Source organism: Kribbella sp. CCNWLW201, assembly GCF_037203805.1.
Classification (GTDB): domain Bacteria; phylum Actinomycetota; class Actinomycetes; order Propionibacteriales; family Kribbellaceae; genus Kribbella.
The window spans coordinates 1-57,156 of sequence record NZ_JBBCBQ010000014.1 but is presented as its reverse complement, the minus strand read 5'-3'; the positions used below and the strand labels follow the sequence as shown (position 1 = coordinate 57,156).

The following is a 57,156-nucleotide window of genomic DNA, read 5'->3' as shown; positions in this document are numbered from 1 at the left end:
GCGCCGTGCCGGGACTGCTGGCCGAGATGACGCCGCTCGAAGCGCTCCGGGACTGGACGACCGGCCTCGTCGAAGCGATGCGCAGAAAGCACGGCCTCGGCGATGCTCTCAGTCCCACAGCGCACCAGGCGATCACCGAGCAGACCTACGGGCCCGTCGTCGCCGCGATCACGGAACTCCTCGACGCAGGCAAGAAGGACGGCAGTATCCGCACCGATGCCGACCCCGGCGACTTCCTGCAGCTCACCGGTGCACTCTGGCGCACCGCGTCCGGGCCCAAGGACCGCTCACCTCGCATGCTCGCCCTCATCCTCGACGGCCTCCGTCCCCAGCCACAGCGGTAGTGACGGCACATCGAGACCTCCGCCGAGGTCGCCGGCGCCGAGCCGCTATCTCAGGGGACGACAGATTCTTGTCGAGCGTCAGTGCCTCTTCGCGACACGGTTCAGCCCTGCGGCGGTCGCCTCGTCGATCACGTGTTGGGCGGCTCGTCTGACTCCACGCCATTGGGGCGCGGCAGTGAGTGCTCGGGTTGTCCACAGGTCCGCGTTCTCTGGCCCTGAAAAGGACAGAAGTAGTTCGTCAAGGCGCTGCACGGCGCTCGAGAGTCCGTTGGGAATATCGCTCTCAGCCAGCCTCGCGTTCAGCGGCTTATAAGAGTCGTCGAACTCGAGCGCCAACTCATCGGCGTTCGGGGCCGTGCCGAGTTGCTCGAGATAATGCGTCTGCGCGTCGACTCCGGCAGCCAAGCGTCGTACGGCACCCATAGTCAGGCCCAAGGCCCGCTCATCGTCAGCGTTCACCGATCATCCCAGCGACATCGCCATTTGGTCCGACCATCCTCCAGTACGCCCCAGCCCGACGAACTCCACCACCCGGGTGCCAGGACCTGTGGGCTCGCCTTTGGCGCCGCAGTCGGAGGCTGTGTGCTTTGGACGTGCCGGAGGGCCGCAAGGGGTGCTTGCGGCCCTCCGGGTGGTGCGGGTCAGGCGGGGCGGTTCGGGTTGTCGGGGATGTCGTCGTTCTGGCCGTCGAGGCCGTCGAGGCCCTCCTTGGCCTTGTCGACACCCTGGTCGATCTTGTCGCCGTACTTGCCGCCCGTCTTCTCGTCGACGAGGTCACCGGCCTTGTCGAGACCGTCGCCGACCTTGTCGCCGTGCTGGTCGACCAGGTCGCCGGCCTTGTCTTTCAAGTCCTCGGCCTTGCCCTTGAACTTGTCGAAGATGCCCATCGCGGGGCTCCCATTCCTGCGTAGTTGAATGCTTACAGACAGCTAGCGGCGATCTTCGCATCTACTACACCGGAACTGTGGGATCTCCGCGAGTGCCCTGCGGACCGGCTCAGACGCCCGACCCTGGCTCGGACTCTACGTCCCCACCGGACTCCACGTCGCCACCCGACTCGACGTCGCCGCCGGACTCCACGTCCCCACCGGACTCGACGTCGCCGCCGGATTCCACATCGCCACCACTGCGCTTCGCAGCCGCGACGTCCTCGTCCCCTCCCAGACCCAGTGCGTCCTTGGCCGCGTCGGACTCTTCCTCGAACGGATTCGTCACTTGTTCATCCTCCCGTATGAGTGTTGCGATCTGCAGCGTTCCTACCGAACATCCCGGGTCAACCACAACCCCACCCCGACCCTCTTGTCCGAGACTTCATCAGCAGCCTGACCGGGGCGGTGGGGTGGGGACGGAGCTGACACTGTCAGACTGGAGCGATGGCCGAACCACTCGTCGTCGCGGTCGTCGGCCCCACCGCGGCCGGCAAGTCCGACCTGTCCGTTGCCCTGTGCAAGCGCCTGAACGGCGAAGTCGTCAACGCCGACGCGATGCAGGTCTACCGCGGCATGGACATCGGTACGGCGAAGATCAGTACGGCGGAGCGCGACGGCGTACCGCATCACCTGCTCGACATCCTCGACGTGACCGAGACCGCGACCGTGGCCGAGTTCCAGCAGTTGGCCCGGGCGGCGATCGACGACTGCATCACGCGGAGGGTGGTCCCGGTGCTGGCCGGCGGCTCCGCGTTGTACGTCCGCGCGATCCTCGACGACTTCGCCTTCCCCGGCACCGACGCAGCAGTCCGCGAACGACTGGAGAACGAGCTCGAGCGCGACGGTTCCGGAGCGCTGCACCAGAGACTGGCCGACAAGGACCCGGCCGCGGCGGCGCAGATCCTGCCGAGCAACGGGCGGCGGATCGTGCGGGCGCTGGAGGTCATCGAGATCACCGGCGGTCCGTACGTCGCGACCCTGCCCGAGCACCACTACGTCTATCCGGGCGCGGTGCAGATCGGTCTCGACGTACCGCGGCCGGAGCTGGACGAGCGGATCGGCCGCCGGGTGGACCGGATGTTCGACGCCGGTTTCGTGGCCGAGGTGCGAGATCTGCTGAACAAGGGTTTGCTTGAAGGGAAGACGGCAAACCGTGCCCTCGGCTACTCGCAGGTGATCGCGATGCTCGGCGGTGAGATCAGTGAGCAGGAGGCGCGGGAGCGGACCGCGCAGTCCACTCGCCGGTTCGCGCGGCGACAGGACTCGTGGTTCCGTAAGGACCAACGCATCACTTGGCTGCGGTACGACGACCCCGACCTTGTGGAGAAGGCAATTGCGGTGATAGCCGAAGGCAACCGACGGGGGATCGGCGGCGTAGTCGGGGTGGAAGAAGGCCCAAGGGTCGACACAGGGGCCGTCGATGCGAGGGGGTGACCGTGAGGCCGAGTTCCGCGAGTACCTGCTCGCGGACCGCACCCGACTGATGAGGACGGCGCTACTGCTGACCGCGGGGGACGTGCACACCGCGGAGGATCTGGTCCAGACCGCGTGCACCCGGGTGTACGTGCACTGGCACCGGATCCGGCACGAGGGCGCCGGGCCGTATGCGCACCGCATCCTGGTCAACGCGTTCCTGGACGAGCGGCGCCGGGCCGGCCGCCATCCGGAGGTGGTGACCGCCGAGACGTTCGAGCCGAGGCTCACCGACGAGGTGGACCCGGTCGACACGCTCGCGGTCCGGCGGGCGCTGCTGGAGCTTGCGCCGCGGCAACGCGCGGTCCTGGTACTGCGGTACTTCCAGGATCTCGACGTGGCCAGTTGTGCGCGGATCCTGGAGTGCACCGAGGGGACCGTGAAGAGCCAGACCGCCAAGGCGTTGAAACGACTGAAGGATCTGATGAGCGAGGAAACGGATCCTGCGACGGGGAGTAGCTGAGAAGTGGACGAGGTTAAGAAGCTGCTGGAGGGGTTCGCCGACCGGGCGGCCGACGGACTCCCGGCCGCGGACATCGAGGCGGATGTCGCCCGCGGCCGGCGTGCCCTGCGCCGGATCAAGCGGCGCCGCCGGGTGACCGGTGTGCTGTGCGTCGCCGCGGTGTCGACCGCCGTACTCGCGATCGGGAACCAGGTGAAGTGGTGGAACAACGGGGGGACCGAGGTGGCTGCCGGCGAGGGTGAGACGACCGCGCCGGCGATCGCCTCCGAGGCCGCGACACCGACGCCGATGATCGCCGAGGGCACCGGGACGCCGTCGACGTACATGGCCGGCTCGCTGGTCGAGCTGGTGGCGAACCGGCAGCCGTGGAACAGCATCGGCTGCACGCTCGCCCCGCGGGGCTGGACCGCGGAGACCCCGATCGCCGCGGACCGCGTGGTGTTGTCCGGGCCGACGGTGCGGACCGCGGACGTCGCGACCAAGGTGGTGCTGCAGGCGGCTCCGGCGGCGAAGACCTTGAGGGCGGTCCGAGTCACCGATTCGGGTGGCAAGACCTTCCACATCGGCACGCTGAACGGCCGCCTGACCGGTCAGGTGAAGCTCGCGGACCAGTGGCTCCTGGTCGAGCTCCCGGCCGGAACCATGGACTGGAACGACGGACTCCTGCAGCGCTTCCTGGCTTCTTGCACCGTCAACTAGCCGCGCCACAACTGGCGCTCGCGCCGACTTCGGGATAGGCAAGGGCTTGTCCCTCTACGTCGACGCCCACGGGAGTATCCGGTGACACCGAAGAAGCTGGTCGCATCCCTGTCTGCTGGTGCGCTTGTCCTGTCCGCTCTGACAGCCGGTACGGCGGTCGCACGCCCACCGCAGCCGCCGGTCAAGACACCGACCTCGATCGGGTTCGGCGGCGCCGTCTCCTCGGTCGACCCGGAGGCGACGAAGATCGGGTTGGGTGTACTGCGAGGTGGCGGCAACGCGGTGGACGCCGCCGTGGCCACCGCGGCCGCGCTCGGGGTGACCGAGCCGTACTCCGCCGGGATCGGTGGCGGCGGGTACTTCGTCTACTACAGCGCCAAACAGCGCAAGGTGTTCACGATCGACGGCCGCGAGACCGCGCCCGCGGAGATGAAGATCGACTCGTTCGTCAACCCCGCGACCGGTACGCCGTACCCGTTCGCGCAATTGGTGACGTCCGGCCTGTCGGTCGGCGTACCGGGAACGCTGGCGACGTGGGATTCCGCGCTGCGGCAATGGGGCTCGCTGTCACTCGGCAAGGCGCTCAAGCCGGCCGCGGATCTCGCCGATCGCGGCTTCGTCGTGGACCAGACGTTCCGCGGTCAGACGCTCGACAACAAGACCCGGTTCGCGCAGATCGTGCCGACGGCCAAGCTCTTCCTGCCGAACGGCGATGCGCCGCAGGTCGGCTCGGTGTTCAAGAACCCCGAGCTCGCCGACACCTACACGCTGATCGGGAAGCAGGGCCCGTCCGCGTTCTACGGCGGACCGCTTGCCGCGGAGATGGCGGCGACGGCGCAGAACCCACCAAAGACCGCGGACGCCGCGCTGCCGGTGTTCCCTGGCCACCTCACCACCGCCGATCTGGCGTCGTACAAGGTGATCGACCGGGAGCCGACGAAGGTCCGGTACGACGGTCTGGACGTGTACGGGATGGCGCCGTCGTCATCCGGTGGGACCACGGTCGGGGAGGCACTGAACATCCTCACACCGCAGCACCTGAAGCAGATGACGACTCCGCAGGCGCTCCACACCTACCTCGAGGCATCGGCGCTGGCCTTCGCCGATCGGGGCGCGTACGTCGGTGACCCGGCGTTCGTGAACGTGCCGACGAAGGAACTGCTGTCACCTGGCTTCGGCGCCGAGCGGTCATGCCTGATCGACCCGGACAAGGCGTCGGTGAAGCCGCTCCTGGCGGGCTCGCCGGACGGCTCTTACGAGGCCTGCGCGCCCGGCGTTGCGACCGCCGACCGGCCAGACAGCGAAGGCCTGTCGACGACGCACCTGGTCGCCGCGGACAAGTGGGGCAACGTCGTCTCCTACACGCTGACGATCGAGCAGACCGGCGGTAGCGGCATCACGGTCCCCGGCCGTGGCTTCCTGCTGAACAACGAGCTGACCGACTTCTCCGCCGTCCCCAACGTCAACGACCCGAACCGGATCGAGGCGGGCAAGCGGCCGCGGTCGTCGATGTCGCCGACGATCGTGCTGCGCGGCGGCAAGCCGTTCCTGGCGCTCGGTTCGCCGGGTGGCTCGACCATCATCACCACCGTCCTGCAGACGCTGACGAACCGGCTCGACCGCGGCATGACCCTGCCCGAGGCCGTCGCCGCGCCGCGCGCCTCGCAGCGCAACACGGCGAACGTGACGGCCGAGCCGCCGTTCATCGACGCCTACAAGAGCGCGCTCACCCCGTACGGCCACGTCCTCGTCCCGTCCGGTGACGCCTTCACCTCGGCCGCCGAGATCGGCGCGGTCGCGGCGCTCGAGTTCCTGCCCGGTGGAGCGATCCTGGCGGCGGCCGAGCCGACCCGTCGAGGCGGTGGATCCGCAGGGACAGTGAAGGAGATCTTCCCGGGCTAGATCGTCGTCATGATCGCGGCGACCAGGCCAGCCCGCTTGGCCAGGCTCGCCGCGATCACCTGCTCATGTACGGCGTGCGCGCCCTTCCCCAACGGCCCTAAACCGTCGAGCGTCGGCACACCAAGCCAGCCGGTCAGATTGGTGTCGGCGGCACCTGTCGCCGCCGCACCGCCGACAACCTGACCGACCGAGCGACCGGCTTCAGCCACCTTGGCAAGCAGTTCGCCGACGGCCTCCGAGGTTTGCCAGGCCGGCCGATTCGACAGCACGGACACCTCCAGTACGGCGTCACGTCGTACCGGCTGGAGTCCGGTCACGGCATCGAGGACGGCCCGCTCCTTCTCCGGATCGACGAACCGGAACCCGAGATCGGCCGACGCATGCCCTGGTACGACGTTCGTGCGCCCGCCGCCCGTGATCGTGCCGACGTTGCACAACACATCGTCGTACTCCGAGACCAATGCTCGAACAGCGATCAGTTGGTCGACGAGTTCGTCGATCGCGGAGACGCCGCGGCCGGGGTCGAGCGCCGCGTGCGCCTCGCGGCCGGTGACCTCGATCCGGACCCGGCTGCTGCCGCGCCGGGACGTCTTCAGGTCGCCGTTGGGATGCGGCGGTTCCAGGCCGAATGCCGCGACCACGCCCGCCGACTCGGCCGTGACAAGCTCACGCGCCGAGGGTGAACCGACCTCCTCGTCAGCGACGACCACGACGCGCACCGGACGGTGGTCGCGATCGGCGACCTGCTCGAGCGCCGTCTCCAGGACGACGAGGCCGCCCTTCATGTCGAAGACGCCCGGGCCGTGGATCACGCCGTCCTTCTCGCGCCACGGCATCGCGTCCCGCACTTGGCCGATCGGCCAGACCGTGTCATGGTGCGCAAGGAAGAGCAGAGGTGCTTCCGCGGCGCGTGAACCTCGGCCGGGGAAGTCGGCGACGACGTGGTCGCCGGTCGGCGCGGGTACGCGTCGGGCGGTGCCGCCGAGTTCGCCGTACCGAAGGACGAGGCGGTCGGCGAAGGCATTCAACTCCGCCACCGCACCGGTCGGGGTCTCGTGCTCGACGTACTCGCGCAGCCGATCGATCATCCTCATGGATAGTCAACGTATCATCATCCGGTCATCGATTGACGCCCTCTGATCGCGAGGGATTTACTCAGGACAGCATCAAGATCCGTTTCGTATCTTTGAGGAGGCCGCCGTGAGGTTCCGCCCTGTCACGCTCACCACCGCGGAGCGGTTCGCGGAGGCGGCTGTGCTGTACCGCACGGTGTTCGGCTATCAGGACCCGGACTACGCGCTGAACCCGCGGCTCCTCGGTGCGCTGGTGAGCAACGGCGGCTCGGTCGTCGGCGTACTGGATGAGGACGATCGGCTGGTCGCGTTCGCGTACGGCTTCTGCGGCACCGACCGGCGCGGCTTCTACCACTACTCGCAGTCGGCCGTGGTCGCGGCGGATCAGCAGGGTCACGGGCTCGGGCGCCTGCTCAAGCAGACCCAGCGCGAGGTGGCGCTCAGCCACGGGATGACGCGGATGCGCTGGACCTACGATCCGTTCCAGATCCGCAACGGGCATTTCAACCTGGACGTGCTCGGCGCCCTCGGCCGGTGGTACGCACCCGACATGTACGGACCGGGCGGCGACCGGGTGGTCATCGAGTGGGACCTGCGTGCTGAGCCGCCGGCGCTCGAAGACGTCGAGCTGGACCTGTCCGAGGCGGACTGGGGAATCATGGGCGGCGGCGACCGTCCTTGGCTGGCGCTGCCATCCGATCCCGCCGCCGTCACGCCTGAGATCGCCGAGCGGGTCCGTCAGGGCTTCACCGATCTGCTCGGCAAAGGGCTGGCGGCCGAGTCCTGCCGCCGGCTCTCGAACGGGACGGCGGTCTACCTCTTCGGGATGGTGGGCGATGTCTGAGGACCTGAAGGCACGCAACCGCGAGCTCGCCAGCCCACACGAGCGGTACGACGCCCGCCTGCAACGTCGATCGTCGACGCAGTTGCAGCGCCGCGTGGTCGAGCAAGAACGGGCGTCCATCGAGGCGGCACTCGACCAGATCCTGGCCGACGACTCGATCGCCCAGGCGGCGGCCCGGATCGTCGCCGCCCGCCGGCGGTTCATCGTCGGCTCGGCGAAGTCGTTCTCGTACGCGTCGCTGCTCGCCTTCGACCTCAGCGCCGGCCTGTCCCAGGTGACCCTGATCGACGGCACGGTCGTACGCGGCGTCGACGTACTGTCCGACGTCCGGTCGAGCGACCTTATGGTGGCGTTCTCGCTGCGCCGGTATCGCCGCGACACGGTCGAGATCGCTCGCCAGTTCGTCGAGGCCGGTGGTGAGCTCGTGGCGGTCACGGACTTCGAGGACGCGCCGTTGGCGAAGATCGCGGACCAGTGCATCTACGTTGCGACCGGCAGTGCGTCGTACGTCGACTCGCCGACCGTCGTCGCGTCCGTGCTGCACGTCCTGGCGACGCTGACCACGGCGAGCGCGAAGGGTGCCCGCCGGCGACTCGGTGAGCGCGACCGGTTGAACACGGAGTTGGGACTGTATGTCAACTGAGCTGAAGGTCACCGCCGCCCGGCTGCACCGCGTCAGATTGCCGCTGGTGCACGCGTTCCGGACCAGCTCGCACCGCAAGACCGAGCTCGACCACATCCTGGTCGAGCTAGAGGACGCGTCCGGCGCGGTCGGCTGGGGGGAGATCGCGTCGTCGTCCGCTCCGTACTACGCGCCGGAGACGGTCGAGACGTGCTGGCACATCGCCGAGCGCTACCTTCTCCCGGCCGTGCTCGGGCAGTCATGGGAGCGGCCCGAGCAGGTGCCGGAGTTGTGGGCCAAGGTCCGCGGCAACCAGTTCGCCAAGGCCGGTGTGGATGTCGCCGCCTGGGTCCTGTGGGCCTCCGTGCAGGATGTCCCGCTCGCACAGGCACTCGGCGGGACTCGGGCGGAGGTCGTCGCCGGTGTGTCGCTGGGGATCGAGCCGACGATCGACGACCTGCTCACCGAGGTACGACGCCAGGTCGCGGCCGGCTATCCACGAGTCAAGCTGAAGATCGCGCCGGGCTGGGATGTCGAGCCGGTGCGGGCCGTCCGGGCCGACTACCCCGATCTGGACCTGCATGTCGATGCCAACGGCATCTATACCGAGTCGGTCGAGCACCTGACCGCGTTGCGCGCACTCGACGAGTACGAGCTGACCATGATCGAGCAGCCGTTCGCGCCGCGGAACCTGCTCGCGCACGCTCGCCTGCAACAGCACCTGGTCACGCCCATCTGCCTGGACGAAAGCGTGGAGACGCTCGACGACCTAGAGACCGCGCTGTCCATCGAGGCGCTACGGGTGCTGAACATCAAGGTGTCGCGGATGGGCGGACTGACCGCAGCCCGCGCCGCCCACGACCGTGCTCAGCAGGCCGGCATCCCGGTCTGGTGCGGCGGGATGCACGAGTTCGGCATCGGCCGGGCCGCCAACGTCGCCATCTCCAGCCTGCCCGGGTTCACCCTCCCATCGGATGTGTCCGCCTCGGAGAAGTACTACGCCCGGGACCTGATCACCCCACCCGTCACCGCCGAGCACGGCGTCGTACAGGTGCCCAAGGCAACTGGCCTCGGTCATACCGTCGATACTGAGCTGATCGCGGCGAACACCGTCGCCACGCTGTCCCTCTGACCAGAACAGGAGCGGCTCCATGCGCACGGCACTGACCGGTGGGCAGGTGGTGGATGGGACCGGTGCGGAGCCGGTGGCCGGGACGGTGCTGGTCGAGGACGGGCGGATAGCCGCCGTACTGCCGCCCGGCGCGGACGTGTCCGGCGCTGAGGTGATCGATGCCACGGGCAACATTGTGGCACCGGGGTTCATCGATTTGCACTCGCATGCGGACTTCACCGCGCAGACCTCGCCGGACGCGCCCACCCAGCTGTATCAAGGCGTCACCACACTCGTGACTGGGAACTGCGGCTGGTCGCCGTTCCCGATCACCGACCTGGGGCAAATGAAGGCCGGTACGGCGTTCCTGGCTCCCGAGCACGACTGGTCGTGGCACGACACCAAGGGCTTCGCTGATGCGGTCGAGCGGGATGGACTCGCCGTGAACGTCGCCCTGCAGGTCGGCCATTCGTCGCTCCGGCTCGCGGTCATGGGTGGTGCCGAGCGGGCGCCGTCATCGGACGAGCTGCGGCAGATGCAGGACCTGCTTCGCGAGGCCGCCGACCAGGGAGCGGTCGGGTTCTCGACCGGGCTGATCTACGCGCCGGGCACGTTCGCCGACGAGGCCGAGGTAGCTGCGTTGGTGGCGACGGCGGGGGAGCGCGGTCTGCTCTACTCGACGCACATCCGGAATGAGGGCGCGCAGCTGCTCGAAGCGCTCGACGAAGCGATCGCGGCCGCCCGAGCCGGTGGTGCCCGCTTGGAGGTCTCCCACCTGAAGGCTGCCGGCAAGGCCAACCACGGCTTGGTCACCGCCGCACTCCAACGTCTCGACCAGGCGCGGGCCGACGGGCTGGACGTTGCCTGGGACGTCTATCCGTACACAGTTTCCAGTACGACGCTCACCGCCTGGCTGCCCACCTGGGCGATGGACGGCGGGACTGCCTCGCTGCTGGCCCGCCTCGCGGATCCGGTCGACCGGGAGCGGATCGCGGCCGCGATGCGCACCGGCGAGCGATTCGACCCTCGAGCCCTCGTGATCGCGTTCCTGCCGCCTGGACGGTACGAGGACTGCCGCGGCCTGAGCGTTGCCGACATCGCCGACCGCGACGACGTGGACGGGGCGGAGGCCGTCCTGCGCGTCCTCGAGCACCACGATGCCGCGGTCAGCGTGGTCAACCACGCGATGAACGAGGACGACGTCGTGACGGTACTGCGGCATCCCTTGACCAGCGTGGCCAGCGACGGCTGGATCCTCAGTGCGACGGGCCCCGGTCACCCGCATCCGCGCAACTTCGGCACCTTCCCCCGCGTCCTCGGCCGCTACGCCCGGGACCAAGGCGTTCTGACGTTGCCCGAGGCAATCCGCCGGATGACCTCGCTCCCCGCATCGAGGCTGGGGATCGACGACCGGGGTGTGGTGAAACCAGGTGCGGTCGCGGATCTCGTCGTACTCGATCCGGCTCAGGTTGCCGATCGATCGACGTACGACGATCCGTGGCAGTTGTCGGTCGGGATCGAGCACGTGCTCGTGGCGGGCGAGCCGGTTCTCGCGGACGGCGTACCCACGGGTCGTCGGCCGGGTCGGGTGCTCAGGTCCGCTTGAACCGGCGTGGACCTTCAGGCAACGGCGGCGGTGCGGCAGCCGGCGACTCCACGGCTGTCTCGAGCCAGCCGTCGTACTCGGTCAGGAGCTCGTCCAGGACGGCGTGGTCAACCTCGGTGAGTACGACGACCCACGGGTGGTCCTCGTCGTCGTCTTCTCCGTGGAACCGCCCGCGCCGTACCTCACCGTGCAGCCGGGCAGCGACTGCCTCCGCGTCCTCCCGTTCCCAGAAGCACACGGCGATACCGTCGGTCATGCCCAAACCGTACGACACCTCGGTGGGTGGTCCAGCCGAGACAATTCAGGCCGACCGGACGTGTTCGTGGCCAGCGGTCGCCGCATTCCTACGCGTGGAGATCTACGCGGTTGACAGCTCTGGCGAACGGCTTGACTCTAGGCCTAGAGGGTAGATGTTCGGAGTGCGTCGTGATCGTCATCCTGGGGCTCATCATCTTGCTCGCCGCGGTGATCGTCGGCGTGGCCGGTGTTCTCGGCAACGGTGGCGGCGCCCAGACGCTCGGCGATGACGCGTTCGCGGTGTTCGGCTACCACGTGACCGGCTCCACCGGCACGCTGTTCCTCTACGGCATCGTGGTCGGGGCGGTAGCCCTGTTCGGGTTGACCCTGCTGCTGGCCGGGGCGCGCCGCACCTCCCGCCGCGGCAGCGCGGCGCGCCGCGGGCTCAAGGAGTCCCGCCGCGAGACCGCCGCTGCCAGCCAGGCTCGCGACGACCTCATCGAGGAGCGGGAGACCGCCCGCGCCTACACGGCGAGCGCGTTGGGGAACGGCACGCCCCGCGGCGACCACGAGCTCAACCCAGACGACGGACGCCGGGGCAGGCTGCACCTGTTCGGGCGCCGATCCGCTGCCCGGCAGGCCGACGCCACACACCAAGAGCCGCCGACCGGCAAGCCGCCCCCCAATGCCCCCGGCGACCCGCCCGCTCCTGGCTGAACCTCGCCGTAGTGGCGACGCATGTCGCGCAGTGGCTCGAAGGCCGGCGACGTGCGGGTCTGCGGTCTGCCCGTAGCATTTCGGTATGACCACCTTTCCCTGGCTCAAGGGTCACGGCACGGAGAACGACTTCGTGCTGCTGCCCGACCCCGACGGATCGATCCACGGGGAGCTGGACGCGAGCCTGGTGCGGTTCCTCTGCGACCGGTACGCCGGGATCGGGGCGGACGGTGTGCTGCGGGTGATCGAGGGCGGCAAGCAGTCGTACGTCGAGGACGGCGGCGACTGGTTCATGGACTACCGGAACTCGGACGGCTCGATCGCGGAGATGTGCGGCAACGGGATCCGGGTGTTCGTCCGGTATCTGGTGGACGCCGGGCTGGCCGGGGACAAGCCGGTCCGGGTCGGGACCCGGGCCGGGATCAAAGAGGTCGTGCTGAACGACGACGGCACGCTGACCGTGGACATGGGCGAGCCCGTGCTGCCCGGCCCGGCGGGCATCGTGGTCGAGGCGAACGGGCACCAGTGGCCGGCCATGCACGTCGACATGGGCAATCCACATGCCGTTGCCTTCGTCGACGATCTGAGCGAGCCCGGTCATCTGATCGACCAGCCGGGGTGGTCGCCGGCCGAGGCTTTCCCAGCGGGCGTGAACGTCGAATTCGTCGTACGCGAAGGGCCTCATGAGGTCGCCATGCGGGTGCATGAGCGTGGGGCGGGGGAGACACGGTCGTGCGGGACAGGTACGTGTGCGGTCGCGGTGGCGTCCGCTCGGCAGGCTCACCAGGAGCTGCCGGTTACTTACCGTGTTGATGTACTCGGTGGTTCTGTCACCGTGACGTGGCGTGCAGACAACCACATCGAGATGACTGGACCGGCCGTCGTGCATGCTCGCGGGGAGTTCGACCGGGCCTGGTTGCCCGCCTGAACGGGAATTCAGTCCGGGCGTGGGGCGTTGACGTCTGAAATCGGGTCGCTTGTACTGGTGGCCCGTGCCACGATGGAAGGTATATGACGACCCATTCGAACTTTTACGACGAGACCACCGACGTCGAACTTGACCTCGTAGAGGGCGATGACTCCGGCGATTCGTTGACGGGTCACGACTCGGAGCCGAGCGAGGAGCTGGGCACCGAGGGCCTGGAACTCGAGGAACGCCAGGCGCTACGCCGCGTCGTCGGCATGTCGACCGAGCTGACCGACATCAGCGAGGTCGAGTACCGCAAGCTGCTGCTCGAGCGGGTGCTGCTGGTCGGCGTCTGGACCGAGGGCAGCGCCGAGGACGCGGAGAACTCGCTGGCCGAGCTGAAACTGCTCGCCGAGACCGCCGGTTCCGAGGTGCTGGACGGCGTGATCCAGCGGCGGAAGAAGCCCGACCCGGCGACCTTCATCGGCTCCGGCAAGGTGTCCGATCTGCGCAACCTGGTCGCGTCGCTCGGCGCGGACACGGTGATCGCCGACGGCGAGCTGGCGCCCGCGCAGCTGCGCAACCTGGAGGACAAGCTCAAGGTCAAGGTGGTCGACCGGACCGCGCTGATCCTGGACATCTTCGCCCAGCACGCGAAGAGCAAGGAAGGCAAGGCCCAGGTCGAGCTGGCCCAGCTGCAGTACATGAAGCAGCGGCTGCGTGGTTGGGGTGGCAACCTGTCCCGCCAGGCCGGTGGACGCGTCGGCGCGGCCGGCGGCGGTATCGGCGGCCGTGGTCCCGGTGAGACCAAGATCGAGACCGACCGGCGCCGGATCAACACCAAGATCTCCAAGCTCCGCCGTGAGCTGAAGGACATGAAGGGCACCCGCTCGACGATGCGGCAGGAGCGCCGCCGGCACTCCATCCCGTCGGTCGCGATCGCGGGCTACACCAACGCCGGCAAGTCCTCGCTGCTGAACAGGATCACCGGCGCGGGGGTGCTGGTCGAGAACGCGCTGTTCGCGACCCTCGACCCGACCACCCGTCGTACGACGACCTCGGACGGCCGGGTGTACACGTTCACCGACACCGTCGGGTTCGTCCGGCACCTGCCGCACGACATCGTCGAGGCGTTCCGCTCGACGCTGGAGGAGGTCGCCGACGCGGACCTGCTGCTGCACGTGGTGGACGGTTCGCACCCGGACCCGCTGGCGCAGATTCAGGCGGTCCGTGAGGTGCTGCACGAGATCGGTGCCGCCGACGTCCCGGAGATCATCGTGATCAACAAGGGCGACATCGCGGACCCGATCGCACTGGCACCGATCCTGCACCGCGAGTCGCGTTCTCTGGTGGTGTCGGCGCACACCGGCGAGGGCATCGACAAGCTACGCGCCCTGGTCGAGGCGGCACTGCCTCAGCCGGACGTCGCACTCGACCTCCTGCTGCCGTACGAGCGCGGCGACCTGGTCTCCCGGATCCACTCCGAAGGCTCGGTCGACCAACTCGAACACACCCCCGACGGCACTCGAGTCACCGCCCGGGTCCACCCCGACCTGGCCGGCGACCTCACGCCGTACCAGGTAGCGGCAGCCAAGTAACACCAGATACAGAAGACGGCCCCGGGAGATCCCGGGGCCGTCTCTTTGGTGCTCAGGGCACTACTTGCGCTTGGAGACCGCGACCTTGATGGTCGTTCCGTTGCGCTCGAGAACCTTGATGTTGACGCCGTTGTTCGGCACCTTCACGCCGGCACTCGGCTGCTCGGCGAACCAGTACGTCTTGCTGTCGTTGAAGGTGGACACACCGGCCTGGCCACGGATGTAGCTGCCTTGGCCGTTGGTGTGCAGGGTGAACGAGTCCGCCTTCTCCAGGCCGAACGGAGCGTCGTACCCGCCGACCCGCGGCCGCCAGATGGTGCCGTCGAGCTTGTTGATCGGCACCGGGTGCGAGTCGATCGGCAGGATCTCGCCCTCGCCCGGGTGCTGGCTGGTGTTGTTGTCGGACTGCGAGGTGTCCCAGTACCAGAGCAGCAGACCGTCCTGGTACGGGAAGTGCTCGACCCAGTCCGGCTTGGTGTTGGCGAAGCCGAAGTTGTACGGCCCCGTCTTCAGGTGCTGGTCGTAGCCCACGTAGTTGATGTGCGACGCCAGGTAGTAGTTGTCGTGCAGGCTGATGAAGCTGGCACCCTGTGCGCTGAAGCCGTCCAGTGTCCAGCCTTCCGGTGCGGCCTCCGCACCGGACTCGACCAGCGTGGTCGTGCCCGAGGTCACCTTGATGTCGTCGGCGAAGAAACCCTTCTCGACGGCTGCCGGGTCGGTCGTGTAACGGAACCGCAGGCCAACCGTCTTACCGGCGTACGCCGACAGGTCGAACGTCGCCGGGACCCAGCCGTTGCTGGCGCCGTCGATACCGTTGCCCTCTGCGGCCTTGGTGATGTTGCCGGCGATCGGCTTGTAGCCGGTGCCGTCGTCCACCTCGACGTAGGCGTAGTCACAGGCCGTCGTACCGCAGTCCTCGATCGTCCAGTTGGCCTGGAAGGTCAGGGCGGCTGGGCCGGCCGGCAGGGTGACCTGACGGCTCATCGTGTGGGTGAACGAATTGCCCTGGCCGCTCCACCAGGACTTGCTGCCCGCGGCCGGCGGGACGAGCTCGTTGACCTTCTGCTTCTTCGGCAGGGTCACGACCAGGCCCTGGGCCTTGTTCGAGTTGTACTCGTGCGGGCCGAGCTCGACGGTCCGGTTCTGGCCGGCCGCGACGATCTCGTAGTCCAGCCAGCCGAGCTGCAGCTTGTCCCAGGCGCCGAAGTCGGCCGCCTGCTCGCCGATCCCGCCGTCGGTGGGCTTGCTGACCCGGCTCTGGGCCATGATCGACCACCAGTTGACGCCGTTCTCGACCGGCGGGCCGGAGGTGTCGTAGTGGTCCGGCAGGCCGAGGTCGTGGCCGAACTCGTGCGCGAAGACGCTGATGCCGCCGTTCTCCGGCTGGATCGTGTAGTCGCCGACCCACAGCCCGGTGTCGCCGAGCTGGGTGCCGCCGGCCGGGTTGTTGGCCGGGCCACCGGCCAGACCGACGTACCAGCGGTGCGACCAGATCGCGTCCTCACCCTGCCACGGGTCGCCGTCGGCCTGGTCGCCGCCGGAGTGGACGATCTGGAAGTGGTCGATGTAGCCGTCGGCCTCGTTGAAGTTGCCGTCGCCGTCGAAGTCGTAGCGGTCCCACTGGTCGAACGTCTTCAGCTCGGCGGTGATCTCCGCGGTGGTCCGCCCGGCCGCCTTCTGGTCGAGCACCCACTGGTTCACCGCGTCCCGGACCAGGGCCCAGGTGTTGTTGCAGACGTTGCCGCCGCACGGGTACCCGTTGGAGCGGCCGTAGCGGGCCTCGTTGTACTGGACCTTGACCCAGTCGGTGACCGTGCCGTCGACGCTGTACCGGCCGGAGGACTGCTTCTCGTAGTACTTCTTCACCGAGTTGCCGGTGCCGAAGTACATGTCCTCGAAGTACTGGCGGTCGTAGTTCGGGTGCCAGACGGTCGAGTTGTCGACCGAGCGGTCCGGCTCCGGGATCGCGTTGTGCAGCGGTCCCTCGAAGGTCGCCGGGCCGGGGAAGTTCGGTGAGGTGTCCTGGTCGGGGTAGTTCGGGTGCCGGGTGTTACCGAACTCCGCGAGGACGACGAAGATCCGGTCGGTCTTCTCCCGGCCCAGCTCGACGTACTGGTCGACCCGTCCGGCGGCGTTCGTCACCCCCTTCGCACCGACCTGCTTGGCGCCGAGGTTGACGACGGTGCTGGCACCGCGCTTCTCCGGCTTGGCCTGGCCGTTCAGCACCTTGGTCAGGGCTTCCTGGCGCAGCTCACGACGCTTGTCCTCGAGTGGACTGGGCAATTCGTCCGGCGCGGACGCCTCGCCCGCGACTTGCGCGACGTCCACCTCCCGGGGCGGTGTGGCGGCGTTGCCGGCCGAGGCGATACCCACCCCTGCCGTCGCCGCCAGTGCCAGGCTGAACAGCCCGACGGGTAGCTTGCGCACGATTCCCCTCCGTACCTTTCGTCGATACTCTCCGCGCGTGGTGACGCGGCGTGTTCAGAGCTCCCCCGAGCGTGTTTCCGCGCGACAGTACGGGGAAATCCGCGATTCCTGAAGTGGAACCGGGAAATGTCGGGAAAGGTGCGGGGAAACCTGCACCATCGGTGGAACTACTCACGCGCGCGGGCCGGATCGATTGGCAGACTGTCCGCGTGGAGCGTGACTCGGTCGACCTGCTGCAGCCGTTGTGGCGTGCGCTCGTGGTGTTCCGGCTGATCACCTGGGTCTTCGCCTGCTTCGGCGTCTGGAGCCGCTGGGACGGGATCGTCCGGCCGTCCGGGGCGGTGCTCCAGCTGGCGATCATGGGGGTCTGGACGGTGATCTCCTCGATCGGCTACAGCCGGCGCTGGGGGCGGCGGAACACCCGGCTCGCGTTCGCCGACCTGATCGTCACCGTCGGTTGCATGTACGCGACGCTGCTCGCGCAGCCGCTGCTCGACATCCGCGCCGGTGCCTCCGTGCTGACCTCGGTCTGGGCGGCCGGGCCGGTGATCGCGCTGGCGATCTCCCGCGGCCGCGACGGCGGTCTGCTCGCCGCCGCGACGGTGAGTCTGGCGCTGCTGTCGCTGCGTGGCGTCGACAACGCCGCGAAGATCCTCGCCAACGTGCAACTGCTGCTCGTCGCCGGTCTGGTCGTCGGGTACGCCGCTTCCACCCTGCGTCAGGCGGGAGCCCGGCTGCGGAAGGCGATCGCGACCGAGAGCGCGACCGCGGAGCGGCTCCGGCTCAGCCGGTCGATCCATGACGGCGTACTGCAGGTGCTGGCCCAGGTGCAGCGCCGCGGCACCGCGATCGGCGGCGAGGCGGTCGAGCTGGCGCGGTTGGCCGCCGAGCAGGAGGTTGCCCTGCGCACCTTGATGTCGTCCCGGCCGACCGCTGCCGAGGGCGACCGGGTCGACCTGTGCGGACTGTTGTTGCCGTTGGCCACCACACGGGTGGACGTCGTCGTACCGGCCGGGCAGGTCTTGTTGCCTGCTGCCACGGCGTCGGAGTTGGTTGCCGCGGTCAAGGAAGCGCTGAGCAACGTGGACAAGCACGCGGGTCCGGGGGCACGCTCGTGGGTGGTGGTCGAGGACCTGGGTGACGAGGTGCTGGTATCGATCCGCGACGATGGATCCGGTACGACGCCCGCCCGGCTGGAACAGGCCCGGGTCGACGGGCACCTGGGCGTCAGCCAGTCGATCCGCGGCCGGATCGCCGACCTGGGCGGATCAGTGATGGTCCGGACCGCCCCGGGCGAAGGAACCGAGTGGGAGCTGAAGGTGAGCACGGCATGACGCGGGTGATGATCGTCGACGACCATCCGATGTGGCGCGAGGGCGTCGCCCGGGATCTGGGTAGCCGTGGGTACGACGTCTGCGCGACGGCCTCCGACGTGTCGGGTGCGGTGAAGATCGCGTTGGCGACCCGGCCGGACGTGGTGGTGATGGACCTGCAGTTGGGCGACGGCTCCGGTGTCGACGCGACCCGGGAGATCACCACAGCGCTGCCGGACACGCGAGTCCTGGTGTTGTCGGCCAGCGCCGAGCAGGACGACGTACTGGCCGCGGTGAAGAACGGGGCATCCGGGTATCTGGTCAAGTCGGCCTCGTTGGACGAGTTCGACGACGCCGTACGACGTACTGCGGAAGGCGACGCCGTGTTCAGCGCCGGTCTGGCCGGACTGCTGCTGGGGGAGTACCGGCGACTGGGAGCGAGCGGCCCTGAGGTGCCGCAACTCACCGAGCGGGAGACCGAGGTGCTCCGGCTGGTCGCGCGTGGGCTGACAGCTCGGCAGATCGCCACCCGGCTAGTGCTGTCGCACCGGACGGTGGAGAACCACGTGCAGAACACACTGCGGAAGCTGCAGTTGCACAACCGGGCTGAGCTCGTTCGCTACGCCATCGAGCACGGAATAGACGACGCCCCCGAGTAGGACCCGGGGGCGTCGGCTGGTGACTTACAGGCCGTTCGAGTACAGCAGGCGGTTCACGGTGCCGCCGGTCGTGCCACCGCTGATCACGTTGGGCGTAGCGTTGGTCTCGATGTAGGACTTGACCGTGGCGGGGCTCGCCGACGGGCTCGTCTGCAGGTAGAGGGCCGCGACACCCGCCACATGCGGCGTGGCCATCGAGGTGCCGTTGTAGGACCCGGTGGTGTTGCCGGGCAGCGTGGACACGATCGCCGAGCCCGGTGCGTAGATGTCCACGCAGGACCCGGTGCTGGAGTACGACGCCCGTGCATCGGTGCTCGTGGACGCAGCCACAACCAGTGCGGTCGAGATCTTGCGCGGCAGCCGGTCACACGAGTTGGCACCGGTGTTGCCGGCCGACGCGGCCAGGAACACGCCGGAGTTGATCATGGCGCGCAGCGAGTTCTCCAGCGTGGTGTTGGCGCTGAAGTTCCACGAAGCGTTGGCCACTGCCGGCTTCACAGCGTTGCGGGTCACCCAGTCGACCGCTGCGATCGCGGAGGACGCCGTACCGCCGCCGCTGCAGTTCAGCCACTTCACACCGTGCAGCCGGACGCTCTTGGCGACGCCGTACGACGTTGAGCCGATGGTGCCGGCCACATGGGTGCCGTGACCGTTGCAGTCGGTGTTGTTGGAGTCGATGCCGTTGAAGTCGAAGGTGGCCCGGCCGCCGAAGTTCGGGTGCGACGGGTCGACGCCGGAGTCGATGATGTACGCGTGCACGCCGGAGCCGGTCCGGGTGTAGGTGAACGAGTTCGACAGCGGCAGGTTGCGCTGGTCGATCCGGTCGATCCCCCACGACGGCGGGTTGGTCTGGGTCGTGTCCAGAACGTTCTGCACGTAGACGTCCTGCGAGATCGCGACCACGTCCGGGTTCTTCTGCAGGTCGGCGAGCTGGGCCGGGGTGAGCTTGGCGCTGAACCCGTTGACCGCCGTACTGAACTGGCGCTGCGGCGCGATGCCGAGCCCGCTCTTCAGCCGGACGCCCTTCTTCAGCTCGACGATGTAGGTGTCCTTGACCGCGGACACACCGGCCTCGGCCTTGGCCAGCTGGACCGCGACGATGCGGGCTGACGGCTCGGGGACGGGCGCCGCGCCGGCAGTGCCGGCGGTGGTCAGGGCGAGGGCCGGCACCAGAGTGGCGGCGGCGAGGGACAAACGGATGCGATGACGCACGGTTCCTCCTCAGGGAACTCATCACCCACCGGGGCGGAGGGGTGATCACCGTCGGTCCGCAATTGGCTACGGAACGACGAGTGCTGAGAAGCTAGGGCGTGCTCACCTGACGCGTCAATCAGTTCGGTTGCGACCTGATGCCATGGCACTCCCGGGCCGCGTCGATGGGTTTGAATGGCTCCATACACTGTGCGTTCCACGTCGCGTGGTGTGCTCTCTGTCACGACACCCGTACGGCGGGTGCCCAGCTCCGGAGGAAGTTGTGAACCGGTCGTCCCTCGTCCGTGCGCTGCTCGCGCTCGTCGTCCTGGCCCTGTCGACGTACGTCGTCCTGACGGCCACGCCCAAGCTCGGGCTCGACCTGCGCGGCGGCACACAGATCGTGCTGCAGGCGAAGGACTCGCCGACGGTGAAGGCGACCAAGGAGACCACCGACCAGGCGACCTCGGTGCTGCACCGCCGGATCGACGCCCTCGGTGTCAGCGAGCCGAGCGTGACCCGCCAGGGCGAGAACCGGATCATCGTCGAGCTGCCCGGCGTCCAGGACCCGCGCGAGGCCGCGAAGGTGATCGGCAAGACCGCGCAGCTCACCTTCCACCAGGTGCTCGACCAGGTCGCGCAGAAGCCGGCCAAACCGGCCGCCGGCGAGGTGTACCTGCCGCCCGAGGACGGCCAGGGCTTCCTGCGGATGGCCAAGCCCGCGATGACCGGCGAGATGATCGGCAGCGCCGAAGGGCGACTCGACCCGCAGCAGGTCGCCCAGGGATGGTTCGTCGAGCTGAACTTCAAGGGTGACGGCGGCAAGATCTGGGCCGACATCACCGGCAAGGCCGCCTGCCAGCCGGTCAACACGCCGCCGCGGATGATCGCGATCGTGCTCGACAACGAGGTGATCAGCGCCCCGCAGGTCGACCCCGACGGCGGCAACAACCTGTGCAACATCGGTCTGACCGGTGGCACCAGCACGATCAGCGGCACCTTCACCGAGACCGACGCCAAGGACCTGGCCGCGCTGATCGAGGGCGGTTCGCTGCCGGTCCCGGTCGAGGTGATCGACCAGCGCACCGTCGGCCCGTCGCTCGGCAAGGACGCCATCCAGGCCAGCGCGACGGCCGCGATCATCGGCCTGGCGCTGACCGCGCTGTTCATCATCCTGGTCTACCGCCTGGTCGGCCTGATGGCCGTGTTCGGCCTGGTCGCCTACTCCGGTATGTCGTACGCCGCTCTGACCGCACTCGGCGCAACGCTCACCCTGCCCGGTCTGGCCGGGTTCGTGCTCGCGATCGGTATGGCGGTCGACGCGAACGTGCTCGTCTTCGAACGAGCCCGCGAGGACTACATCGAGGGCCGTACGGACGGATTGGCGCGGTCGCTGCGCAGCGGCTTCCAGAACGCGCTGTCCGCGATCGCCGACTCGAACATCACCACGTTGCTGGCCGCCGGTCTGCTGTTCTTCCTGGCCGCCGGCCCGGTCCGCGGCTTCGGCGTCACGTTGAGCATCGGTGTGATCGCGTCGATGCTGTCCGCGCTGGTGCTGACTCGTGTCCTGGCGGAGTTCTTCGTCTCCCGCAAGTTCGTGCTGAAGCGTCCGGGGATGAGCGGTATCGCCGGGCACGGCCGGGTCCGGACCTGGCTGGAGGCGCGCCGGCCCTCGCTGATGCAGCACAGCCGGCGCTGGCTGCTGATCACCGCCGTGGCGATCGTGATCGCCCTCGCGGGTGTCTTCGTGCGCGGGCTGAATCTCGGGATCGAGTTCACCGGTGGGCGGCTGCTCGAGGTCAGCACGGCGCAGCAGATCACGCCGGACCAGGCCCGCGCCGTGGTCGCCGAGGCCGGGTATCCGAACGCTGTGGTTCAGGCGTCCGGCGCCGACGACATCACCGTCCGGACCGGGACGATCAGTGACGACGAGGCCGAGAAGATCCGCGAGTCGATCTCCCGGATCGGCGGCGGGACCGAGCTGATTCGGAACGAGAGCATCGGCCCGTCGCTGGGCAGCGAGCTCCGGAACAAGGGTCTGATCGCGCTCGGGATCGCCTTGCTGGCGCAGTTGCTCTACCTGGCCGCGCGGTTCCGATGGACCTTCGGTGCGGGCGCCGTACTGGCTCTCCTGCAGAACGTCGCGGTCGTGGTCGGAGTGTTCGCCTGGACCGGCAAGCCGATCGACGGCATCTTCCTGGCCGCGATCCTGACCATCATCGGTTACACGGTGAACGACTCGGTCGTCGTCTTCGACCGGATCCGGGAGACGCGCAGTGCGCGCTCGACCGAGAGCCTCGGGCCGGTGATCGACACCGCGATCGTCAACGTGCTGCCGCGGACCATCAACACCGGTATCTCGACGCTGTTCATCCTGAGCGCGCTGCTGTTCCTGGGCGGTGACTCGCTGGCCGACTTCGCGCTCGCGCTGTTGCTGGGCATCCTGGTCGGCACGTACTCGTCCAACCTGACCGCGGCCCCGCTGCTGCTCGAGCTGGAGCGTCGCTACCCGGCGCCGCCGCCGCGTCCGAAGCGCCCGCAGGTGGACCGGGACGCACAGCCTGACCGCGGCGCTGTGGTCTAGGGGGTTATCCACAGCCCTGGCCCGCCGAACGGAAATCTGTCCGTCGCGCGGGCTAGGGTGTGGCGGTGGGAGTTGACGTACGCGAACTGCTCGAAGCCGCTGTCTCCGGAATCAACGGTCAGACCCGGCCTGGTCAGGTGGAGATGGCCGAGGCCGTCAACACCTCCATGCACGACGGCTCCCATCTGCTCGTCCAGGCGGGCACCGGCACCGGTAAGTCCCTCGGCTACCTCGTGCCCGCGCTACTGCACGCGATCGAGGACCGGCGCGTCGTGGTGTCCACCGCGACCCTGGCGCTCCAGTCCCAGCTGGTCGATCGCGATGTACCGGCGTTGCTGGACGCGACGGAGAAGCTGCTCCCGCGCAGACCGACGTACGCGATCCAGAAGGGCCGCAACAACTACGCCTGCCTGCACCGGATCCGTGAGGGCGCTCCGGATGACGACGGCATGCTCATCGACGTGCCGCCGCCCGGTCAGATCGGCCAGCAGGTGCTGGAGCTGCGCGACTGGGCCGAGCAGCAGTTGCTCGACGGTGAGGCCGGTGACCGCGACCACGCGCCCTCGCATCAGTACCAGGCCTGGCAGCAGGTCGCGATCGCGGCCCGCGAGTGCCTCGGCGCGCAGAAGTGCCCGTACGGCGAGGAGTGCTTCGCCGAGAAGGCCAAGGAACAGGCCCGCAAGTCCGACATCGTGATCACGAACCACGCGCTGCTGTCGATCGACGCGTTCGAGAACCGTACGGTCCTGCCGGAGCACGATGTGATCATCGTCGACGAGGCGCACGAGCTTCCGGCCCGCGTCACCGGTGCCGCGGGAGACGAGCTGTCGCCGCAGATGGTCGAGCGCGCCGCGAAGCGGTCCCGCCGGTTCGTCGACGACGACAAGGCGGATGACCTGATCGACGCCTCGGACGCGCTGCGGGCGGCGCTGGACGGGACCCGCGAAGGCCGGATCGAGGCCTCGAACGGTGCGGTGCTCGAAGCGGCCGCGCTGGTCCGCGACGCCGCCCGCTCGCTGTACTCCGATCTCAACAAGAAGTCCGACGACAAGGACGACGACCCGGATGGCGCCAAACGGCAGTCGAAGGGTGCGGTCAAGGAGATCTTCGACGTCTCCGAGCGGGTAGCCGCGCTGAGCGATGCCGACGTCGTCTGGATGGTCGACCGCGAACGCTTCGGCCGCGAGCTCCGGATCGCTCCGCTGACCGTCGCCGGCCTGCTCCGCGAGCTCGTGCTGAAGGACCGGACCGCCGTGCTGACGTCCGCGACCCTCACCCTGGGCGGCGACTTCGACTCGATCGCCCGGCAGGTGGGCCTGCGTCCGTCGGACAAGCTCGCTGACGACGATGAGATGCCGGAGCTGGATTCGTCGTCCGAGACCGGCCCGCTCCCTTGGCGCGGCCTCGATGTCGGCTCGCCGTTCGAGTACGAGAAGCAGGCCATCCTGTACGTCGCCAAGCACCTGCCGCCGCCGCACCGCGACGGACTGGGGCAGAAGCAGTTCAACGAGATCATCGACCTGGTGACCGCCGCCGGCGGCCGGACACTCGGGTTGTTCTCGTCCCGCCGGGCGGCCGAGGCGGCGACCGCCGCGGTGCGGGAGGCGACCGATCTCAAGGTGCTGTGCCAGGGCGACGCGCAGCTGGGGGAGTTGGCCCGCGAGTTCGTCGACGAGCCGGAGACCTCGCTGTTCGGCACGCTGTCGCTGTGGCAGGGCATCGACGTACCAGGCTCGACCTGCAACCTAGTGATCATCGACCGGGTGCCGTTCCCGCGTCCGGACGAGCCGTTGATGGCCGCTCGTCAGCGCGCGGTCGACGAGGCCGGCGGGAACGGGTTCATGGCCGTCGCCGCGACCCATGCCGCGCTGCTGCTTGCCCAGGGCACCGGCCGGTTGATCCGCCGCAGCAGCGACCGCGGCGTGGTCGCCATCCTCGACCCCCGCATCGTCACCCAGCGGTACGGCGCCTTCCTGCGCGCCTCCTTGCCGCCGATGTGGCCGACCGCCGATCGTGAGAAGGTGCTCGGCGCCCTGAAGCGGTTGCAGTCGTCATGAGTCCGGCGACCACTCCACCGGTGCTGCCGATGATGGCGGCGTCGGGGGAGATGCCGTCGGGAGCCGGCTGGTCGTACGAGATGAAGTGGGACGGCATCCGGGTCATCGCCGAGGTGGACGACGGCGTCTGCCGGTTGTGGTCGCGCAACAGTCGCGACGTGTCCGGCGGGTACCCCGAGCTGATCGGTCTGGCCGAGGCGCCGGGGCTGCGACTGCCCGCCGTGCTGGATGGCGAGATCGTCACCCTGGACGAGAACGGGGCACCGTCGTTCGGCCTGCTGCAACGGCGGATGCACGTCCGGGATCCGCGTCAGCTGCGGCACCTGATCACCGAGGTGCCGGTCTCGGTCCGGCTGTTCGACCTGCTCCGCTTCGACGGCAAGTGGTTGCTAGAGGCAACGTACGACGACCGCCGCGGGCTGCTCGACTCGCTGGAGATCGGCGACCTGTTCTGGGAGACCCCACCCGCGTACGACGACGCCGACGCGGCGCTGGAGTTGTCGGCGTCGACCGGGCTCGAAGGCGTGGTCGCGAAACGCCGGAAGTCGCGCTATCTCCCGGGCCGTCGCAGCGCCGACTGGATCAAGGTCAAACCGGTGAAGACGCGTGATGTGATCCTGTGTGGGTGGCATCCGGGCGAAGGAAACCGGTCCGGCCGGATCGGATCCTTCTATTGCGGCGCCTACACCGAGCCTGGTGGCGACCTCGTCCTGATCGGGAAGGTCGGCTCGGGTCTGGACTTCGCCACGCTCGACGTGCTCAGCGCCGAACTCGCCGGCCTGGAGATCGACCGGCCACCCTTCGACCCGGCCACCATCCCCACCTCGGACCGGCGTCGGGCCCACTGGCTCGACCCCGTTCTGGTCGCCGAAGTCACCTACTCCGGCTGGGCCGCTGACGCCCGCCTCCGCCACCCCGTCTGGCGTGGCCTCCGCTTGGACATCGACCCGGAATCGGTCGTCGTCTGACGTGGGCTCGGCCCGCGGTGGGGGACGACTGTGCGAATGCACGGGAATGTTCTCGTGCGTCTGGGGCTGCACCGCGGGAATGAGCAGACACGGCGGGGCCGGGCAAATGTTCGGAATGCGGTGCGAATGGTGTTGCGCTGCGACGGATGATGTTCAGGTGTCTCATTTCCGCCGCGATTTCAGGCAACGCCGAGATGAACTCTGGTGCTGTTCACGTCGGTTACTGCCGCCACGCGGAATCGCCGCCACGATTCCGCCTGGGTGGGTCAGTCGTTCGCTTCCCGAGATGGCGCGGGAATCGTGAGGGCCGCCTCGATCTTGTCGGCCAATTTCTCGGGGGAATGGGTCGGCGCGTACCGTGCGATCACCCCGCCATCCCGCCCGATCAGGAACTTGGTGAAGTTCCACTTGATCCGTCCGCCGAGCAGGCCGCCCTGCTCACGCTTCAGCCAGTTGTACAGCGGAAGCGTCTTCGAGCCGTTGACGTCGATCTTGGCGAACATCGGGAACGTGACGTGATAGATCGTCGAACAGAAGTTCGCGATCTCGTTCTCGTCACCAGGCTCCTGGTGGCCGAACTGGTCGCAGGGGAAGCCAAGAACCGAGAAGCCCTGCCGGCGATATGCCTTGTAGAGCTTCTGCAGTCCGGTGTACTGCGGGGTTTGGCTGCACTGCGACGCCGTGTTCACCACCAGGAGCACCTGGTCGCGGAAATCGGCAAGAGACTGTTCATTGCCTTCGATCCGCCGGGCGCTGAAGTCATAGACAGTCGTCATGACTCAATGCTGACACGACACGCCCGACTTCGCGCGTCGTCTGAGATGTCAGACTCGGCGCAGAACTGTTACGACCTTTCCGAGAATGATCGCGTCCTTGCCGTCGATCGGCTCGAAGGCCGGGTTGTGTGGTAGCAGCAGGATCTCGGTCTTGGTCTTCTTGAACGTCTTCACCGTCGCGTCGCCGTCGATCATGGCAGCGACGATGTCACCGTTCTCCGCGGTCGGCTGCTGCCGCACCACGACCCAGTCGCCGTCGCAGATGGCCGCCTCGATCATCGACTCACCCTTGACCCGGAGCATGAACAGCGTGCCCTCGCCGACCATTGCCTTGGGCAACGGGAAGACCTCTTCGATCTCCTGCTCGGCCAGGATCGGCCCACCGGCGGCGATCCGGCCGACCACCGGCACGTAGGCCGCGTCCGGGTGCGCGTCGCCCGCACCGGTCTCGTCGTACGTCGTCTGTCGCACTGAGCCGAGCGCGGACCGGCGGGCGGCGGCGTCGACCTCGCCCGGGTAGCGGACCTCGATCGCGCGCGGACGGTTCGGGTCGCGGCGGAGCAGGCCCTTCTGCTCCAGCACGCGGAGCTGGTGCGACACCGACGACGAGCTGGTCAGGCCGACCCGCTCACCGATCTCGCGCATCGACGGCGGGTAGCCGCGGCGGTCCACCGAGTCGCGGATGACGTCCAGGACCCGGCGCTGACGTGGCGTCAGCCCGGTCGCGTCGGCCGGACCGTCGGGCAGCTCGGCCACGGTCTGGTCCGTGGCGGTCTGCTCCGTGCGCGGGTCGTCCTTGCTGGAACCGCTCGGCGTCCTGGCCATCGGTGGTTGCTCCTCGGGTCGGGCCGGCGGTGCACCGGCCGAGCTTGCTCGACTGACACGACCGTAGACCGAATCCTGAGATTCTTCAAACATCTGTTCGAAGGCGTGTCGGTTCGCACGCCTGTTCGTGTGTCGGGTTATAAGGCGTGCGCGAGCTCGGGAATTTCCTGGGCGTGTCCCGGTTGGAGATGGTTGCGCAACGGGGGTCGGTCGGTTAATCATTCGTACAGGCGTTCGATCGAACAGGTGTTCGGGCCGGTCGCCGCGGAGGTCGGCCTCGGAAACTGTCGGAGGCGGCCGGTAGACAGGGATCGACACCGCAGGACGAGGTCTGAACGAGGTCTGGAGGATCCGATGAGCACAGCGGCTCTCGCGGCAGACGCACTGGTGGCACGCCAGGCACCCGAGGCGGTGCCCGACGCGCGCCCACGCCGCCGGCCCAGGATCGCTGGGACGACGACGGAGCGCCTTCCGGTCCGGGCCTGCTCCGGTGACGACCTCGGCCGTCAGGTCGCCGACGGGCAACGAGTTCGGCGCCGGCGGGTCACCGAGGCTGAGGCGCCGGCGTTGCGGCTCATCCGACGCGGGCGACTGCTACTGACCGCCTTGTCGGTGATCGTGTTCGGCTCGGCCGTCGTCGTACTGGGCCTGCGCGTGACCGGCGTGCTCGTGCCTGGTCCGAGCTTCACCCACACGGTCCCCGTCCAGGTGGCCCCGGGGGAGACCTTGTGGTCGATCGCCCAGAGCACCAACCCGTCGCAGGACCCGGCGATCGTGGTCGAGCGGATCGCCGACCTGAACAAGCTCGCGACCCCGGCCGACGTCGTACCCGGCCAAACGCTGCAGATCCCGATCGCCCGCTGATCGGTCGCGGCGGTCAGGTGGCCTTCGTGGCGTAGCCCATGTAGGAGATCGCGGTGTCCTTGACCTGACCGACGTCCATCAGGCGGCTCAGCTGGCCGAAGGTGAGGTGGCCGCGTCGGGTCTGGATGAAGTTCCACAGCAGTGTCGCCTTGCTCGACCGCGGCCCGAGGCCGGCGATCTCGCCGAGGCGCATTGCGTGCCGGCGCAGCGTCTCCTCAAGTTCCGTCGGCTTGATGAACATCTCCCAGGAGTGCAACTGGGTGTCCACCAGCCGGGTCAACCGCCAGTCCTGCGCCACCTTGATCGCGAACACTTTGCTCGCGGTCGTCCGGTTGATCGTGTCGAACAGATAGAGACCGCCGGGCTTGAGAATACGGGCCGTCTCCTTGATCACGAGGTCCAGATCGGCCACGTGTTCGAGCACGTCACAGCAGTACGCGAGCTCGAACCGCTCGCCATCCAACGGGAGCTGCTCACCGGTTGCGACGACGTATTCGATCTCCAGAGCGGACGAATCCGCGTGTCGCCGGGCGGTCTCGATCGACACCGATGACGGGTCGACCCCAACCACCCGGCACCCGAGTCGCGCGAACTCCTCCGCCATGAATCCGCCGCCGCACCCGAGGTCCAGCGCCCGCAGTCCGGCCGGATCCAGTCCAATGCGATCGAGTACGGCGCGGAAGTAGGCGAACCGCCCGGGCGTGAAACTCCCGTTCAGCATGTTCAGCGGGTTGGCCTCGTCCCACCAACTGTCGCCGATCCGGTCGTAGATCTGGTTGTCGATCCCCATCGCAACCACCCCCGAGCCCAGTAAAGCAGCGGGGTCAGGCGCGCCATTCGTCCGCGCGGAGGGCGTAGACGTACTCGCTCGCCCATTCACCCTTGAAGAACGTGCACTCGATCAGGTGCCCCTCGCGACGCATGCCGAGCCGTTCGAGCAGCAGCGCCGACGGGGCGTTGCGGTCGTCGAGTACGGCGCAGATCCGGTGCAGCCCGAGGTCGTCGAAGCCGAGCCGCAGCAGTTCGCGAGCGGCCTCGGAGGCGAATCCCTTGCCGTGGTAGTCGGTGTGGAGGGCGTACCCGATCTCGCCTTGGCGGTCGGTCTCGCTCGCCCATTTCAGCAGGGCCTCGCCGATCACCCTGCCGGTCTCGCGCAACTCGATCGCGAGTACGAGCCACTGGCCCGGCTCGGTCAGCGCGTCCTGGTTGAGCTTGACCTCGAGTGCGGCCCGGGTCTGCTCGCGATCGCGGACCGGCCAGGGCGTATAGCGCACCACCTCCGGCCGGGAGTGGAACGCGTACAGGTCGTCCAGGTCGTCCATCCGGTGCGGCCGAAGGTCGAGTCGCTCGGTGCGCAGCGGATAGGTCGGGCGCAGTCCAGACACGGGTGCCGTCCTCGAGTAGGCTGTCTAATGCTGTTAGACAGCAACCTAGCCCGTGCCGAACCGCGCCGACAATGAGGTTTCCGTGAGCAGACGCGATCCGTCATCACATACGGCGGCCGGGATCTCGGCCGCCGCGATCGCCGACGCCGCGCTGGCGATCATCCGCGCCGACGGAGTCACAGGCCTGACCATGCGATCGGTCGCTGAGCGCCTCCAGGTCCGCGCGCCGTCGCTCTACCACCACGTCCGCAACAAGGACGAGTTGCTCGAGTTGGTCGCCCGGAACGCGTTCGACCAGTTCGCCGCCGATCTCACGGCGTACGACGAGATCCACACCGTCGACGACTGGATCGCGGTCACCACGGCCGGCTCGCTCGAGTTGCGAGCGTTCTACGCCGACCATCCCGGTCTGGCCGGGCTGATCCAGGCGAAGGCCACGCCCGATCGCGACCAGGGCGACGGATCGCGCGCGGAACTCGTCCGCGCACAAATCCGATCCCTCGTGGACCTCGGCGTACCCGAGCCGCAGGCCCGCGCCATCTTCGAGACCAGTGCGCACTGGACGCTCGCAGCCGTCGTGGCGGAACCGACAGAGCCTGACCGCTTCAGTGACGGACTCGACCTGTTCATGGTCGGCGTACGCGCCCGGCTGAACGACCTGCTTGCTACTTGACCGTGCTCATCCAGAGATCGGCGTACCGCGCGCCGTCCACCGCGGTTGCCACCTGTACGACGGTCGGCGACGGGCCATGGGGATCGCTGGTGAGGTCGGCGGACCGGTCGCGCGTGTCGACGATCGTCCGGCCACGGGACCAACTGCCGGAGAGTTCGACCCGCAGCGGGAACGACTGCGTCGTGAGCCCGGCCGGATCGATCACCGCGCACACCGCGCCGCCATCGCCGATGCTCGCGCCGTCGGACCGGCGGTAGAGCTCGCTGCGCTTCTCGATCAGCTTCCGCGCCAGCTCGGCCGACGGCGAACCACCCAGCGACCGTGCCTGATCCAGTGAGATCACTACGTCGTAGAACACGTCCAGGCCGTACATCGTCACCGGTACGCCGAGCTCCGCTGCAGCAGTGAGAACGATCGCGGCCGCCTCAGGGTCGGTCCAGATGTTGAACTCCGCCGACGCAGTCGCGTTCCCGATCCCGGCCGCGCCACCCATGAAGACGATCTCGCGCAGTCCGGCCGCGGCGTCGGGGTAGGTGCGGAGCAGCAGTGCGATGTTCGTCATTGGTGCCAGCGGGATCAGCGTCACCAGCTCACCTGATGCGGCGGCTGCACGCAGTACGTCGCGTAGCAGTTCGACCGCATGCCCGGCGCCCGCCGTACGAGTAGAGCGGGGCCAGTCGAGGTTGCCGAGTCCGTCGACGCCGTGCACGTGCGTAGCCGCGCGGACGGGCTGGAGCAGTGGTACGGCGGCGCCGGCCGCGACTGGCACGTCAGAACGCCCTGCGGCTTCCAGCACCGTTAGCGTGTTGATCACAACGTCGTCCAGGCCGACGTTGCCGCCTGCACACGTCACAGCCTTCAGGTCGAGATCGGGGTGGCGGGCGGCGAGCAGTAGTGCACAGGCGTCGTCCAGCCCAGTGTCGACATCGAGAATCACCGGCTTCATGCCGCCATCCTCACCCATCGGTCGATCCACCCTGCGTTGGCGGTCAATTCATCACAAGCTCTGGTGCTGTTGGTGTCGGTTTCCTACGTTCGGTGGCCATGATGCTGATGTCACGCCGCCCCCGTGCAGTACTGGCCGCTCTCGCCACCGGAGCCACCATTACCGCCTTCCTCACCACGCCACTGCCGGTCGCAGTCGCTGAACCGGCCGCGCCCACACCGACGGTCGACGAGACCTTCGACGGTACGACGTTGCCGGCCGGCTGGTCAGCCGTCGACGGGACCTGGAAAGTGCAGGGCGGCCGGCTGATCGGTACATCGACCAGCTCCAGTCAGCAGAGCCGCATCACGTTCGGCACCCCGCTGACCGACTTCCGGATCGAGAGCCACCTGCGGTTCGAGTCCGCGCTCGACGGCGGCCGCTGGGTCGCGTTCGGGCTCGACCTCGCCCCGAGCGGCGCCGTCCCGTGGTCGATCGCGACCCTGCGGAACGGTTCGACCGCCACCAACGGTCTCGAGTTCGCGCAACGTACGGCGGCCAACACCTGGAACGTCACCGACACCGCAGCCGCGCCGATCCAGGTCGGCGTGGGCAAGGAGGTGGCCGTCGCGGTCGAGGTCCGCGGCACCCGCGCCACCTGGTACGTCGACGGCCGTGAGTCGCTGCGCACCACGATGGTGAACCGCAGTACGACGGGTGTGCAGGGACTGCTCGTCAACGGCGCGACCGTCTCGTTCGACGACCTGACCGTGACGCCGCTCGAGAAGGAGTCGTTCATCCGCAAGCCGGGTGCGCCGCTCCGGGTCTGGGCGCACCGCGGTGGCTCGTCGTCCGCGCCGGAGAACACGGCCGCGTCGGACGAGGTCGCCCGTCGTGCCCGGGCCGAGTGGATCGAGAACGACGTACAGCCGACGAAGGACGGCGTACCCGTGATCCTGCATGACACCACCGTCGACCGGACGACTGATGGGACCGGCGCGGTCCGGTCGCTGACGGCGGATCAGGTGGCCGGGTTGGATGCGGGGTCGTGGTTCGCGCCCGCGTACGCCGGTCAGCGCGTACCGACCTTGGCGTCGCAGCTCGACGGACTCAAGACGCGCGGCGGCAACCTGTTGCTCGAGGTCAAGGGTGAGCACACCCGCGCGTCGGTCGAGCGGATCGTGCAGGAGATTCACAGCCGGGGGATGAGCAGCCGGGTCTTCGTGCAGAGCTTCGAGCCGCAGCACCTGCGGTGGGTTCGTGAGCTTGCGCCGGAGCTCCCGCTCGGTCTGCTGCGTTCGACGCTCGACCCGGATCCGGTCGCGATCGCCAAGGACCTGGAGTTGTCGGCGTACAACCCGTCGGACGCCGCCTTCCAGACCCGCCCGGGCATCGTCGCCGAACTGCACGCGGCCGGCGTCGCGGTGAACGTATGGACCGTGGACGACGCGACCCGCTGGAACGCGCTCGAGAAGGCCGGCGTTGACGGCATCATCACGAACCGGCCGGCCGAGTTGGCGGGCTGGAACGCCGCCTTCGCGCAGCGGGTCAAGCCGGCCGCGACGATCCTCAGCCCCGGTGCGGGGGAGCGGATCGACCGGGCCCAGGTACTGCGGATTGCGGTCGGCAACAATTCGCCGGAACCGCTCGCGATCACGCTCGACGGAGTGGCGATTGTCAACGGGTCGATTGTCGACACGACGACGATCGCAGCCGGCAGGCACACGCTGACGGCGACTGTCGCTGGGGCGACCGTTCAGAGCACGTTCGACGTGGTCGCCACTCCGACGGGGCTGGCCAACCTCATCCTGACCTCGGGGGCCACGCCGTCGACGGTCTCCACGATGACGACGCTGCTCGGTCAGAAGCAGTACGCCGTACTCGCGTCGTACGCGAACACCCCGGCGGCTCGCGGCCTCACCGCCGTACGCCGCCAGCACATCGTCGCCGAGGCAACAGCCCTCACCGCTCGCTGAACCCCCGACCTTGAGAAGCCACCGACCACTTTTCCGCCGTCGGAATGGTTGGTGGCTTCTCAAGGTGGGTCAGTTGGTGTGGCGGGCCTCGATGAGGCGGTGGTAGGCGCCGGTGAGGTGGTTGTCGATGGCCTCCACGGCGGCTGCCGCGTCACCGCTCGCGATGATGTCCCGGATCGCCTTGTGCTCGGCGTACGCGATCTCGTGGAAGTCCGGCCGGGCGACGTGGCGTGAGTACAGGAACATGGCGACCTGGCTGCGGATCTGCTGCCAGGCGCGGTCGAGGCGAGCATGCGCGGCGGCCCGGTACAGCACGTCGTGGAACGCGAAATCCAGGTCCAGCGCGGTCTTCGGCTCGTAGTCCGGCCCGAGCGCCCGCATCTTCTCGAGTACGTCGTCCATCGTCGACAAATGGACGTCGGTCAACCGGGGGAGGGCCCGCTTGATCGCGAGTTGCTCCAGGCTCAGCCGGAGCGTGTAGATCTCCTCGACATCGTCGTCGGTCAGTGCGATCACCTGAGCACCGCGATGCCGGCGCAGTACGACGAGACCCTCCCGCTCGAGCTCGATCAACGCCTCGCGGATCGGACCGCGGCTCATGTCGAGTGCGGTCGCCAGCTCGCCCTCGCGCAGGTGCTGGCCGGGCGGCAGGGCACCGCTGACGATCATCTGACGAATCTCGGGTACGACGGTCGCCCACAGCGCGGGGCTGCGCTCGGTCTGCCGGGCGAGTTGATCGAGCGGTCCGGCCACAGCCGTCCTCCATCGGTGTAAATTGTCGATTGTTAACCATTGACTTTTGACAACGCCGAGATCAGGCTAACCGGTAGACCCCCAAACGGCGAGACCCGGCGCCCGGCGATCCCGGCGCCGCCCTCCCCCCACGCCGGCCCGGCTGCCCGGCCCGCAATCCGCTCGACCTCCACTCGCGTCCGAGGGAGAACTCCGTGCTGCCCACTCCGCCCGCACCTCCCCACCTCCATCCACCCCTCACCCCGTCGCTGCCACCCACCGCCCCACCTGCCCGCCCCCCGACCACCTCTGGTTGGCTGACCCACCAGCGTGTGGGTTCGCACCCTGAAATCCGGTTGGCCAACCCGCCCTCTGGTGGGCGAGCCCATCAGAGGGCGGCCCTCCTGACCGCTGCCCCGGCTGTCCCACCCGCCGGCCCACGGCGACCCGTCGGCGTGAGCGGCTCGCGCGCCGACGCCAGGCCGCCAGGCCGGTCGGCCAGCGCCCTGTCCCGGCGGAAGCTGCTCGCCCTGGGCGCCGGCAGTGCGGCAGCTCTGGCCGGTTGCTCCTCGCCCTTCGACGACACCACTCGTGGTGGTGGACGGGTGCTGGAGTTCACCACCTTCTACACCGGTCCCGACGGCGCCTTGATGCAGACGATTGTTGATCGATACAACAGTTCGCAGGACGACGTCGTCGTACGGTTCTCCGCACCGGCGTACGGCGGTGACTACCTGACCAAGATCCTGACCGCCTCGCTGGCCGGCGCACCGCCCGCGATCATCGCGCTGCACAGCTACGAGATCCCGCCGCTGCGCCGCTTCCTGCACACGATCGACTTCAAGGATCTCGGCTTCAGCCAGGACGACTTCATCGACGGCACCTGGCAGCTCGCCAACATCGAGGGCCGCCAGTACGGCGTGACGATGAGCACCGGACCCGCGGCCCTCGGATACAACCGCGCCCTGTTCGAGAAGGCCGGCCTGGACCCGGATCATCCGCCGACCACCAAAGCCGAGTTCATCACCGCCGCCCAGGCGCTGAAGAAGTCTGGCCCGTGGGGCTTCATCCGCGAGACCGGCACCTTCAACCCCTGGCTCACCTTCAACTGGCAGGCCGGCGGCGACCTGATCGACGCCGACAGCCGCGCCCTGTTCGCCGAACCACCGGGTATCGAGGCCGGCCAGTTCGAACGCGACCTCGTGCACCGCTACCAGGTCGAGCCGGCCCAGCTCGCCGGGCCGCAGCTCGGCGCGCTGTTCCGCAACCAGAAGGTCGGCATGGTCTTCACCTTCCCCTGGGTGCTGTCCCAGCTGATGAAGACCAACGCCCAGCAGGGCACCCAGCTCGACGTCGCCCCGCTGCCGCAGTTCTTCGACGGGCCGCGCTCGGTGGTCGCGACCTCGCACATCTACTGCATCCCGAAGCAGCGCAAGAACGACGAATGGATCCAGGCCGAGGCACAGAAGTTCATCGGCTGGCTGGTCCGCGAGGGCAGCGCCGCCTGGGCCGGCGCGCAGGCACCCGCGAGCCGGGCCGCCGCCGACGCCATTGCCAAGAGCAACGACCCGGTGGTGCGCAAGATGGGCCTGTTCATCGACGAGGCCAAGCACGCCCGGTTCGCGCCGTACGCCTATCGCTGGAACCAGGCGTTTCAGTATCTGAACGACGCGCTCGACGACATCGTCTACCAGGGCGCGGACGTGGTGACCGAGCTTCGCCGGGCCGCGACCCGCGCGACCGAGAGCATGCGGGAGCCGAAATGAGCGTCCTCACTTCGAGAATTCCCCTCAGCCGTACGGCGGCCGAGCGGGAGAAGCCGCGGTCCTGGTCGGCCCTGATCTTCCTGGCCCCGTTCGGGATCCTGTTCCTCTTCCTCTGGGCGGTCCCGGTCATCCGCGGCTTCTATCTCAGCCTGACCGACGTCAACGTTGCCGAGGGCACCGGTGGCTTCGTCGGCCTGTCGAACTACGTCAACCTCTTCGGCGACGGCGATTTCCAGGCGGCGCTCGGTCACACCGTCCTGTTCGTCGTACTCAACGTCCCGGTTCTGGTGGCCGCGGGCCTGATCCTCGCTCTCGTGCTCAACCGCGATCTGTCCGGCCGCAACATGCTCCGCGCAGCCTTCGTCGGTCCGTACCTTCTTCCCGGTGCGGCCGTCGCGCTGATCTGGACCCTCGTTCTCGACCCGGTCGACGGTTCGCTCAACACGGTCCTCAAGGCCGTCGGTCTCCCAGCACAACAGTGGTTGACGGAACCCGGTCAGGCGATGGGGGCCGTCGTATTGTTGACACTCTGGTGGCGTGTCGGCTTCCCGCTGCTCATCCTGCTCGCCGCGCTCCAGGACATCCCCAAGCAGCTCTATGAGGCTGCCCGGATCGATGGTGCCAGCAGGTGGCAACAGTTCCGCTACGTCACGTTGCCCGGCATCGCACCCGTACTCGGTCTCGTCGTACTGCTGCGATTGATCGACTCGTTCAAGGTGTTCGAGCAGGTCTACCTGCTGACCCAGGGCGGTCCGAGCGGCAGCACTCGCGTCGTACTGCAGATGCTCTACGAGACCGGCTTCCGCGACTTCCGGACCGGGTACGCCGCCGCGATCGGCTGGCTGCTCGCACTCATCATCCTCCTGGTCACGATCGTCCATCAGGTCGTCAGCAGAAGGAGCGCCCGATGACCGCCCAACGCCGCCGCGCTCGCTGGCTCGCAACGGCCGCGGCTCTCGTCTTCGCGATCCTCTGGGGCTTGCCGTTGCTATGGACGCTGTCGTCGTCCTTCGAAGGCTCGACCACACCGGGCAGCCGGTTGTTGCCGAGTGATCCGACGCTGGCGAACTGGGAGATGCTCGTCGATCCCGGCGGTCGTGCGGTCAACATCTTCATTGCCTTCTTCAACAGCACGGTCGTTGCCGTGGTCTCCACAGTTCTCGCCCTGCTGGTCTGCTCGATGGCCGGCTACGCCCTGGCCAAGCTGCCGTTCCGCGGCAACGCGGCCGTCTTCGGGTTGCTGCTGGCAACGATGTTGATCCCCGGCGAGGTCGTCCTGGTCCCGCTCTTCCAGCAGTTCCGCGAGCTCGGCCTGCTCAACACGTACGGCGCCCTGGCGCTGCCACACATCGTCTCGCTGGTGGGCGTCGTACTCGTGCGGCAGTTCATCGTGAATCTCCCGCCCGACCTGATCGACGCGGCCAAGTCCGACGGTGCGAACGCCTGGCAGATCTACCGGTACGTCGTCGTACCGCTGATCCGACCGGCCCTGGCAACCCTCGGGATCCTGGTGTTCCTGGGGAGTTGGAACGACTTCCTCTGGCCGCTCATCTCGACCAGTTCGCCGAGTATGCAGACCCTCCCGCTGGCCCTCGTCACGTTCCGATCGGCGTACGGCGATGTCGACTACGGCGTCGTGATGGCCTCGGCGGCGCTCGCGATCACCCCGCCGCTTCTCGTCTTCCTCTTTGCCCAGCGATTCATCATCGCCGGCATCAGCAATACCGGACTGAAAGGCTGACATGACCAAGAACGCCTCTCCCAGCGACGTTCAACGCCTCCCGTATGCCCCCTCCGACCCGGACGCCACCCCTATCCGCACGGCCCGGGTGACCGTCGACGCTCAAGGCGATGTCGGCGTCCTCGCCCGCCCGTGGGCCAGCCTCGGGTACGACGAGATCAACTGGACCTACACACCCCAGGGCCGCCGGACACTGCAGACAATCGGCGGATTCGCGGAGATGCCGTACCACGTCCGGCCGCACAACATCTTCAACAGCGGCACCGGGCTGGGCCTGCCGCACTGGGGGAGTGGCAACGTCTACCACGAGGATGCGGACGGCAAGCCGTACTACGACTTCACCATCGCCGATCTGACGTACGACGCGATCGTCGGCACCGGCCACCATCCGCTGGTCGAGCTCGCCTTCACCCCGCTCGCGCTCGTGCCGGAGGAGGCGAAGACCGAGTTCCCGTTCGAGAACAGCCCGAGTCAGTACAGCGCCTACGAAGCCGGTTGGTGGTCCTACCCGCCGAAGGACTACGCGAAGTGGGGCGGCCTGGTCTCGGCCCTGGTCGAGCACTGTCTGGAGCGGTACGGCGTCGACGAGGTTCAGCACTGGCTCTGGGAACTCTGGAACGAGCCGGACATCTCCTACTGGCGCGGCACTCCGGAACAGTTCCACGACCTGTACGACGCGACCGTGAAGGCGATCCGCGACGTCTACCCGGCGGCTAAGGTCGGTGGTCCGGCCGTGACCGGCGGGGACCAGGGAGCGGTCTTCCTGCACGGCTTCCTGCAGGCCTGCGCCGACCGTGACCTGCCCGTCGACTTCGTGTCCTTCCACACCAAGGGCTCACACTTCACGCCCTGGCGCACGTATGGCCCGATCGGTGCTCCGGCGCCGGTGAAGGAGTCGCCGTCGACCCCGAAGATGCTCCGCGAGATCGATCGTGCCTTGCGCGTCATCGAGGAGTTCCCGCAGTACGTCGGGGCGCCGGTGATCGTGGACGAGTGTGACGCCTCGGTGCCGGCGCACTGGGGGATCTACGACAACGCGAACTTCGCCTACCGCAACAACGAGTACTACCCGGTGTTCCAGGCCAAGCTGATGAAGAAAGTCCTCGACCTCAACGAGCAGCACACCGCGAAGGTGCACGAGGCAACCACCTGGAGCTTCTCGATGGAGGGGGAGCGCTACTTCGAGGGCACCAGAAGTTTCGTCACCGCGTCCGGTATCGAGAAGCCGCTGATGAACGCCTACCGGGCCTTCGCACACCTCGGCGACCGTCGCCTGGCCGCCACCTCGGATCAGGCCGCGGACATCTCCGACATCAGTGCCTTGGGCAACGGGCTGGCCGAGGAGGTCGACGTCATCGCGAGCCGCGACTCGACCGACGGGACGGTTGCTGTCCTGGTCTGGCGGCACCGGGACGATCAGTACGCGGACGACCCCGGCACGACCCGGGTCGAGGTCCAGATCAACGGTCTCGACACCAGTGAGTGGACCGTGCAGCACTACCGGATCGACCACAGTCACAGCAACAGCCACACCGTCTGGCAGGACCAGGGCGCGCCGCAGGACCCGACACCTGAACAGCTCGCCGCGATCACCGCGCGCCAAGGTCTCGAGCGATTCGCGGATGACACGCAGGTTGCTGTTGACGGCGCTCTGGGCCTGGAACTCGAGCTACCCCTTCCCTCGCTGAGCCTCGTCGTCCTGACCAAGGTGGCCTGAATGTTCATCGGTGGTGCCTGGCGGGAAGCCTCGGACGGCCGGACGATCGACGTACTCAATCCGGCCACCGAGGAGGTCGTTGCCCAGGTCCCCAATGCGTCCGACGCGGACCTGGACGACGCCCTCGCCGCAGCCGCGTCCGGCTTCGCGACCTGGCGTCGTACGGCGCCTGCCGACCGGGCGGAGGTACTCGACCGGGCCGGCCGGCTCCTGCTCGACCGGGTTCCAGACATTGCCGCGATCTTGAGTGAAGAGCAGGGCAAACCGGTCGCTGAAGCCGAGGCGGAGGTCAAGCAGTCGGCTGAGTACTTCAGCTGGTTCGCCGGTGAGGCGGTCCGGTCCTACGGCAGGGTGTTGCCGACGGCTCCGGGCCGCCGTTCCTGGGTCGAGCGGCGGCCGATCGGACCCGTGGCCGCCTTCACGGCCTGGAACTTCCCGGCGTCCCTCCCGGCCCGCAAGCTCGCACCGGCAGTCGCGTACGGCTGCAGCATCATCGTCTGCCCGGCGATCGAAGCCCCACGTACGGCGGCCGCACTCGTGCGAGCCCTGGCGGACGCGGGTGTGCCGGACGGCGTGGTCAACCTGATCACCGGCGATCCGCCGCGGGTGAGTGAACGGCTGATCGGCTCGGACGTGATCGCGAAGATCACGCTGACCGGCTCGGTGCCGGTCGGTCAGACGTTGGTGCGGTCGTCTGCCGAGCGGTTGCAGCCGCTGACCCTCGAGCTCGGCGGTCATGCGCCCGTCCTGATCTTCGACGATCTCTCGGAGGACCAGCTTGGACGTGCCGCCGATGCGCTGGTCCGGGCGAAGTTCCGCAACGCTGGGCAGGTGTGCATCTCACCAAGCCGGATCTTTGTCCAACGGTCGATTGTCGACAATCTCGTCGCTGCCGTGCTCGAGCGAGTCGACGGGCTGGAGATCGGCCCGCTGGCCAACGCCCGTGGACGGGACGCGGTTGCGGCGCTGGTCGAAGGCAGCGGTGCCAAGGTGCACTGCGGTGGCACGAGACCCGACGGGCCCGGGTTCTTTTATCCGCCGACCGTGCTGACGGACATCCCGGCCGACGCGGCGGTGCTCCGGGATGAGCCGTTCGGACCAATCATGCCGATCCTGCCGTTCGGCGAGATCGAGGACGGGCTGGCTCAGGCGAACGCGGTGCCGTACGGCTTGGCGGCGTACGTGTTCACCACTGACCTGCAACGCGCCGACACCGCGGTCGCGATGCTGGAAGCGGGCATGATCGGTGTCAACGAGGTGGCACTGGCGGCCGCGTCCTCGCCGTTCGGCGGCGTGAAACTGTCCGGCTACGGCAGGGAAGGTGGCACCGAGAGCCTGGAGGCGTACACGGTGGCCACCGCGGTGACGACGAGAGGAGCGCCATGACGTTGGATCCCGGGGTGTGGGGTGTGCTGGCGACGCCGTTCACGGCGGACGGCTCGGCTGTCGACACCGAGTCGCTGGCCCGGCAGGTCAGGCACTACGAGGCGATCGGCGCGACCGGGCTGACGGTGCTCGGTGTCTTCGGCGAAGCGGCCCGGCTGACCCCGGTGGAACGCCGTACCGTGGTGGAGACCGTCGTAGAGTCTGCCGGCCTTCCGCTCGTGATCGGCATGAGTGCACTCGACTTCGAGGGGGTCTGTGCGGAGGCCGCGAATGTCCTGCCGGCGGTCGGATCTCGGCTCGCCGGACTGATGGTTCAAGTGAACTCCAGCGATCCGGATGCCCTGAGCAAACATCTGAACGATGTTGCCGACCGCACCGAACGACCGCTCGTGGTGCAGGACTACCCAGTGATGAGCGGCATTCCGATCGCCACGGCCGACCTGGTCGCCGCCGTACGCAAGGTGCCCTCGGTGGTCGCGGTGAAATCCGAGTCGTCGCCGAGCCCGCCCGCGGTCGCCGAGTTGGCGGCCGGACTCGACGTACCGATCTTCGGAGGACTCGGCGGTACCTGTCTGCTGGACGAGCTGGCCGTCGGTGCGGCCGGCGCGATGACCGGCTTCTCCGTCCCTGAAGGACTCCTCGCTTGCGTCGGAGCCTTCAGACGAGGTGGTTTCGAGGCAGCACGTGAGGTCTGGCGCGACTATCTGCCACTGGTGAACTTCGAGTTCCAGGCCGGTATCGCGCTCGGTCTGCGCAAACGCAGTCTGGTGCTGCGCGGTCTGATCTCGTACGACGCGGTCCGCCCGCCGGCCGCCGTACCGCCGGAGAGCATGTTGCGGCTGCTGGCCGAGCATCTCCGCCGTACGCCGGGTGCCCCGTGAGCGGGATCTACGGGGGCCTGGTCAGCTACGGCGACCGGGAGTTCTCGCGCTTCCTGCGGCGGGCGTTCCTGCATGCGAGCGGCCGGTCGCCGGAATCGCTGGACCGGCCGGTGATCGGTATCGCCACGTCCACCAGTGACTTCAACCCTTGTCACCGGCAACAACCCGAGCTGGTCAAGTCTGTTGCCCGCGGCATCATCGCCGCCGGCGGACTGCCGATGGAGTTCCCGACCATCTCGCTGGGGGAGAGCTTCCTCGAACCGACCGCAATGGTCTACCGCAACCTGATGGCGATGGACGTCGAGGAGCTCGTCCGGGCCCAGCCGATGGATGCCGTCGTACTGGTCGGTGGTTGCGACAAGACCGTGCCGGCGCAGCTGATGGGCGCGTTCTCGGCCGGCCGACCGGCGATCCAGCTCGTCACCGGTCCGATGTCGACCGGCCGCTACCAGGGTGAGCGGCTAGGCGCGTGTACCGACTGCCGTCGGTTCTGGGCGCGCTACCGGGCGGGCGAGGTCTCCGAGACCGAGATCGGCGAGGTGGAGCGCAACTTGGCCACCACTGCGGGGACCTGTGCGGTGATGGGGACCGCTTCCACCATGGCCTGCATCGTGGAAGCGCTCGGCATGGCGCTGCCGGACAGCGCTGCCGCGCCTGCTGTACACGCCGACCGGTTGCGGCTCGGTGAGGCGACTGGTGCCGCGGCGGTATCGATTGCGGTAGCGGGTCGTACGCCGGACCAGGTCGTCACGGCGGCGTCTGTCCGGAACGCGTTGCGCGTGCTGTTGGCGATCGGTGGGTCGACCAACGCGCTGATCCACCTGACCGCAATGGCTGGCCGGCTGGGCCTGGTGATCGATCCTGATGAGCTGAACGAGCTGAGTGAGACCACACCGGTTCTGGTGGAGCTCAAGCCGACCGGTGCGCACTACATGGAGGATCTACATGCGTCTGGCGGCCTCCCCGCCGTACTGCATGAGCTGAGGGACCTGCTGGACCTGTCTGCGCTCACTGTGACGGGAGAGACGCTGGGGGAGCGGCTGGGGGACGGGCCTTCCTGGGTAGACCGGGACGTCGTACGGCCGTTGAGCGAGCCCAGCCGGGAGAAGGGCGGGCTGGTGTGGCTGCGGGGGTCACTGGCTCCGTCTGGTGCGTTGATCAAGCGGTCCGCGGCTGATCCGGCTCTGTTCGAGACGACTGGGCGCGCTGTGGTGTTCAGCTCACTGGAGGACCTGGCTGCCCGGATCGACGACCCCGACCTGGACGTAGAGGCGTCCGACGTACTGGTGCTGCAGAACGCGGGTCCACTGGGTGCCGGCATGCCCGAGGCCGGCTATCTGCCCATCCCCGGCAAGCTGGCGCGGGCGGGCGTCCGCGACATGGTCCGCATCTCTGACGCGCGGATGAGCGGTACGGCGTACGGGACGATCGTGCTGCACGTGACACCGGAGGCCGCGCTCGGTGGACCGCTCGCCCTGGTCCGGACCGGCGACCAGATCCGGCTCTCGGTCTCCGAAGCCCGCCTGGACCTGCTCGTCTCGCCCGAGGAGCTGGAGAAACGCCGAGCCGACCTGCCGGCGCCCGCCGCACCGCCGGTGACCGGCTACCGAAAGTTGTTTCGCGACCACGTTCTGGGTGCGGACCAGGGCTGCGATTTCGACTTCTGCCGACCCGGTTCCTGACCGCCTCGGCGGGCCGTAGTTTGCGCCTCCAAAGGGTCATCCGGGCGGCGCCACGCGGGACTACACGGGGCCGCGCGAGTGTTGGAACAAAGAGACGCGCGCGGGATCTGGGCGTTCTTGCAAACTGTCGGAGCAGCGATCTAGGATCCCTAGATGTAGTGGTTACACGGGTGTAATTTTCCACAGGTAGTGGTCGGTTACACACAAGTTGTCCCCAGGCTGATCCACAGGACGCCCTCGCGGCGGCCTCAACGGGAGGAGTGATTCGTCGTGCACTGTCCGTATTGCCGGCACGTCGATTCCCGTGTGGTCGACAGCAGGGTGGCCGAGGACGGCGGAGCGATCCGCCGCCGCCGGCAGTGCCCGGTCTGCGAGAAGCGGTTCACCACTGTCGAGCAGATGCAGCTCACGGTGGTGAAGCGTTCCGGCGCGACCGAGCCGTTCAGCCGGGAGAAGGTCATCAACGGAGTCGGCAAGGCCTGCAAGGGCCGGCCGGTGGACGTCGACGCACTGGCCCGGCTGGGCCAGCAGGTCGAGGACGCGCTCAAGGCGAGCGGCTCGCCGGAGGTGCCCGCGCACGAGGTCGGACTCGCGATCCTCGGGCCGCTGCGGGAGCTCGACGAGGTCGCCTACCTGCGGTTCGCGAGCGTGTACCGGCAGTTCGAGTCCGCCGACGACTTCGAGACGGAGATCGCGCTGCTGCGGGCGGAGAAGGAGCCGGAAGGCACCGAGCCGCGCCCGCTGAAGCCGACCCAGCAGACGTAAATCGGGGAACAGCACCACCACGCGGTACCGGCGTTACTCAACGGGGCGGTCCCGACAGACCGCAGTAGTGCAGACACAGGGCGAGGAGCAACCATGACAGAGACGGTGACCGGCCACTCGGGGTCGACCAAGCGGTCGGCGGCCGGGTTCCGCGGGCGGAAGAACGCGCCCACGGGACTCACCATCGAGCGCATCTTCACGACCGAGGGAGTACATCCGTACGACGAGGTGACGTGGGAGCGCCGCGACGTCGTCCAGCAGAACTGGAAGACCGGTGAGACCGTCTTCGAGCAGCGCGGGGTCGAGTTCCCCGACTACTGGAGCGTGAACGCGTCCACCATCGTCACCACCAAGTACTTCCGTGGCGCGGTCGGGCACGACAACCGCGAGTGGAGCCTCAAGCAGCTGCTCGACCGGGTGGTCAAGACCTACCGCAAGGCCGGTGAGGACTACGGCTACTTCGCCACCCCGGCCGACGCCGAGGTGTTCGAGCACGAGCTCACCTGGATGTTGCTGCACCAGTACTTCAGCTTCAACTCGCCGGTCTGGTTCAACGTCGGGACGTCCTCGCCGCAGCAGGTGTCGGCCTGCTTCATCCTCGCCGTGGACGACTCGATGGACTCGATCCTGAACTGGTACAAGGAAGAGGGCCTGATCTTCAAGGGCGGCTCCGGCGCCGGCCTGAACCTGTCCCGGATCCGCTCCTCCAAGGAGCTGCTGCAGTCCAGCGGCGGTACGGCGTCCGGCCCGGTCTCCTTCATGCGCGGTGCCGACGCCTCGGCCGGGACGATCAAGTCCGGCGGTGCCACCCGGCGCGCGGCCAAGATGGTCGTGCTCGACGTCGACCACCCCGACATCGAGGAGTTCGTCGAGACCAAGATGCGCGAGGAGGAGAAGATCCGCGTCCTGCGCGACGCCGGCTTCGACATGGACCTCGGCGGCCGCGACATCACCTCGGTGCAGTACCAGAACGCCAACAACTCGGTCCGGGTCACCGACGAGTTCATGCGCGCGGTCGAGGAGAAGGGCGAGTTCGGGCTGCGGGCGCGGCTGGACAACTCGGTGATCGAGACCGTCGACGCGCGTGAGCTGTTCGACAAGATCTCGCACGCCGCGTGGGCCTGCGCCGACCCGGGCCTGCAGTACGACGACACCATCAACGACTGGCACACCACCCCGGAGACGGGCCGGATCACCGCGTCCAACCCGTGCTCGGAGTACATGCACCTGGACAACTCGTCCTGCAACCTGGCGTCGCTGAACCTGATGAAGTTCCTCCGCGACGACGACCTGTTCGACTCGGAGAAGTTCGTCAAGGCGGTCGAGCTGATCATCACCGCGATGGACATCTCGATCTGCTTCGCCGACTTCCCGACCGAGGCGATCGGCGAGACCACCCGCGCCTACCGGCAGCTCGGCATCGGGTACGCCAACCTCGGCGCGCTGCTGATGGCGACCGGTCACGCCTACGACTCCGACGGTGGTCGCGCACTGGCGGGCGCTATCACCTCGCTGATGACGGGAACGTCGTACCGGCGCTCGGCCGAGCTGGCCGGTGTCGTCGGCCCGTACGACGGCTTCGAGCGGAACAAGGACGCGCACACCCGGGTGATGCGCAAGCACGCCGCGGCCAACGACGCGATCCGGACCATCCACGAGATCGACAAGGACGTCCAGAAGCACGCCACCGCGGCGTGGGACGGCGTCCTGAAGATCGGTGCGAAGAACGGCTGGCGCAACGCCCAGGCGTCGGTGCTCGCGCCGACCGGCACCATCGGCTTCATGATGGACTGCGACACCACCGGGATCGAGCCGGACTTCTCGCTGGTCAAGTTCAAGAAGCTGGTCGGCGGCGGCTCGATGCAGATCGTCAACCAGACGGTGCCGCGGGCGCTGCGTCAGTACAACTACACCGAGGAGACGATCGAGGCGATCGTCGAGTACATCGCCGAGCACGGTCACGTGGTCGACGCCCCGGGCCTGAAGCCGGAGCACTACGAGATCTTCGACACCGCGATGGGCGAGCGGGCGATCAAGCCGATGGGCCACGTGCGGATGATGGCGGCCGCGCAGCCGTTCCTGTCCGGCGCGATCTCGAAGACGGTGAACCTGCCCGAGACCGCGACGGTCGAGGAGATCGCCGACGTCTACTTCCAGGGCTGGAAGCTCGGCCTGAAGGCGCTGGCCGTCTACCGCGACAACTGCAAGGTCGGCCAGCCGCTGGCGGACGGGAAGTCGGCGAAGAAGGCCTCCGACGCGGTCGCGGCCGAGGCCGCCGTCGCGGAGAAGATCGTCGAGAAGGTGATCGAGTACCGGCCGACCCGCAAGCGCCTGCCGAAGTCGCGTCCGTCCCGGACCACGTCGTTCAGCGTCGGCGGCGCCGAGGGCTACATGACCGCCGGCTCCTACCCGGACGACGGTCTGGGCGAGGTCTTCCTGAAGATGGGCAAGCAGGGCTCGACCCTGGCCGGGGTGATGGACGCCTTCTCGATCGCGATCTCGATCGCGCTGCAGCACGGCGTACCGCTGGAGACCTACGTCCAGAAGTTCACCAACCTGAAGTTCGAGCCGGCCGGTCTGACCGACGACCCGGACGTCCGGATGGCGCAGTCGATCATGGACTACATCTTCCGCCGGCTGGCCCTGGACTACCTGCCCTTCGACGAGCGGGCCGCCCTGGGCATCTACTCCGCGGAAGAGCGGTCCCGGCAGCTCGACACCGGCTCCTACGAGGCGGCCCCGGTCGAGGTGTCCGAGGCGGAGTCGCTGAAGTCCGTCGAGCCCACCCCGGAGCCGGTAGCCGAGGCGGCCGTCGCCAAGCCGGTCAAGGGTGAAGCGCACACGACCGCCGAGATGTTCGAGCTCATCACCGGCACCTCGGTCGACGCACCCCTGTGCTTCACCTGCGGCACCAAGATGCGCCCGAGCGGCTCCTGCTACGTCTGCGAAGGCTGCGGCAGCACCTCCGGCTGCAGCTAACCGCTAGCTGAAAGCGCCACGGCCCCCGGGAACTTCCCACTTTCCCCGGGGGCCGCAGCGCGTCTACCGTCGAGCTGTGGAGGAGATCAGTGGTCTCCTTGCGGCCGGGGAGAAGGCGCTCGGTGACGGGGACTGGGTGGCGGCGCGCGCCGCGTTCGGGTCCGACGGGGTCAGAGAGACCGCCGCGGGCCTCGCCGGGCTGGGGAGCGCGCAGTGGTGGCTCGGCGACGTGCGGTCCGCGTTCTCCTGCTGGGAACGCGCCTACGCGCAGTACCGCCGTAGCGACCCGGCCGAGGCCGTCTTCATGGCACTCGGCCTCAGCCTCCTGTACGACGCCAACTTCGGCGACCGTGCCGCGGCACAAGGGTGGGCGGCCCGGGCAGTCCGCGTAGCTGCAGAGGTCGGTGACCCCCTGCTGTCGGCGTGGGCCTCGCTGGCCCGAGCTGGGTCGGTGGACGACCCAACAGACGCTGCAACCTTGGCCGAAGCCGCGTACGGCGTCGCAGCCGAGGTGGAGGACCGGGACCTCGAGCTGTGTGCTCTCAGCATGTGGGGCTCGGCTCTCCTCAACCTGGGCCAGGTGATCGAGGGCACTGCCTTGCTCGACGAGGCTCTGGCCGGTGCACTAGGCGGTGAGGGCGCCCGGCCCGACACGGTCGTCTTCACCAGCTGTCTGCTGATGCGGTCGTGTGTGCGTGGCGCCGACTTCCTACGCGTGGTGCAGTGGACCCGCTCACTCGACGACTTCATCGAGCGCTACGGCTGCCCATACCTCCACGCCACCTGTCGAGCGTCGTACGGCGCCGTACTCGTTGCTACTGGCGACTGGCCACGAGCAGAGGACGAACTGGTCGCAGCAGCGGAGTTGGCGCGGGAGGCGCTACCAGCGGTCCAGGCGGAGGCTGCTGCGTTCCTTGCGGACCTCCGACTCGGACAGGGCCGCGTCGGCGAGGCACGTAGTCTCCTCACCGGCTTCGAGGACCGCACCGTCGTACGGCCCGTCCTGGCAGCTGCCTACCTGGCTGCAGGGGAGGTAGCGATGGCTGTCTCCCTGGTACGACGCCAACTCGACAACACGTCCCCGCTAGAGGAGGCCCGACTCCGTGAGGTGCTCGGCTCAGCCTGTCTGGCGACCGGTGACGTTGCAGGAGCGGTCGCCGAGGCAGAGCGGTTGTCTGCACTCGGTACGACGACCGACAGCGGACTGATCGCAGCACGCGCCGCCCGTCTGTGCGGACGGGCCCTTCTGGCACAGGGGAAGTCGCACGAGGCCATGTCCCGGTTGACGGCGGCCCAGACGTGGTTCGGCCTGCTGGAGATGCCTCTCGAGGTCGCCCGTACTCGGATGATGCTCGCGCACGCCATGGCTTCCGACGACCTCGCTCCTGCGGTGGCCGAGGCTCGGATCGCTCTCGCCGTGTTCGAGGACCTGGGTGCCGCTGTTGATGCTGACGCGGCTGCTGCCTGGCTGCGGGCTGCTGGAGCCACGGCCGCCCGTGTCGGACCCCGTGGTCTCGGTCTGCTGACCAAGCGGGAACGCGACGTCCTCGCCGTACTGGCTGAAGGGCTGCCCAATCCGGAGATCGCGGCCCGGCTGTACATCAGTCGCCGTACCGTCGAGCACCACGTGGCCAGCATCCTGTCCAAGCTCGGCGTACGGAACCGCACCGAGGCCGCCGCCTACCTCACCCGGGTCGGCGAATAGGCGAGTTCACCGATGCTCGCCGTGACGTCGCAGTGCGACGCTGCGGATGGCGAAGGGAGCTCATCATGACCGAGACATTGCTGGACACGCCCCGGGTGGAGGCCTTCGGGCAGCAGATGGTCGACGTGTTCAACCACGGCACCTTGGCGCTGTTGACGAGCATCGGCCATCAGACCGGCCTGTTCGACACGCTCGCCGAACTGCCGCCGTCCACCAGCCACGAGATCGCGGGTGCCGCGGACCTGTACGAACGCTATGTGCGTGAGTGGCTCGCTGCGATGACGGTCGCGCGGATCGTCGAGTACGACCCGGGACCTCGCACGTACTGGTTGCCGCGTGAACACGCCGCGTTCCTCACCCGAGCCGCGGGACCGGACAACCTTGCCGCTGCGACGCAGTTCATCTCGCTGGTCGCCGTCGTGGAATCGCAACTGGTGGAGTGCTTCCGCCATGGCGGCGGCGTGCCCTATTCGGAGTACACGGAGTTCCACCGGTGGATGGCCGAAGACAGCGGAGCGGTCTTCGATGCGGCATTGCTGGACGGCATCCTGCCGCTCGTACCCGGCCTGCCGGCGCGGCTGCGGGACGGCATCGACGTGGCCGACATCGGGTGTGGGAGCGGGCATGCGATGAACCTGATCGCTGCCGCTTACCCGAACAGCCGGTGCGTCGGCTACGACTTCGCCGAGGACGGGATTCTCGCGGCCCGGGCGGAGGCGGGCGATCTGGAACTGCGGAACGCGGAGTTCGTCGTACGCGATGTCGCCGAACTGGGGGAGTACGCACGGTTCGATCTCGTCACCGCTTTCGACGCGATCCACGACCAGGCGCATCCGGCCCAGGTCCTCGCCGGCATCGCGGAATCGCTCCGGCCCGACGGCGTCTTCCTGATGGTCGACATCCAGGCGTCGAGCAACCTCGAGGACAACCTGGACCACCCGTTCGGCACCTTCCTGTACGCCGCCTCGACCATGCACTGCACGCCGGTCTCGCTGTCACTCGACGGGGACGGGCTCGGGACGATGTGGGGCGAACAGAAGGCCCGGCAGATGCTGGCCGACGCCGGCTTCACCTCAGTCGAGGTCGCGCACGTCGAGGCCGACGCGTTCAACGCCTACTACATTGCCCGGAAGTAGGCAGATAACTGGAAGCGCTCCCAGTTATGATCGCGCTCCAACCTCATACCTGGGAGCCGCCCCGATGCCCACTCTGCTCAGACGCTTGTTCGCCATTGGCGCTGCCGGCGTCTTGACCACCGCCGTGTTGTCGACCGCCCCGGCGTACGCCAACACGCCCGCCAACTGCTACCACAATCCGTCCAAGGAACTCGTCAACTCCCGCCTCAGCGCAGCGGTCTACTGCACCGACGGCGAATGGCTCGGCGTCCACGACGACCAGGTCGACGGCCACAGCGCCCGCGCCGCCATCCAGCTCTACCAGAGCCAGGTCGGCTTCTGGTACGACGCCCACGAATGCTTCGACGACACCACGGTCGCCGACTACCAGGGCTGGTCCTTCTGCAACTTCTCCGTCACCGACGGAACCCTCGTCCGCATCCGCCTCTGGTCCCAGAAGAACGGCGTCGAGTCCTACTCCGTCGTCACCGGCTCCTTCACGACCTGAGGTGCTTCGCCCGGTACGACGTACGCCGGTTGTCGTCGGCGTGCGTCGTACCGGCTCTCAATGACCGGCTCTCAGTGACCGGCTTTCAGTGTCCGGAGCGGTCGGAGTCGGCGGCGGGTCGGGCCGTGCCGTCCAGCGCTGACAACGCTGCAATCTGCGCGTCGGTCAGGTCGAAGTCGAACACAGCCAGGTTCTGCTCGAGCCGCGCACGGTTCACCGACTTGGGAATCGGTACGACGCCCTGCTGCGTCTCCCACCGAAGTACGACCTGGGCCGCTGTCCTGTCGTGCGCCTTCGCGATCTCCTGGACCGTCGGGTGATCCAGCAGGTCAGTGCCCTTCCCCAACGGACTCCACGCCTCCGTCACGATCCCGTGCTTCGCGTGGAACTCCCGCTCAGCCTGCTTCGCCCACACCGGGCTCAACTGCACCTGGTTGACCTCCGGCGCCACCCCGGTCTCGTCGATCAGCCGCTGCAGGTGCGCCGGCTTGAAGTTCGACGTACCAATCGCCCGAACCAGACCGTCCTCCCGCAACGCGATCAGCCCCTGCCAAGCATCGACGTACCGGTCCTGATCCGGATTGGGCCAATGAATGAGCAACAGGTCCAGGTACTCCACGCCGAGCTTCTCCGCACTCGCCTCGAACGCCGTCCGCACCCCATCAACGCTGTGCCACCGCTTGTTGAACTTCGACGTCACGAACACCTCATCCCGAGGCACCCCACGCAACGCCCGCCCCACACCGACCTCGTTGCGATAGTTCTCCGCGGTATCCACCAACCGATACCCGACCTCCAACGCCTCCACCACAACCCGCTCCGCCTCCCCATCCCCCAACGGCGAAGTCCCCACCCCAACCCGAGGCATAACCACCCCACCCACCAACCGAACCCCATCCACCACACCAACCACCCTCTCCATCCCAACCCCCGCCACCGCACGCCGCCCCCCACCCACCCTGCCCCACTCCAACCCAAGAACGCACGCCACCACCCGAACCCCCCAGGCCGCCCCCAGCCCACAACCAGGCGACCCACCTCACCCCACCCCCGAGGTCCCACCCAACACCCGCCTCACCCCAATCCCAGGACCCACCCAACTCGAGGACCCGCCCCACCACCACGACTCGAGGACCCGGCCACCACCCCAACTCGAGCCCTCAGGCAGCCCGATCCGGCTCCGCCCCTTGGCGGCTTGCCGGGGACCGTACGCCGTACGGTGGCGGAAAACCCTGTGTGACAAGGCACACCGCGCACGGCGCGATCGTCTCAGCGCCGCGGAAGGGGGGCGCGAACTGTCGGGGCCGTGGTTCATCATGGGTGCGGCGGGGTCGGAACGTGCGGGAGGGGTGGGCGAATGAAGAACCGGCTGATCACTCTGGTGGACCTCGGTCTGGACAGCTCCTTCGACGCGTCGATGACCTTCGTCCAGGGCATCACCGGAAACATCAACGCCGGCTGGGACCAGCCGGTGATCGACGTGAACTTCGTCCGTACCCGCGACCACGAGACCGCGTTCTCCGCGCTCACCACCCCCTCGACCGTCCTGCACGTGATGGCACACGGTGACCACAGCGAGGAGCCGTCCTTCCTCTCCACCGACGGTCAGACCCAGGTCTCGCTGAAGTCCCTGGCCGACTGGTTCCTCGACCGGCAATGGGGCATCGCCAGCGGTGTCGTTATCGCCGACGGCTGCAAGACCGGCATCGGCAAGTGGCAACGCGCCATCCGCGACTGCCTCCAGGACGACATCACCTACATCGGCACCAGCACCGTCATCGGCTGGTACGAGGCAACCGTCTTCTGCTCCGCCTTCTACGGCGCCCTGGTCCGCAACCGCGGCCTCGGCCGCACCCCCGCCGAACAAGGCTGGGACGCCGCCAACCGAGCCATCCGCGCCTACGAAACCCTCACCGACGCCCGCTGCCCCTACAAACCAGTCCTCCTAACCCCCTCCCGCCGAGCCCTCCGCTCCCTCACCGGCTGAGCCCAACCGACACGCGGACGGGCGGCTACTTTGGGTTAGGGGTGGGAGACTTTCTGGTGGGCTCGTCGCGTGGCGAGGTTCCGTGCTCTGGGTTGTCGGTGCCCGGGTGGCGGGAGGACGGGGGAGCCGTCCGGTACGCATTGGCCGACCTGCTGACGTCCGCCCGACGTGGTGAAGGAACGCCACCATGAAGCTCCATCGCAACTCCCTCCTGACAGCTGCCGCCATCGTCTTGGTCTTGTACGTCGTCTGTCTCATCGTTGGTCTGCCGGGCTGGGCCGCCGTCGTGCTCTCGGTGGTGCTGCTCGTCCTGCTGGCCGTGGTCTGGAAGCAGCCCGACCCGCCTCGACCTGTCGTGACCACGCCGCCGTCCGCGCCCTCCGTCGTACTGCCGGATCGGGATCCCGTCTTCACCGGACCACCGTCGCGCACGGTTGCCGACGTACGTCTGCCGTCTGCCTCGCCCGACTTCCAGTTCAGCTTCTCGGCCGTCGTGCAGTGGTCGACGGTGCTGTCCGGTGCGCGGCATGCGGACCTCGGGGCGGTCGCCGTCGACGCGTTGCTCGAGCGCGCCCGGGCACTGACCGCGACCCAGCAGGTGACCGAGGAGTCGCTCAATCAGCACCGCCTGGCCGCGATCCTCGGAGAGCCTGCGCTCGACGAGAAAGGGCAGGTGCGCAGTTGGGCGACCGAGGTACGCCTTCGCCTGCCGGACGCGGACCAGAAGCACCTCCAGCACCTCGCTGCCCTGCATCGCCGGGAGCAGACCGCGTTGCTCGAACGCCGGATGGAGCAGGACAAACGCGCGTACTTGAAGGAGGACGTCTTCGCCACGCCCGGTTCGGCCGCCGTCTGGTGGTTGGTCAACAACCCCGGTGAGGTCGAGACCGCGCTCGGCCTGCTCGACACCCTCGCCGAGCTGTCCGCTGCGGCCAACGATCTCCCGGTACGGCGCTCGTCCGCCGACGTCATCGATCGCGCGAGGCCGACCCGTGCCGAGCTCGACTTCAACTCAGCCGTCGACCACCTCCTCGAAGCAGGCGAACCCGCACCTGGAAGCCCGACCACGGAGCCAGGCACCAGGTCCGTCCCGAGGCATGCCGGCCGGGAGCAATCGAACAGCATCAGCCCGAACAGCGGCGAAAGCACCGAGCAGCCACCGAACGACCGGACCAGCACGCGCCCTACCGACCATCGGCCCGACAACGGGGCCGTCCCGCCGTCGGCCAATGACGACACCGCGTCGAAGTCCGCCCGCAACGGCAGTACGAAGTCGCCGAGCGAGGAACCCGAAGGCAAGTACCGGGAACAGTTCTATTCGGAGTAGGTCGGTGAGGCGGGCCGGCTGCAGGGTGGGCCCGCCCCACCGAGTTCGGGTGCGCATGTCACCCATCCAGCCACTGGATGGTGGTCGCGCCGCTGTGACCATGGATCGCGAGGAGCGCGTCGATGCCGTCCGGCCAGACCGTGGTGGTCGGGTAGCGCCCACCCCAGTGCAGGGCCACCGTCCCGTCGGTCCACTCGACGCCCTCGGCGACGACGCCCGTACCGCTGACACCGGAGACGTCGACATGGCGGACCAGCTGGAAACAGCGTGGCCCGGTCTTGTTCGCAACTTTCAGATGACGCCGTCGCGGGATCGTCCGCGGCAGCGTGGTGGTTCGACCGCTGATCTCGTCCATGCCCCACAGTCAACGCCCGCGGCGGTGACCTCACCAGGAACCGAACCGGTATCCACAGGGCAGAAATTAGGCACTCTGCCGATCACCTGATCGCCGTAATCTGATTGCAAGGAGTGATCAACGCGCAAGGGGAGATACCGATGACGATCGTCGAGAAATGGACCGGCCGGCACGCGCATGCCCTGCGGGATGCGCTCCGGATGACCAACGAAGCCTTCGCCGAACACCTCGGCATCGCGCCACGAACAGTCACGAAGTGGCGCGAGCGCCCGGACATGGCGCCGAGCCCGCATCTTCAGCAAGCACTAGACACCTCACTCAGACAGGCGCCTAGTGACGCCCAGGTCAGGTTCGCCGCAAACCTCGGCCTGGACGAGCCGCAGATCGTGCTCGACCACACTGCGCTCAGCCAGCTCAACGTCGCACTCGGAGACCTGGCTCGCGCTGTGGCACGCCTCGAGTCTGCCGAGCCCGAGCGATCACCGGCACACTAAGGCGACGTACGTCGTACCGAAGGGAGCGCGGGTGAGGCGACGACTGGTGAACTCGTCGAGTGTGCGATCGGTCGGCTGGTCCGACGGCACGTTGGAGCTCGAGTACGTCAACGGCTCCACCTACCAGTACTACGACGTCCCGCAACCCACCTTTGCCGCTCTGCTCGCGGCGCCCAGCATCGGCGCGTACATCAATACCCACATCAAGCCGTACTACGACTACCGCGAGGTCTGACCAGGAACGTTTCTGTAGGCGTGGCGGCGGGAACCGGAGTGGCGATCAACACGGGGGTGCGCCCAAGCCCCAGGAGGTGGACATGCGCACTCGTAGAGCGTCTACGACCAGTTCCCGCACGGTGGCGATCATTGTCGTTGTCTGGCTGCTCATCGGCCTGGCGGCCGCCGCCCAGCGGAACTACTTCGCGGGGTCCGACGCGACGTGCGCCAAGGTGGGCACAACGCTGGTCACGATCGTCGTCGGCCCGCTCAACTACCTCGGTGCGAACCCGAAGATCGACTGCGCAACGCCACAGCCGTCGAGGTAGTGAGGATCACGAGCCTGCCGTGGACATGCCGCGGCAGGCTCGCGTTCGCACCGCGCCGACGAACCCACGCGCCGACCCGTCACGTCCGTAGGCTCCGAAGAACGAAGCCGAGGAGGGCGGGATGAGCGTTCTGTACGACGAGCTCGCAGCGGATCTCGAGAAGTTCCAGGTGCCCGGGGTCAGTTGGGCAGTGATCGATGGCGGCGAACTCGTCGACACCGGTTGCGCCGGCGTCGTCCAGGCCGGCGAGTCGGCCGCTGTCGTACCAGGAACGCTGTTCCAGGCTTGCTCGATCAGCAAGCCCGTCGCTGTGTTCGCAATGCTCCGATTGGTGGACCGCGGACTGCTGGACCTCGACGAGGACGTGAACCGTCGACTCACCTCATGGCAGGTCCCGCCCACTGGCCACTGGCAGCCGGTGGTCACGTTGAGACAGCTCGCCAGCCACAGCGCGGGGCTGACGGTGCACGGGTTCCCGGGCTACCGCCAGGGCGCCGCTTTGCCAACCACTGTTCAGATCCTCGACGGGACAGCGCCGACGAACACCTTCGGCGTCCGCGTCGACATCGTGCCTGGTACGCAGTTCCGGTACGCCGGTGGTGGCACCGTCGTACTGCAGCAGCTCTTGGAGGACGTGACCGGCACACCGTTCCAGCAACTCGCGCGGGAGCTCGTGCTTGAACCACTTGCCATGTCCAACAGCGACTACGCGCAGCCGCTGCCGCCAGCTCTTCATGACAAAGCGGCGACTGCCCACGACGAGTTGGGCCGGCCTATCCCGGGTCGCTGGCACAGCTACCCGGAGCTGGCCGCTGCTGGGCTGTGGACGACACCGACGGACCTTGCGAAGTTCGCGACTGCGGTCCAACAGACGTACGCGGGTGCGGACGGCGCTCTGCTGTCGCCGGCGCTTGCGCGTGAGCTCCTCACGCCACAGATCGCTGCAACCGACCGGATCGGTGGACTGGGCGAGCTCGGACTCGGTTTGTTCCTTGGCGATGGGGGAGTGCGATTCGGGCACAGCGGGGGCAACGCGGGGTTCCGCTGCCATCTGCTGGCTTACCGGGACACCGGACAGGGTGCAGCAGTGATGACCAACGGCGACAACGGCAGCTGGGTTGTCCAGAGAGCTCTTGCCGCGATTGCTAGGACGTACGAGTGGGACGGCTACCCGCAGGACATCGACGAGCCGGACCTGCCCAGTGACGAGGCGCTGGCGACTCTGGTCGGTACCTACACGCTGGACGGGCGACTGCAGTTGGACGTCGACCGCTGGGGGAGCGGCCTGGAGGTGACCTTCGCCGGTCAGCCTCCTCTTCGCTTCAGCGCGTCGTCGGCTACAAGGTTCGCTGCGGTGAACACCGACACCGAGCTCGAGGTCCGCGACGACGGCAGTCGGCTCGTCTTCATCCAGGGCGGAGCCGAGCTGGATTGCACGCGGGAACCGGCCGGCAGCCGGGAATAGTCGTCGACGGGGGCCGGTTACACCTGATGCCGTCCGGTACATGACCCCCGGGCCTCAAACTCAGCCGCTACGAGCGGCCACTCGCCGAGAGGCGTCTGCTGGACGGTGCGGTACGTGACAGGTGGGAGTCGGTTGACCGGCTCCCACCTTGTCTTGGACCCCGCGTCCTCCAGTACGGCGCGACGCGAGGACCGACGCGTACGACGCTGGGCTCGAGATAACCCGTGGAGCCACGCTTGTGTGGTGCGGCATCATGGGAGACGTCGCTCGCGGAGACGCGAGTGAGTGATGTGACCAGAGGGACGACCACTGCTTCGCGGCAGGTGCCGGCTGACCGGTGCCGAGGGCGCTTCGCGAGGGTTCGGACAAGGTCCGGGACCCCGATTTGCATCTGCACCGCGAATGTCAGTAATGTTCTTCTTGTTGGAGCGAGTGCGGGACGCGAAAGCGGCCGGTCACTCCAACAAACTCCCTGAAGGTCTCGGAAGCCGAAACACGCCTCGGCGGGTTTCGGTCACTGGGTCGCGCAGGGAGACTGGGACGAAAGAGGCCGATTTGACCGGCCCCGGACGAAACAGTAAAGTTGGGCGAGTTGCCCCGGAGCTTCAAACGAAAGTCTGAAGCGCGGTGTGCGTCCGATTCTTGAGAACTCAACAGCGTGCCGAAAGTCAATGCCGAAATTAGCATTAACCCCGTACACAGGCATTGGATGACTCTCTGCCCTTGGTCTTTGATCTTGGGTGTTGGTTGTCTGTTGTTCTGTGTCGGATTCCTTTGAAACATTTTTGATTCAAGTCAGTTTGATTGTTTCTGATTCAAAGGATCACTCGATGTGTCGACTCACCGGGTAACTGGTTT

53 protein-coding genes (1 of these 53 only partly in view) are annotated in these 57,156 nt (G+C 68.0%); 38 read left to right on the top strand and 15 right to left on the bottom strand.

The window, feature by feature from the left end; genetic code table 11:
* Nucleotides 1-344, top strand: the 3' portion of a protein-coding gene (locus V9K99_RS38645; protein WP_337008589.1) for a TetR/AcrR family transcriptional regulator. It extends 199 nt beyond the left edge of the window; only the last 344 of its 543 coding nucleotides appear in the window; its start codon lies beyond the left edge, outside the window; it ends in the stop codon at nt 342-344.
* 78 nt (nt 345-422) lie between these two features.
* On the opposite strand, the gene V9K99_RS38640 is transcribed toward V9K99_RS38645, so the two are convergent.
* The 3 genes from V9K99_RS38640 to V9K99_RS38630 form a co-directional block, all read right to left on the bottom strand.
* On the bottom strand, nt 423-803 hold the full coding sequence (locus tag V9K99_RS38640; RefSeq protein WP_337008591.1) for a hypothetical protein: 381 nt from the start codon (nt 801-803) through the stop codon (nt 423-425).
* Between the two features lie 182 nt (nt 804-985).
* Nucleotides 986-1,231, bottom strand: coding sequence for an antitoxin (locus tag V9K99_RS38635; protein WP_337008593.1), 246 nt, complete (start codon nt 1,229-1,231; stop codon nt 986-988).
* 109 nt (nt 1,232-1,340) lie between these two features.
* Nucleotides 1,341-1,559: a hypothetical protein gene (locus V9K99_RS38630; protein ID WP_337008595.1), complete on the bottom strand. Its 219-nt coding sequence runs from the start codon at nt 1,557-1,559 to the stop codon at nt 1,341-1,343.
* A 158-nt stretch (nt 1,560-1,717) separates the two neighbouring features.
* On the opposite strand from V9K99_RS38630, the gene miaA reads away from it, so the two are divergent.
* The 4 genes from miaA (at nt 1,718) to ggt (ending at nt 5,810) form a co-directional block, all read left to right on the top strand.
* The gene (gene miaA / locus V9K99_RS38625; RefSeq protein WP_337008597.1) at nt 1,718-2,707 is read left to right on the top strand and encodes a tRNA (adenosine(37)-N6)-dimethylallyltransferase MiaA; all 990 of its coding nucleotides are present in this window, start codon (nt 1,718-1,720) and stop codon (nt 2,705-2,707) included.
* Entirely contained in the window at nt 2,694-3,209 is a 516-nt protein-coding gene (locus tag V9K99_RS38620; protein WP_337008599.1) for a SigE family RNA polymerase sigma factor, read from the top strand. The genes miaA and V9K99_RS38620 overlap by 14 nt, the downstream gene beginning before the upstream one ends.
* Nucleotides 3,210-3,212: 3 nt before the next feature.
* Nucleotides 3,213-3,908 carry a hypothetical protein gene (locus V9K99_RS38615; RefSeq protein ID WP_337008601.1) on the top strand — a complete coding sequence of 232 codons (696 nt, stop codon included), beginning with the start codon at nt 3,213-3,215 and terminating at the stop codon, nt 3,906-3,908.
* An 81-nt stretch (nt 3,909-3,989) separates the two neighbouring features.
* A complete protein-coding gene (ggt, locus tag V9K99_RS38610; RefSeq protein ID WP_337008603.1) occupies nt 3,990-5,810 on the top strand; it encodes a gamma-glutamyltransferase in 1,821 nt (606 codons plus the stop codon).
* Here the strand turns inward: ggt and V9K99_RS38605 are convergent.
* The gene (locus V9K99_RS38605; protein WP_337008605.1) at nt 5,807-6,904 is read right to left on the bottom strand and encodes a M20/M25/M40 family metallo-hydrolase; all 1,098 of its coding nucleotides are present in this window, start codon (nt 6,902-6,904) and stop codon (nt 5,807-5,809) included. The genes ggt and V9K99_RS38605 overlap by 4 nt on opposite strands.
* Before the next feature lie 106 nt (nt 6,905-7,010).
* Between V9K99_RS38605 and V9K99_RS38600 the strand changes: the two genes are divergently transcribed.
* From V9K99_RS38600 to V9K99_RS38585, 4 genes are read left to right on the top strand one after another with little or no spacing between them, the layout of a single operon-like run.
* A complete protein-coding gene (locus V9K99_RS38600; RefSeq protein WP_337008608.1) occupies nt 7,011-7,727 on the top strand; it encodes a GNAT family N-acetyltransferase in 717 nt (238 codons plus the stop codon).
* The gene (locus tag V9K99_RS38595; protein ID WP_337008611.1) at nt 7,720-8,370 is read left to right on the top strand and encodes a MurR/RpiR family transcriptional regulator; all 651 of its coding nucleotides are present in this window, start codon (nt 7,720-7,722) and stop codon (nt 8,368-8,370) included. The genes V9K99_RS38600 and V9K99_RS38595 overlap by 8 nt, the downstream gene beginning before the upstream one ends.
* Entirely contained in the window at nt 8,360-9,481 is a 1,122-nt protein-coding gene (menC, locus tag V9K99_RS38590) for an o-succinylbenzoate synthase (RefSeq protein ID WP_337008613.1), read from the top strand. The genes V9K99_RS38595 and menC overlap by 11 nt, the downstream gene beginning before the upstream one ends.
* A 19-nt stretch (nt 9,482-9,500) precedes the next feature.
* The gene (locus V9K99_RS38585; protein WP_337008615.1) at nt 9,501-11,066 is read left to right on the top strand and encodes an N-acyl-D-amino-acid deacylase family protein; all 1,566 of its coding nucleotides are present in this window, start codon (nt 9,501-9,503) and stop codon (nt 11,064-11,066) included.
* Here the strand turns inward: V9K99_RS38585 and V9K99_RS38580 are convergent.
* On the bottom strand, nt 11,053-11,322 hold the full coding sequence (locus tag V9K99_RS38580; protein WP_337008617.1) for a hypothetical protein: 270 nt from the start codon (nt 11,320-11,322) through the stop codon (nt 11,053-11,055). The genes V9K99_RS38585 and V9K99_RS38580 overlap by 14 nt on opposite strands.
* A gap of 170 nt (nt 11,323-11,492) precedes the next feature.
* On the opposite strand from V9K99_RS38580, the gene V9K99_RS38575 reads away from it, so the two are divergent.
* The 3 genes from V9K99_RS38575 to hflX all read left to right on the top strand — a co-directional run bounded on the left by V9K99_RS38575 (nt 11,493) and on the right by hflX (nt 14,525).
* Nucleotides 11,493-12,020: a hypothetical protein gene (locus V9K99_RS38575; RefSeq protein WP_337008619.1), complete on the top strand. Its 528-nt coding sequence runs from the start codon at nt 11,493-11,495 to the stop codon at nt 12,018-12,020.
* 85 nt (nt 12,021-12,105) lie between these two features.
* Entirely contained in the window at nt 12,106-12,948 is an 843-nt protein-coding gene (gene dapF / locus V9K99_RS38570; RefSeq protein ID WP_337008621.1) for a diaminopimelate epimerase, read from the top strand.
* A gap of 83 nt (nt 12,949-13,031) precedes the next feature.
* The gene (gene hflX, locus V9K99_RS38565) at nt 13,032-14,525 is read left to right on the top strand and encodes a GTPase HflX (RefSeq protein WP_337008624.1); all 1,494 of its coding nucleotides are present in this window, start codon (nt 13,032-13,034) and stop codon (nt 14,523-14,525) included.
* A 60-nt stretch (nt 14,526-14,585) separates the two neighbouring features.
* Here the strand turns inward: hflX and V9K99_RS38560 are convergent, their stop codons facing one another.
* Nucleotides 14,586-16,952 (bottom strand): immune inhibitor A domain-containing protein, encoded by a 2,367-nt coding sequence (locus V9K99_RS38560; protein ID WP_337008626.1) that lies wholly within the window; start codon nt 16,950-16,952, stop codon nt 14,586-14,588.
* Between the two features lie 209 nt (nt 16,953-17,161).
* On the opposite strand from V9K99_RS38560, the gene macS reads away from it, so the two are divergent.
* A complete protein-coding gene (gene macS, locus V9K99_RS38555) occupies nt 17,162-18,286 on the top strand; it encodes a MacS family sensor histidine kinase (protein ID WP_337008628.1) in 1,125 nt (374 codons plus the stop codon).
* A complete protein-coding gene (locus tag V9K99_RS38550; protein ID WP_337008630.1) occupies nt 18,283-18,924 on the top strand; it encodes a response regulator transcription factor in 642 nt (213 codons plus the stop codon). The genes macS and V9K99_RS38550 overlap by 4 nt, the downstream gene beginning before the upstream one ends.
* A 24-nt stretch (nt 18,925-18,948) precedes the next feature.
* Here V9K99_RS38550 and V9K99_RS38545 read toward each other — a convergent pair whose 3' ends face one another.
* Nucleotides 18,949-20,136, bottom strand: coding sequence for a S8 family peptidase (locus V9K99_RS38545; RefSeq protein WP_337008632.1), 1,188 nt, complete (start codon nt 20,134-20,136; stop codon nt 18,949-18,951).
* A 262-nt stretch (nt 20,137-20,398) separates the two neighbouring features.
* Between V9K99_RS38545 and secD the strand changes: the two genes are divergently transcribed.
* Genes secD through ligD form a run of 3 tightly spaced genes read left to right on the top strand, consistent with a single transcriptional unit; the run spans nt 20,399 to nt 25,724 of the window.
* Entirely contained in the window at nt 20,399-22,699 is a 2,301-nt protein-coding gene (gene secD / locus V9K99_RS38540; RefSeq protein ID WP_337008634.1) for a protein translocase subunit SecD, read from the top strand.
* Nucleotides 22,700-22,758: 59 nt separating this feature from the next.
* Entirely contained in the window at nt 22,759-24,756 is a 1,998-nt protein-coding gene (locus V9K99_RS38535) for an ATP-dependent DNA helicase (RefSeq protein ID WP_337008636.1), read from the top strand.
* A complete protein-coding gene (gene ligD, locus V9K99_RS38530; RefSeq protein ID WP_337008638.1) occupies nt 24,753-25,724 on the top strand; it encodes a non-homologous end-joining DNA ligase in 972 nt (323 codons plus the stop codon). Before V9K99_RS38535 ends, ligD begins: the two co-directional genes overlap by 4 nt.
* A gap of 266 nt (nt 25,725-25,990) precedes the next feature.
* Here the strand turns inward: ligD and V9K99_RS38525 are convergent, their stop codons facing one another.
* Entirely contained in the window at nt 25,991-26,500 is a 510-nt protein-coding gene (locus V9K99_RS38525) for a glutathione peroxidase (protein ID WP_337008640.1), read from the bottom strand.
* A 48-nt stretch (nt 26,501-26,548) separates the two neighbouring features.
* Entirely contained in the window at nt 26,549-27,325 is a 777-nt protein-coding gene (lexA, locus tag V9K99_RS38520) for a transcriptional repressor LexA (protein ID WP_337008642.1), read from the bottom strand.
* 354 nt (nt 27,326-27,679) lie between these two features.
* Between lexA and V9K99_RS38515 the strand changes: the two genes are divergently transcribed.
* Nucleotides 27,680-28,189, top strand: coding sequence for a LysM peptidoglycan-binding domain-containing protein (locus tag V9K99_RS38515; protein ID WP_337008644.1), 510 nt, complete (start codon nt 27,680-27,682; stop codon nt 28,187-28,189).
* A gap of 13 nt (nt 28,190-28,202) precedes the next feature.
* Here V9K99_RS38515 and ubiG read toward each other — a convergent pair whose 3' ends face one another.
* Both ubiG and V9K99_RS38505 read right to left on the bottom strand, forming a co-directional pair.
* Nucleotides 28,203-28,979: a bifunctional 2-polyprenyl-6-hydroxyphenol methylase/3-demethylubiquinol 3-O-methyltransferase UbiG gene (gene ubiG / locus V9K99_RS38510; RefSeq protein ID WP_337008646.1), complete on the bottom strand. Its 777-nt coding sequence runs from the start codon at nt 28,977-28,979 to the stop codon at nt 28,203-28,205.
* 34 nt (nt 28,980-29,013) lie between these two features.
* Complete coding sequence (locus V9K99_RS38505; RefSeq protein WP_337008648.1) at nt 29,014-29,574, bottom strand: GNAT family N-acetyltransferase; 561 nt, start codon at nt 29,572-29,574, stop codon at nt 29,014-29,016.
* A gap of 82 nt (nt 29,575-29,656) precedes the next feature.
* Here V9K99_RS38505 and V9K99_RS38500 point away from each other — a divergent pair, with 82 nt between their 5' ends.
* Nucleotides 29,657-30,247 carry a TetR/AcrR family transcriptional regulator gene (locus tag V9K99_RS38500; RefSeq protein ID WP_337008650.1) on the top strand — a complete coding sequence of 197 codons (591 nt, stop codon included), beginning with the start codon at nt 29,657-29,659 and terminating at the stop codon, nt 30,245-30,247.
* On the opposite strand, the gene V9K99_RS38495 is transcribed toward V9K99_RS38500, so the two are convergent.
* On the bottom strand, nt 30,240-31,193 hold the full coding sequence (locus tag V9K99_RS38495) for a nucleoside hydrolase (protein WP_337008652.1): 954 nt from the start codon (nt 31,191-31,193) through the stop codon (nt 30,240-30,242). The two genes, V9K99_RS38500 and V9K99_RS38495, sit on opposite strands and share 8 nt — an antisense overlap.
* A gap of 98 nt (nt 31,194-31,291) precedes the next feature.
* Between V9K99_RS38495 and V9K99_RS38490 the strand changes: the two genes are divergently transcribed.
* Complete coding sequence (locus V9K99_RS38490; RefSeq protein WP_337008654.1) at nt 31,292-33,148, top strand: glycerophosphodiester phosphodiesterase; 1,857 nt, start codon at nt 31,292-31,294, stop codon at nt 33,146-33,148.
* A 69-nt stretch (nt 33,149-33,217) separates the two neighbouring features.
* Here the strand turns inward: V9K99_RS38490 and V9K99_RS38485 are convergent, their stop codons facing one another.
* Entirely contained in the window at nt 33,218-33,901 is a 684-nt protein-coding gene (locus V9K99_RS38485) for a GntR family transcriptional regulator (RefSeq protein ID WP_337008656.1), read from the bottom strand.
* Between the two features lie 434 nt (nt 33,902-34,335).
* Between V9K99_RS38485 and V9K99_RS38480 the strand changes: the two genes are divergently transcribed.
* The 12 genes from V9K99_RS38480 to V9K99_RS38425 all read left to right on the top strand — a co-directional run bounded on the left by V9K99_RS38480 (nt 34,336) and on the right by V9K99_RS38425 (nt 50,125).
* Complete coding sequence (locus tag V9K99_RS38480) at nt 34,336-35,646, top strand: extracellular solute-binding protein (RefSeq protein ID WP_337008658.1); 1,311 nt, start codon at nt 34,336-34,338, stop codon at nt 35,644-35,646.
* Entirely contained in the window at nt 35,643-36,557 is a 915-nt protein-coding gene (locus V9K99_RS38475; protein WP_337008660.1) for a carbohydrate ABC transporter permease, read from the top strand. The genes V9K99_RS38480 and V9K99_RS38475 overlap by 4 nt, the downstream gene beginning before the upstream one ends.
* Nucleotides 36,554-37,387 (top strand): carbohydrate ABC transporter permease, encoded by an 834-nt coding sequence (locus tag V9K99_RS38470; protein ID WP_337008662.1) that lies wholly within the window; start codon nt 36,554-36,556, stop codon nt 37,385-37,387. The genes V9K99_RS38475 and V9K99_RS38470 overlap by 4 nt, the downstream gene beginning before the upstream one ends.
* A gap of 1 nt (nt 37,388) precedes the next feature.
* Nucleotides 37,389-39,104: a GH39 family glycosyl hydrolase gene (locus tag V9K99_RS38465; RefSeq protein ID WP_337008664.1), complete on the top strand. Its 1,716-nt coding sequence runs from the start codon at nt 37,389-37,391 to the stop codon at nt 39,102-39,104.
* The gene (locus V9K99_RS38460) at nt 39,105-40,490 is read left to right on the top strand and encodes an NAD-dependent succinate-semialdehyde dehydrogenase (protein ID WP_337008666.1); all 1,386 of its coding nucleotides are present in this window, start codon (nt 39,105-39,107) and stop codon (nt 40,488-40,490) included.
* A complete protein-coding gene (locus tag V9K99_RS38455) occupies nt 40,487-41,371 on the top strand; it encodes a dihydrodipicolinate synthase family protein (RefSeq protein ID WP_337008668.1) in 885 nt (294 codons plus the stop codon). Before V9K99_RS38460 ends, V9K99_RS38455 begins: the two co-directional genes overlap by 4 nt.
* A complete protein-coding gene (locus tag V9K99_RS38450) occupies nt 41,368-43,053 on the top strand; it encodes a dihydroxy-acid dehydratase (RefSeq protein WP_337008670.1) in 1,686 nt (561 codons plus the stop codon). Before V9K99_RS38455 ends, V9K99_RS38450 begins: the two co-directional genes overlap by 4 nt.
* 270 nt (nt 43,054-43,323) lie before the next feature.
* Entirely contained in the window at nt 43,324-43,818 is a 495-nt protein-coding gene (nrdR, locus tag V9K99_RS38445) for a transcriptional regulator NrdR (protein ID WP_132212494.1), read from the top strand.
* Nucleotides 43,819-43,911: 93 nt separating this feature from the next.
* Nucleotides 43,912-46,797, top strand: coding sequence for a vitamin B12-dependent ribonucleotide reductase (locus V9K99_RS38440; RefSeq protein ID WP_337008674.1), 2,886 nt, complete (start codon nt 43,912-43,914; stop codon nt 46,795-46,797).
* 76 nt (nt 46,798-46,873) lie between these two features.
* Nucleotides 46,874-48,502, top strand: a complete 1,629-nt coding sequence (locus V9K99_RS38435) for a response regulator transcription factor (RefSeq protein WP_337008676.1) — start codon at nt 46,874-46,876, stop codon at nt 48,500-48,502.
* A gap of 65 nt (nt 48,503-48,567) precedes the next feature.
* Nucleotides 48,568-49,638, top strand: coding sequence for a class I SAM-dependent methyltransferase (locus V9K99_RS38430; protein ID WP_337008678.1), 1,071 nt, complete (start codon nt 48,568-48,570; stop codon nt 49,636-49,638).
* A 64-nt stretch (nt 49,639-49,702) separates the two neighbouring features.
* Complete coding sequence (locus V9K99_RS38425) at nt 49,703-50,125, top strand: hypothetical protein (RefSeq protein WP_337008680.1); 423 nt, start codon at nt 49,703-49,705, stop codon at nt 50,123-50,125.
* A gap of 85 nt (nt 50,126-50,210) precedes the next feature.
* Here the strand turns inward: V9K99_RS38425 and V9K99_RS38420 are convergent, their stop codons facing one another.
* Complete coding sequence (locus V9K99_RS38420) at nt 50,211-50,993, bottom strand: aldo/keto reductase (protein WP_337336427.1); 783 nt, start codon at nt 50,991-50,993, stop codon at nt 50,211-50,213.
* Between the two features lie 489 nt (nt 50,994-51,482).
* Here V9K99_RS38420 and V9K99_RS38415 point away from each other — a divergent pair, with 489 nt between their 5' ends.
* Together V9K99_RS38415 and V9K99_RS38410 are read left to right on the top strand one after the other, a co-directional pair.
* Nucleotides 51,483-52,112: a hypothetical protein gene (locus V9K99_RS38415; protein WP_132157133.1), complete on the top strand. Its 630-nt coding sequence runs from the start codon at nt 51,483-51,485 to the stop codon at nt 52,110-52,112.
* A gap of 187 nt (nt 52,113-52,299) precedes the next feature.
* Nucleotides 52,300-53,439 (top strand): hypothetical protein, encoded by a 1,140-nt coding sequence (locus V9K99_RS38410; RefSeq protein WP_337008687.1) that lies wholly within the window; start codon nt 52,300-52,302, stop codon nt 53,437-53,439.
* A gap of 58 nt (nt 53,440-53,497) precedes the next feature.
* On the opposite strand, the gene V9K99_RS38405 is transcribed toward V9K99_RS38410, so the two are convergent.
* Nucleotides 53,498-53,794, bottom strand: a complete 297-nt coding sequence (locus V9K99_RS38405) for a hypothetical protein (protein WP_337008689.1) — start codon at nt 53,792-53,794, stop codon at nt 53,498-53,500.
* 140 nt (nt 53,795-53,934) lie between these two features.
* Between V9K99_RS38405 and V9K99_RS38400 the strand changes: the two genes are divergently transcribed.
* The 4 genes from V9K99_RS38400 to V9K99_RS38385 all read left to right on the top strand — a co-directional run bounded on the left by V9K99_RS38400 (nt 53,935) and on the right by V9K99_RS38385 (nt 56,298).
* The gene (locus tag V9K99_RS38400; RefSeq protein WP_337008691.1) at nt 53,935-54,288 is read left to right on the top strand and encodes a helix-turn-helix transcriptional regulator; all 354 of its coding nucleotides are present in this window, start codon (nt 53,935-53,937) and stop codon (nt 54,286-54,288) included.
* Between the two features lie 31 nt (nt 54,289-54,319).
* The gene (locus V9K99_RS38395; RefSeq protein WP_337008693.1) at nt 54,320-54,523 is read left to right on the top strand and encodes a KTSC domain-containing protein; all 204 of its coding nucleotides are present in this window, start codon (nt 54,320-54,322) and stop codon (nt 54,521-54,523) included.
* A gap of 82 nt (nt 54,524-54,605) precedes the next feature.
* The gene (locus V9K99_RS38390) at nt 54,606-54,833 is read left to right on the top strand and encodes a hypothetical protein (protein WP_337008695.1); all 228 of its coding nucleotides are present in this window, start codon (nt 54,606-54,608) and stop codon (nt 54,831-54,833) included.
* Between the two features lie 121 nt (nt 54,834-54,954).
* Nucleotides 54,955-56,298: a serine hydrolase domain-containing protein gene (locus V9K99_RS38385; RefSeq protein ID WP_337008698.1), complete on the top strand. Its 1,344-nt coding sequence runs from the start codon at nt 54,955-54,957 to the stop codon at nt 56,296-56,298.
* Nucleotides 56,299-57,156 lie beyond the last annotated feature (858 nt).

Excerpts from the sequence above, each read along its gene's own strand:
- V9K99_RS38385 (WP_337008698.1), top strand. The coding sequence starts at position 54,955 with ATGAGCGTTCTGTACGACGAGCTCGCAGCGGATCTCGAGAAGTTCCAG.
- V9K99_RS38470 (WP_337008662.1), top strand. The coding sequence starts at position 36,554 with ATGACCGCCCAACGCCGCCGCGCTCGCTGGCTCGCAACGGCCGCGGCT.
- V9K99_RS38405 (WP_337008689.1), bottom strand. The coding sequence starts at position 53,794 with ATGGACGAGATCAGCGGTCGAACCACCACGCTGCCGCGGACGATCCCG.
- V9K99_RS38390 (WP_337008695.1), top strand. The coding sequence starts at position 54,606 with ATGCGCACTCGTAGAGCGTCTACGACCAGTTCCCGCACGGTGGCGATC.
- V9K99_RS38425 (WP_337008680.1), top strand. The coding sequence starts at position 49,703 with ATGCCCACTCTGCTCAGACGCTTGTTCGCCATTGGCGCTGCCGGCGTC.
- V9K99_RS38490 (WP_337008654.1), top strand. The coding sequence starts at position 31,292 with ATGATGCTGATGTCACGCCGCCCCCGTGCAGTACTGGCCGCTCTCGCC.
- V9K99_RS38420 (WP_337336427.1), bottom strand. The coding sequence starts at position 50,993 with ATGCCTCGGGTTGGGGTGGGGACTTCGCCGTTGGGGGATGGGGAGGCG.
- dapF (WP_337008621.1), top strand. The coding sequence starts at position 12,106 with ATGACCACCTTTCCCTGGCTCAAGGGTCACGGCACGGAGAACGACTTC.
- V9K99_RS38525 (WP_337008640.1), bottom strand. The coding sequence starts at position 26,500 with ATGACGACTGTCTATGACTTCAGCGCCCGGCGGATCGAAGGCAATGAA.
- V9K99_RS38465 (WP_337008664.1), top strand. The coding sequence starts at position 37,389 with ATGACCAAGAACGCCTCTCCCAGCGACGTTCAACGCCTCCCGTATGCC.
- V9K99_RS38415 (WP_132157133.1), top strand. The coding sequence starts at position 51,483 with ATGAAGAACCGGCTGATCACTCTGGTGGACCTCGGTCTGGACAGCTCC.
- ubiG (WP_337008646.1), bottom strand. The coding sequence starts at position 28,979 with ATGGGGATCGACAACCAGATCTACGACCGGATCGGCGACAGTTGGTGG.
- V9K99_RS38475 (WP_337008660.1), top strand. The coding sequence starts at position 35,643 with ATGAGCGTCCTCACTTCGAGAATTCCCCTCAGCCGTACGGCGGCCGAG.
- miaA (WP_337008597.1), top strand. The coding sequence starts at position 1,718 with ATGGCCGAACCACTCGTCGTCGCGGTCGTCGGCCCCACCGCGGCCGGC.
- V9K99_RS38550 (WP_337008630.1), top strand. The coding sequence starts at position 18,283 with ATGACGCGGGTGATGATCGTCGACGACCATCCGATGTGGCGCGAGGGC.
- menC (WP_337008613.1), top strand. The coding sequence starts at position 8,360 with ATGTCAACTGAGCTGAAGGTCACCGCCGCCCGGCTGCACCGCGTCAGA.
- lexA (WP_337008642.1), bottom strand. The coding sequence starts at position 27,325 with ATGGCCAGGACGCCGAGCGGTTCCAGCAAGGACGACCCGCGCACGGAG.
- ligD (WP_337008638.1), top strand. The coding sequence starts at position 24,753 with ATGAGTCCGGCGACCACTCCACCGGTGCTGCCGATGATGGCGGCGTCG.
- V9K99_RS38515 (WP_337008644.1), top strand. The coding sequence starts at position 27,680 with ATGAGCACAGCGGCTCTCGCGGCAGACGCACTGGTGGCACGCCAGGCA.
- hflX (WP_337008624.1), top strand. The coding sequence starts at position 13,032 with ATGACGACCCATTCGAACTTTTACGACGAGACCACCGACGTCGAACTT.
- V9K99_RS38495 (WP_337008652.1), bottom strand. The coding sequence starts at position 31,193 with ATGAAGCCGGTGATTCTCGATGTCGACACTGGGCTGGACGACGCCTGT.
- V9K99_RS38400 (WP_337008691.1), top strand. The coding sequence starts at position 53,935 with ATGACGATCGTCGAGAAATGGACCGGCCGGCACGCGCATGCCCTGCGG.
- V9K99_RS38595 (WP_337008611.1), top strand. The coding sequence starts at position 7,720 with ATGTCTGAGGACCTGAAGGCACGCAACCGCGAGCTCGCCAGCCCACAC.
- V9K99_RS38460 (WP_337008666.1), top strand. The coding sequence starts at position 39,105 with ATGTTCATCGGTGGTGCCTGGCGGGAAGCCTCGGACGGCCGGACGATC.
- V9K99_RS38635 (WP_337008593.1), bottom strand. The coding sequence starts at position 1,231 with ATGGGCATCTTCGACAAGTTCAAGGGCAAGGCCGAGGACTTGAAAGAC.
- V9K99_RS38430 (WP_337008678.1), top strand. The coding sequence starts at position 48,568 with ATGACCGAGACATTGCTGGACACGCCCCGGGTGGAGGCCTTCGGGCAG.
- V9K99_RS38580 (WP_337008617.1), bottom strand. The coding sequence starts at position 11,322 with ATGACCGACGGTATCGCCGTGTGCTTCTGGGAACGGGAGGACGCGGAG.
- V9K99_RS38620 (WP_337008599.1), top strand. The coding sequence starts at position 2,694 with ATGCGAGGGGGTGACCGTGAGGCCGAGTTCCGCGAGTACCTGCTCGCG.
- V9K99_RS38440 (WP_337008674.1), top strand. The coding sequence starts at position 43,912 with ATGACAGAGACGGTGACCGGCCACTCGGGGTCGACCAAGCGGTCGGCG.
- V9K99_RS38605 (WP_337008605.1), bottom strand. The coding sequence starts at position 6,904 with ATGAGGATGATCGATCGGCTGCGCGAGTACGTCGAGCACGAGACCCCG.
- V9K99_RS38455 (WP_337008668.1), top strand. The coding sequence starts at position 40,487 with ATGACGTTGGATCCCGGGGTGTGGGGTGTGCTGGCGACGCCGTTCACG.
- V9K99_RS38585 (WP_337008615.1), top strand. The coding sequence starts at position 9,501 with ATGCGCACGGCACTGACCGGTGGGCAGGTGGTGGATGGGACCGGTGCG.
- V9K99_RS38410 (WP_337008687.1), top strand. The coding sequence starts at position 52,300 with ATGAAGCTCCATCGCAACTCCCTCCTGACAGCTGCCGCCATCGTCTTG.